Genomic DNA, 41,607 nt, shown 5'->3' on the forward strand with positions numbered 1-41,607 from the left:
AGTTTAAGAGTTTAAGAGTTTAAGAGTTTAAGAGTTTAAGAGTTTAAGAGTTTAAGAGTTTAAGAGTTTAAGAGTTTAAGAGTTTAAGAGTTTAAGAGTTTAAGAGTTTAAGAGTTTAAGAGTTTAAAAGTTTAAGAGTTTCTAAAAAAAACCAATGCAAAAATAACAATTTTATCAGAATTCTATTGAACTAATAATGTCGAGTAGTTGATTTTTTATATCTTCATTTGTGATTCCTTTTTCGGTATCGAAATTATCATTAAAACTGGGTAAAGAAAAACTTCCTTTTACAACCGCTCCTTGTAAAGGGAAACGATTTTTTGCTATTTCTAAAACCGAACTTCCGCCTCTTGGTCCTGGTGAAGTTGAAAGTAATAATACTGGTTTTTCTTGAAACGTTTTGCCGTTTATTCTCGAAGTCCAATCAAAAATATTTTTGAAAGCTGTCGAATAAGCACCATTGTGTTCAGCAAAAGAAATTACAATTAAGTCTGCACTTCCCAATTTATAAAAAAAATCTTGAGCTAATTGTGGAATTCCGTTATCTTTTTCTTTATCTACTGAATAAATTGGCATTTCGAAATCATTCAAATCTAAAACTTCAACTGATGCATTTTGAAATTGATTAGCTGCAAAAGTTGCCAGTTGTTTGTTAATTGAAGTCTTACTTGACGATGCTCCAAAAGCGATGATTTTTTTCATAATTATTTTTTTTTAACTGAACGCTAAATTATTGTTCCATCGGAATTTCCATTACTAAAAACTTGGCATTTGTATTTGCTTTGATTTCAATTTCATTAGTTTTCTCAATTCCAATAGCATCTCTTTTTTCTAGTTTTTTTCCGTTAACTTCAATTTCCCCTGCGATATTCATTATGTAAAATCCGCTTCCTTCTTTTTTAAGAGTCAATTTTTTGGAGAAATCTTTATCAAAATCACTTAAATAAAACCATGCATCTTGATAAATCCAAACGCCTTCATCATTAGTATTTGGCGATAAAATTTGAGCAAAATTATTTTTTTGTTTGGCAACGTCTAAAGTGATTTGCTGGTAACGCGGTTCTACATTTCTGTATTTCGGAAACAACCAAATTTGAAACAATTTAGTTTGTTGGTCAGCATTCGGATTGAATTCGCTGTGTTGAATTCCGGTTCCTGCACTCATCACTTGCACATCACCGGTTTTAATAGTCGATTCATTTCCCATACTATCTTTGTGTGCTAAATCACCTTCTAAAGGAATCGTGATAATCTCCATATTATCGTGTGGATGCGTTCCAAAACCCATTCCGGCTGCAACAGTGTCGTCGTTTAAAACGCGTAACATTCCAAACTGAATTCTTTCTGAATTGTACCAACTGGCAAAACTAAAACTATGGTAAGCATTTAACCAACCATGATCTGCATGGCCTCTAGAATTTGCTTTGTGAAGTATTACTTTCATTTTTTAAGTTTTAAAGAACAAAGTTACGGTAATGGCTACTTAACTGCAATTTATTTAAGGTTAAGATTTATAAAAAAATAAAATTGTGCGGTGTTTTTTTATCTTTGAAGGATGAAATCAGAAAAAGAGAAAATGCTTTTAGGCGAAAATTATTTTTCCAATGATAAAGCTTTGGTTTTGGAACGAAATAAGGCAAAACAATTATTGCACCGACTCAATGTAACCGAATATGTAATGAATGGAAATGCTCGTGCAATTCTTCGAGAATTATTGCCTAATGCTCATAAAAGAATTTATGTTGAGCCACCATTTTACTGCGATTATGGATATAACCTATATTTAGGAGAAGGTGTTTATTTCAATTTGAATTGTGTGGTACTTGATGCAGCAAAGGTTGTCATTGGAAATAATGTTTTTTTTGGACCAGGGGTTCAGATTTATACCGCAACGCACCCAACAAATGCTGTAGAAAGACAAAAACATCAATTTGCGAAACCCATAACAATAGGAAATGATTGTTGGATAGGAGGTAACGCAATAATTTGTCCAGGTGTAAAAATTGGAAACGGTTGTACAATTGGCGCAGGTTCGGTTGTTACTAAAGACATTCCAGACAATTCACTTGCCGTTGGAAATCCTGCAAAAGTGATTAGAAAGTTGATTGAATAAAAAAAACTCAAAGTTTGAATTTTGAGGTCTATTTTTATTTAATTTAATTTTTTTTAAGAAACCGCTTCTTTAATACGTTTCATAGCTTCAGCTAATAATTCTTCGCTAGTTGCATAAGAAAAGCGAATACAATTTGGATTTCCAAAAGCATCACCTGTTACAGTTGCAACATTAGCTTCTGATAATAAATACATAGAAAAATCATCAGCGTTATTGATTAATTTTCCACGTAAAGTTTTACCGAAATAATAAGATACATCAGGAAAAACGTAAAATGCACCTTCAGGAACATTTAGTTTAAAACCAGGAATATCTTTAACTAATCCAACTACTAAATCTCTACGGTTTTTGAAAGCAGAAACCATTTCGTTCAATACACTTGGGTCAGCATCAACAGCAGTAATTGTAGCTCTTTGAGCGATAGAATTAGCTCCAGAAGTAACTTGACCTTGCATTTTAGTACAAGCTTTTGCAATGATTTCAGAAGCGCCAATATATCCAATTCTCCAACCTGTCATCGCAAATGCTTTAGCAACACCATTTACTGTAATTGTTCTGTCAAACATTCCGTCAATAGTAGCGATACTACAAAAAGTTCCAGAGAAATTGATGTGTTCGTAAATTTCATCAGAAACTACATAAATTTCATTCGATTGATTCAATATCACTTTTGATAAAGCCGTCAACTCCTCACGATTATAAACAGAACCACTCGGATTACAAGGCGAACTGTACCAAATCATTTTAGTTTTTGGAGTAATAGCTTTTTCTAATTGTTCAGGTGTAATTTTGAAATCACTTTCAACCGAAGTAGGAACTTCAACCGGAATTCCACCAGCAATTTTGATAATTTCGTAATAAGAAACCCAGTAAGGTGCAGGAAGGATTACTTCATCACCAGGATTTATCATACATTGCGCAATATTGTATAAAGATTGTTTTGCACCAGTTGAAACAACAATGTTGGCAGGTTTGTACTCTAAATTATTATCACGTTTGAATTTTCTACAAATAGCTTCTTTCAATTCCATATAACCATCAACAGGTGAATAAGTTGAGTAGTTTTCATCAATAGCTTTTTTAGCAGCTTCTTTGATAAAATCGGGTGTATTAAAATCGGGTTCACCCAAACTTAAACTGATAATGTCTTTTCCTTGCGCTTTTAATTCTCTTGCTAATGCTGCCATGGCAAGAGTTTGTGATGTAGATAGTTGGTTAATTCTGTCTGATAATTGGGTGCTCATTGTTATGTTGGTTATAAATTCTAAAATCAAAAATCAAATTTCTTCAATCGTTAATTTTACGATAATTGCGGTTGTCTTCCTAAATCTCTCAAATGTTTAAAATGAGCAATAACTGCACTTCTCATGGTTCTATATTCATGATAAGGTAAATTACATTCATGAGCCGTTTGTTTCACAATTTCTGCAATTTTACTGTAGTGAATATGACTGATGTTTGGAAACAAATGATGTTCAACTTGGTGATTTAATCCGCCAGTGTACCAGTTTATTAGCCAGTTTTTAGGTGCAAAATTAACGGTTGTAAATAATTGGTGAACCGCCCAAGTATTTTCTACTTCGCCTACTTCATTAGGTATTGGATTTGTTGTTTCATCTACAATATGTGCCAATTGAAATACGATGCTCAATATTAGACCAGCAACATAATGCATCACAAAAAAACCTATTAATACTTTCCACCAAGTTACACCAAAAACCATTGGTAAAACTATCCAAACTGAAAAGTAAATTATTTTAGTAATAATTAGTGTCGTCCACAAAACCTTCGGGCTTTTAGGTTCGCCGTATGATAATTTTCGTTTTAAGTAACCCTTCATTTGCTTAAAATCGGTTGTTAAGCACCAATTAAAAGTCAACAATCCGTATAAAAAAACAGAGTAATAATGTTGAAAAGCATGAAAACGTTCCCATTTTGCTTCTTTTGTAAATCTGATAACGCGACCAGCATCTAAATCTTCATCATGACCTGGAATATTTGTATAAGTATGATGCAAAACATTGTGCTGTACTTGCCAATTGTAAACATTTCCAGCCAAAATGTAGATGCTTCCACCCATGAATTTGTTAACCCATTTTTTATCAGAATAGGCACCATGGTTCCCATCATGCATAACATTCATTCCTATTCCAGCCATTCCAACTCCTATAATTACTGACAATAACAAGAAAAGCCATAAAGGTATATTTGTTAATGTTATAATTAAAAAATAAGGAGTTAAAAAAAGTGAAAATAAGATTACTGTTTTTAGATGTAGTTTCCAGTTGCCTGTTTTTTGAATATTATTTTCTTTAAAATAATCGTTAACTCTTTTATTTAATGTTCTAAAAAACTTCATATTGTCGTTTTTAGAAAAGACAGGTGTATTAGTATCCATAAAATTAATTTTCTTTAATGATTGCAAATGTAATTATTATAATTTTTTTAGCATTGAAAACAAATCATAATTATTAACTAAAAGTAGTATTTTTGTCAAAAAGTAAAAAAATGGAAGAAATTCTAAAGCAATTTCCAAATCTGACTGATAATCAGAGACAACAATTTGAAAGATTACAATTTTTGTATGAAGATTGGAATTCAAAAATAAATGTAATTTCGAGAAAAGATATTGATGAATTATATACGCGTCATGTGTTGCATTCGTTAGGAATTGCTAAAATTTTAGAGTTTAAACCAGGTTCCAAAATTATGGATGTTGGTACTGGTGGCGGTTTTCCTGGAATTCCACTTGCGATTTTATTTCCCGAAGTAGATTTTTATTTGATAGATGTTATTGCCAAAAAAATAAGAGTTGTCAATGAAGTTGCGATTGCTTTAGGATTGATAAACGTAAAAGCAGAACAAAAACGTGCCGAATTGGTAAACCAAGAGTTTGATTTTATAGTAAGTCGTGCCGTAACTAATATGCCCGATTTTGTTTCTTGGGTAAATGGTAAAATTAGAAAAAACTCTAAACACGAACTTCAAAATGGAATTCTTTACTTGAAAGGCGGTGATTTAACTGAAGAATTAAAAGAGTATAAAAAAGCCGAACAATTTAACTTGTCCGACTTCTTTAAGGATGAATTTTTTGAAACCAAAAAAGTAGTGCATTTGGCTTTGAAACCACTTAAGTAATTAGTTTTTAATCATTTTTTGATTACTTGTTCCTTTATCTGTAGCGATTTTTACAAAATAAATTCCGTTTTGTAAAGCACTAACATCTATTCCATTTTCAAAAGAAGTTGTATTTAAAACAACACGACCATTGTTATCAGTAATTGACACTGAATTGATAGTTGAATCCGATTCATTTCTAATTTTCAAAATATTTTGTGCGGGATTCGGATAAAGAGAAACAAAGTTTTTATAATCGTTAGAAGTTGTTCCTAGTAACAATGCACTTAAAACCTCATATTGAACAAGTGTTTGATTAATACTCAAAAGCGGAACATTGATAGTCGTAATTGTACTTCTAAAAAAGGGTGAATCAATCGAAATGGATTGATCAGCATAATAATTATAGGTTGTTTGAACAACTGTTCCAACATTAGGAAAAATTTGGTAGTTTAAGCTAATGTTTTGAACTGATTTTAATCGAGTTACATTGGCTGGAATAAATGCTAAATTATTCAAAGCTAAAGTTCCGTAAGCATCTACTGAGCTGGTTACGGTTCCAGAAAGCGTTCCTGAATAAGTTCCAAAAACGTATGTTCCAGCTAATGTATCGGTGTTGGAATAACCATAAGCCATTGGTAAAGTTCCTATAGTTGCGTTATTAGTAGCAAAATTCAAATCCAATTCTGTATTATTCAGTCCAGTAATTGAGAATGTAGTTCCAACCGTTTTGGTATAGAGTTTTGAAGTAGTTTGTACAGCATTTATAGTTGCTAATGATTCTACTATATTGGTTGAATTAGGAAATGTTATTAATTCGCTTGCAGATGGTGTGATGTTACTAATTATATTGTCACCAACAACAGTAAGATTATCAAAACTCCAATTGACATTAGCTCCACTTGTAGTTTCATCTAATGGATTTTTAGAGTTTAAAATGGTATAAACACTTCCGTTTTCAATTTCAAGAGTATTGATAGAAGTTTGCGCAATAGTTTTTATCGAAATTAGAACTAAGATTAAAAGTAGTTTTATCTTCATAACTTAAAGTTGTTATTGGTTTTGAAATGTAAATATATAAAAAAAGCTCAAACATCACTGAATGAACTTTTTAAAATAGCTTACACTTTGAAATTATTCTCCTAAAAATGGATATCTATAATCTTCAGGTGTAACAAATGTTTCTTTTATTGTTCTTGGAGAAACCCAACGTAATAAGTTTTGCATTGAACCTGCTTTGTCATTGGTTCCAGAAGCTCTTGCTCCACCAAACGGTTGCATTCCTACTACAGCTCCAGTTGGTTTGTCATTTATATAGAAATTTCCTGCTGCGTTTTCTAAAGCTTTTGTAGCTTCAATTGTTGCATATCTATCTTGACTGAAAATCGCTCCAGTTAAAGCATATTCTGAAGTTTCATCAACTAGTTTTAATGTTTCGTTCCACTCGGCATCTTTATAAACATAAATGGTGATTACTGGGCCAAAAAGCTCCGTTTCCATTGTAGTGTATTTTGGATTTGTAGTAACAATTACGGTTGGTTCAATGAAATATCCTTTTGATTTATCATAGTTTCCACCAAGAATAATTTCGGCATCAGCATCTTTTTTGGCTTGGTCAATATAACTTGCTAATTTGTCAAAAGAACCTTCGTGAATTACTGCTGTAATGAAGTTTGAAAAATCTTCAGGACTTCCCATTTTCATTGAGTTTACATCAATTATTAATTGTTCTTTTACAGCTGGCCATAAACTTTGGGGAATGTAAGCTCTTGAAGCCGCCGAACATTTTTGTCCTTGAAATTCAAATGCACCACGAGTAATTCCGGTAACAATTTGTTTTACATTTGCTGAAGGATGTGCCACAACAAAATCTTTTCCACCTGTTTCTCCAACTATTCTTGGATATGTTTTGTAACTGTGAATTTGAGTTCCAATTTTTTTCCAAATTTCTTTGAAAACGAATGTTGAACCTGTATAATGAACTCCAGCAAAATCTGGACTTGCCAAAACAGTATCAGAAATCATTACAGGATCGCCAAAAACTACGTTGATAACTCCATCTGGAACACCAGCTTCTCTGAAAACATCAATAATAATTTTTGCAGAAAAAACTTGACTATCACTTGGTTTCCAAACCACTGTATTTCCCATCAAAGCGGCACTTGCAGGAAGATTAGCAGCAATTGCAGTGAAGTTGAAAGGTGTAATAGCATATACAAATCCTTCAAGAGGACGGTATTCTACTTTGTTCCAAACATCTGAGTTTGATGCTGGTTGGTCTTGGTAAATTTGCGTCATGAACTCCACGTTGTAACGTAAGAAGTCTATCAATTCGCATGATGCATCAATTTCGGCTTGGAAAATAGTTTTAGATTGTGCAATCATGGTTGCTGCGTTAATTCTAGCTCTATAGGGGCCAGCAATTAATTCGGCTGCTTTCAAAAATATAGCTGCGCGATGTTCCCATGGCATGTTTGCCCATTTTTTTCTAGCTTCTAAACAAGATGCAATTGCTTTTTCTACATGAGATTTTTCAGCTAAATGGTAGGTTCCAACGATGTGTTTATGATCGTGTGGAGCCGACATGGTGCGTGTATTTCCTGTTTTTATTTGCTCAGAACCAATGTACATTGGCACATCGATTGTTTCATTCCACATTTTTTTATAAGCTGCAAGAACGGCTGCTTTTTCTGGAGAATTAGGAGCATACGATTTTACTGGCTCGTTGACCGCTTTGGGTACGTTAAAGAAACCTTTTGGCATGATATAGACTGTTAGATTGTTAGACTTTTAGATGATAGACTTAGTATAAAATGCGAATTATTTAATTTGTAACAAAAGTACAAAGGTTTTTTTGAACTTTTGATAACAAGTGTTACAAAACTTTCTGTAGTCAATTTAGCTTACCGATAAGGTTAGCCCAGATAGTAATGAAAATCATTTATAGAAAGAATTCTATTTTTTTGTTGCGCTAAAAAAGCGACCATAGAAGCTCTTTTTAGGGCTTACAAAAAAAGAATTGTTCTGTAAATATTGTAATGTATAGCTGGAGATTGCTTCAAAAAACTAATTTAAAGCAAAAGGTGCATTTAATTTGAATGTTGGCACAATTACTTTAAATAATTTTGTAGAGGTAAAGTTAATCATGTTGAAATAGCCTTGCATAGAGCCGTGCGGTGACGAAAGGAGACAACCTGAACTATATATGTGTGTTTCACCAGGTTTTAAAACGGGTTTTTTGCCAATTACGCCTTCGCCATCTACAATTTCGATTTCGTTTAGCGAATCAAATATTTCCCAGTGGCGAGAAGTTAGTTGAACGGAATCTTTGCTATGATTTTCGATGGTTATTTCATAAGAAAAGGCAAAATGAAGTTTGTGATTTTTGAAGTACGTACCTTCAAAATTCGACAAAACAGATATTTTTATGCCTCTTGTTATTTGGGTAACCATATTCAAACTTTTTGTAAAGTTACAAAATTTATAAAACCTCAAAATAGTTTTACCGTTAAATTATTGCTAATTTGTTATGTCAGTTGAGGTTGCGATACCTTTTCCGATGACTTTGTCGTATCGTTGGTTGTTTTCGCGGTAATATACCATCACGAAATAGTTATCTTCTGTTTGGTAAAAATTACCATCAATAGCATTTTCACCATCAATTTTTCCAGATTTATCTGCTATAGTGTATTTGTAATTATAGAATCCTTGTTTGAGCATTAGTGCCTTTTCATAAATACCTTTTTCACGATTATAATCCATTTTATATTCGTCTGTAAGGTCATGATTGTTAAACAGACCTGTAATATATATAGGTTCTTTTCCGTAATAGGATGGAGCAGAAAGAGAAAAGAAAACCCATGTATAATCGGCTTCAACTTCGTTTTGTTCGGCATTTATGTTTCTAATAAAAAAATTTCCATTTGCATCTGGAAAAAAAGTATAAGGACTTTTTCCTCTAGCATAATTGGGGAATAAATAAGTGTTATAAACTCCTCCATTTGAATCAATTTTAGCTACGTTATTTCCAGCCGCTCTAACATCTTTGTTTTCAAAAAATAAGTATTCATTTCCTGCCCAAAATTGTGTTTCTTTATCGTATTTATAAATTAAGTCATTGCCAACAGTGTACATTGGTTTTATATTGGTTATAGCATTATTTAGTTGCCCATTTTGTATTAGCATAACTTTTACATTGGTAAGCGGACTTTGGAAAATCATATCTTTTGATTTTATTGCGAAATCTAAGTTGTGTTTGTATTCTACATCTTTAACTTCTCGTGCTCTTTTTATTTGTAATGGGACTTGAACTTGGTCTTGGTATAAAATAAATTTTCTAGAGAAAACAACTTCTCTATCTTCATTCAAAATCGATAACATGTAATTTCCAGTAGCTAAAAACCGTGTAAACTGGTTAGGGAATGAAAGACGGTAATGCGAATAGAGTTGTAAAGTATTAAATGAGTTGAGGTAATCTTGAATGCGTTGATTATCGAAGCCAGCAATGTATTCTGCCTGAGCCAAATCGGACTGTTTCCAATCATAGTTGCAATGAGTGATTTGATAATAATAATTGGCTTCATTGCCATATAAATCATCAAATTGTAATTGAAAAGAATCGCCAAGACGGTATATCGGGATTGTATTTTGTCCGTTTTGAACAAAAGTAATTGTTTTAATATGATAGGGTGCTGCAATTTCTTTTTGAACTTGAGAAAAAGCTACAAAATTTGAAATAAGAAAAACGCTAAGTATGAACCATTTTTTAAGCATAATCATTTCTTTAGGAATGTAAATATAACAAATATTCTTATCTAATATTATACCAAAGGATTAAATCTGATAGAAATTAGTACAAATGTTATAAACGATTAAGAAAGTTAAGCGAATTAAGTTTTAAGGTAAACTTAATGCTTTAGGTATAAATTGATTAAACGAAAGAGCTCTTATTTATAACAAACAGGAATAATTTCGCCTTTTGCTAAACAATATTTCTCAACCAATTCAGGTGAAATTTTTGTGGTGTAATCTTCTTCAATTACTTTGAAACCTATTGAGCGTAATTTGTCAAAATAATCTCGACCATAAACTCTCACGTGGTCATATTGCCCGAAAATTTTAGCTCTTTCTTTTTGATCCACAATAGAATCATCTGAAAAAGTAGTTGCGCGAGACAAATCTTGCGGAATCTGAAAGATTCCCATTCCGCCAGATTTTAAAACTCGATATAATTCTTGCATAGCCTTAGTGTCGTCTGGAATATGTTCTAAAACGTGGTTGCACAGAATAATGTCATATGAATTGTCCTCAAAAGGCAAGTCGCAAATATCAGCTTTCACATCGGCCAATGGCGAAAATAAATCGGTTGTTGTGTACGCTAAGTTTTTTTGGTTTCTAAAAAGTTGGTAGAAAGCTTGTTCGGGTGCAAAATGCAATACTTTTTTAGGAGCTGTAAAAAAATCGGTTTCGTTTTTTAAATACAACCATAAAAGACGATGTCTTTCAAGTGAAAGTGTGCTTGGCGACAAAACATTGTTTCGCTGGTTTCCGTAACCATAAGGCAAAAACATTCTGAAACTTCTTCCGTCAATTGGATCAGTAAATTTTGTCCCTTTTAAAAGAAAAGCTAAAATTGGTCTAACTACATAACTCAACCTAATTAATAAAGGTCTTGGAATGGTATTTAAGATGAATTTGAATATTTTTTTCATAAACTTTTTTTATTGAAAAAATCTGCTCAAAAATACTATCTAAATTTGATAGTAAGAATTTAATCGGCAAAAATGTTTTCAGAACTCGTAAAATCGAGGATTTCTGAATTGGCGCCGTATTTTACAATTTCGTCAATTCCTTTTTGAAGGCGTAATTCGGTGGTGTATTTTCGGCTTATAGCAAGAAAACGTTCGTTTAAAGTCATTTTGAAAAAAAACTTTCCGCCAGGCGATTTTGATTTTTCAAACACACAATTTGCTAGATTTTGCTTAATGTGCTCAATATCTTCAATGCATTCAAACTTCAATTCATACGGAATACTACTAAAAATAGTCTTCCCTTTTCTTGAAGTGAATTCATATTTGTATCTATCGTCAAAACGTTTGCTTATAACAAATGCGCCCATAAGTTTTTAAAATTCCAAAAAATTTAAATTCCAAATTCCAAGTTTGAATAAATAAAAAAAGCTTCAAATTTCTTTGAAGCTTTTTTGTACTCAGAGCGGGACTTGAACCCGCACGAACATTGCTGTTCACTGGATTTTAAGTCCAGCGTGTCTACCAATTTCACCATCCGAGCGTTTTGCTTTTAAATGTTTTTTTAGTTAATTTTTAGAAAAAATTAAGTAAAGAGAACACCATCCGAGCATTATGATTTTGAGCGAAAAACGGGGCTCGAACCCGCGACCTCGACCTTGGCAAGGTCGCGCTCTACCAACTGAGCTATTTTCGCATTTATGTTCACTCGAATTAGCGACTTCGTTCGCCGCGGCGAACGCGCTCTACCAACTGAGCTATTTTTGCGTGATTGTCTGTGTAAGAACTTCAATACTTAACGGTATTGCGGATGCAAATTTATAACATTAATTTAATTACACAAGGGTTTTGATTAAAAAAACTTTATAATTTACTAATGATTTGATTGCTTGAACTTTAAAAATTACTTTTTTATTTTTTCCCCAGCATTCTTTTGATTTCGTTGAGCTTCATCATCGCTTCAATAGGTGTTAGTGTATTAATATCGAGGTTTAAAATCTCTTCTTTTATTTCTTCTAACAAAGGATCATCAAGATTGAAAAAGCTCATTTGCATTTGCTGCGCCAGTTCGCCTTTTAGGCTCGGGTCTTCTTTTTCAGCTTTTATTCCGTTTAAAGCATCGTTTGAGTGATCTTTTTCTAGTTTTTTTAATAATTTTTGTGCTTTCAAAATTACCGTTTGCGGCATTCCAGCCATTTTGGCAACATGAATACCAAAACTATGAGCGCTTCCGCCTTTTACTAATTTTCTAACAAATAAAACAGTGTCTTTGAGTTCTTTGACCGATACATTGTAATTCTGAATTCGGGCTAATGATTCAGACATTTCGTTTAGCTCGTGGTAGTGAGTTGCAAAAAGCGTTTTGGGTTTTGATGGATGTTCGTGTAAATAGTCGGCAATTGCCCATGCTATCGAAATTCCGTCATAAGTGCTTGTTCCGCGACCGATTTCGTCTAATAAAACCAAACTTCTATCGGAAATATTATTCAAAATCGAAGCTGTTTCGTTCATTTCGACCATAAAGGTTGATTCGCCCATCGAAATGTTATCGCTTGCTCCAACTCGTGTGAAAATCTTATCGATAACGCCCATTTGCAAACTATCAGCTGGAACAAAACTTCCCATTTGTGCCAACAAAACTATCAAAGCAGTTTGACGCAAAATAGCCGATTTACCAGACATGTTTGGTCCAGTAATCATGATTAATTGTTGTGTTTCTCTGTCTAAAAAAACATCATTTGCAATATAAGGCGTTCCAACCGGCAATTGTTTTTCAATTACTGGATGACGGCCGTTTTTTATGTCTAATTCGTAAGATTCATCTAGCGATGGACAAACATATTTGTTTTCAATGGCTAATTGTGTAAACGAAGTCAAGCAGTCTAACTGTGCTACCAAATTGGCATTGAGTTGAACTGGTTTTATATAAGTGGCGATCCAAGCTACTAATTGATCGAAAATTTCTGATTCGAGTTTGTATATTTTTTCTTCGGCACCTAGAATTTTGGTTTCGTATTCTTTTAATTCTTCGGTAATGTATCTTTCGGCATTTACCAAAGTTTGTTTGCGAATCCATTCTTCTGGAACTTTGTCTTTGTGCGTATTTCTAACTTCAATATAATAACCAAAAACGTTATTGAATGAAATTTTTAAAGAAGAAATTCCAGTTTTCTCAGATTCTCTTTTTTCAATTCCTTCTAAAAATTCTTTGCCCGATGTTGAAATGGCTCTTAATTCGTCAAGTTCAGCATTTACGCCTTTTGCAACAGCATTTCCTTTTGCAACGGCAACTGGAGCTTCTTGATTTAGAGTTGTTTTGATTTTTTCACGCAACAAATCACAACTATGCAAACTATCACCAATAATCTTTAAAGCTTCGTTTTTGCTTTCTAAAGCCAATGATTTTATGGGAATAATTGCATCAAGTGATTCTTTTAAATGAACAACCTCACGCGGCGAAACTTTTCCGGTAGCAATTTTGGAAATCAAACGTTCTAAGTCGGAAATTTGTTTGATTTGAAGCTGAATTTTTGATAGCACTTCTTTGTTTTCTTTCAAAAAAGAAACAACTTCGTGACGACTTCTTATTTTGTTGAGGTCTTTCAAAGGTAAAGCCAACCAACGTTTTAGCAGTCTTCCACCCATTGGCGAAAGCGTTTTGTCGATTACATCCAATAAGGTAACTGCATTTGGATTGTAACTATGGTATAATTCTAAATTTCTGATGGTAAAGCGATCCATCCAAACGTAAGCATCTTCTGCTATACGTGAAATATTGGTAATATGCTGAATTTTATTATGTTGCGTTTCTGATAAATAATACAAAATCGCGCCAGAAGCTATTATGCCATCTGCTAATTCTTCAATTCCAAAACCTTTTAGCGAATTGGTTTGAAAATGATTGGTTAAGGTTTCAAAGGCGTAATCTTCTTTGTAAATCCAATCTTCGAGATAAAAACTGTGGTAATCATCGCCAAAATTTTCTTTGAAATCAGCTTTGTTTTGTTTCGGGATTAAAACTTCACTTGGTTGAAAATTTTGTAATAGTTTGTCAATGTATTCTTCGTTTCCTTGTGCTGTTAAGAATTCACCCGTTGAAACATCTAAAAAGGCAATTCCTATATTTTTTTTGGCAAAATATATCGAAGCTAAAAAGTTATTCGATTTGGATTGTAAGACTTCATCATTCATCGAAACTCCAGGTGTAACCAATTCGGTAACGCCACGTTTTACAATGGTTTTGGTCATTTTTGGATCTTCTAATTGGTCACAAATAGCCACTCGAAGTCCAGCTTTTACCAATTTAGGCAAATAGGTATTTATTGAATGATGTGGAAATCCTGCCAAAGCGGTTTCGGTTTCGGAACCAGCGCCACGTTTAGTTAAGGTAATTCCTAAAATTTTTGATGCTCGAATAGCATCGTCTCCAAAAGTTTCATAAAAATCACCTACTCTAAACAACAAACAAGCATCAGGATATTTCCTTTTAATCTCGTTATATTGCTTCATTAAGGGTGTTTCTTTAACCGATTTTTCTTTTGATGACAAGGGAAATTTGATTTTAAATTGAGTTTACGAATTTAATTATTTATATTTAAAATTTAGCATTAACATTTCATTTAATAAAAATTTAAGTTTCATTGTGACTGATGGCAAGTTTTTTGTATAAATTTGCTTCATTAAACTTTAAAACTTTTTATAAAAATGAAAAAAATACTTTTAATTACTGTATTAGCGGCTTTCGGATTAACGACTGCTTCTGCGCAAACAAAAGCTGCAGCAAAAAAATCTAAGACTACTAAAACAATTACAACTACTAAAGGGGCTGTAGCTGCAGACTCTAAAAAAGAAGCTACTAAAGGAACTGGTGCAGGAATAGTTTTTGAATCTGAAACTATCGACTACGGAACAATTCAACAAAATGCTGATGGGAAAAGAGAATTTGTTTTGACAAACAATGGTGACAAACCGCTTATTATTTCTAATGCTCAAGGATCATGTGGTTGTACCGTTCCAACTTATCCAAAAGAGCCTATTGCTCCTGGTGCAAAAGCAGTTATTGGTGTAAAATATGACACCAATAGAACAGGATCTTTCCAAAAATCGGTAACTATTACTAGTAATGCAGAAGGTACAGCAACCAAAGTTTTGACAATTAAAGGTAATGTATTAGCTGATGAAACTAAAAAAGAAGAGCCTAAAGCTACTGAGTTAAAAGCTCAATAATTTTTGAAACATATTCATAATAAAAAACTTCCTGAATTTCAGGAAGTTTTTGTTTTTATATAAATTATTGATGAAAATTTCACACGGATTTCACTAATTTGCACGAATTAGATAAAACTAAATAAACACAGATTCCACAAATTTTCACAGATTTTATATTAATTTAGTTTACTCCACTTATTTAGGAATGTTTTCATTTCTTATTATAAAATCACTCTTTTGTATTTTAGGCTATCTTCTCCAAAATTAACAAGTAATCCTATTTTGTTTTTTGAAGCGGCTAAATAATTTAATGTTTGTTTAATTTCACTACTTGATAACTCTTGAATAGCTTTTAATTCTAATATGGTTTCATCGTAAACAGTGAAATCTGAGAAATAATATCTTGGAAGCATAATCTCTTTATACTCAATATTGTATTTTTTTTCTCTTTCGTATGGTATATGATTTATTTTAAATTAATATTCTAAAGCATCAGCATACACATTTTCGCTATGACCTTTTCCAAGAATTTTATGAACTTCCATGCAAAGTCCTATGATTTTATATGTTTCATCTTTTAAATAAAAATCTTCCATAAATAAATTTAATCTGTGAAAATCTGTGTAATCTGTGTTTAAAAATAGTTATGGTTTCTAAATTCATCTTCTTCATTGCTTACAATTCCCAAAGCTTCATAAACATATTTGAAAGTTGATAAAATTTCAGGTTTACCATTAATTAAAGCAACGTCGTGTTCAAAGTGCGCACTTGGTTTTCCGTCGGCGGTTAGAATTGTCCAACCGTCTTTTAGTTGTTTTACGTTTTTTGTTCCCATGTTTATCATTGGTTCGATGGCAACAACCATTCCTTCAACAAACATTTTTCCACGACCACGTTTCCCGTAATTTGGCATTTCGGGATCTTCGTGCATTTTGGTTCCCAAACCGTGACCAACCAATTCGCGAACAACTCCATAACCATGACTTTCGCAATATTTCTGAATGGCACTTCCAACATCTTCAACACGATTTCCTGCTCTAAATTCTCGAATTCCAACATACAAACTTTCTTTGGTAACTTGTAAAAGTTTTTTGACTTCAGGAGCAACTTCACCAATTTCAAAGCTGTAAGCATGATCGCCATAAAAACCATTTTTTAATGCTCCGCAATCTACCGATATAACATCGCCTTCTTCAAGAGGTTTGTTATTAGGAACTCCATGAACAACTTGCGCATTTGGACTTACACATAAAGTATTTGGAAAACCATATAATCCTAGAAATCCTGGAATGGCTCCATTATCTCTTATAAATTCTTCTGCAATTTTGTCTAATTGTAATGTTGTAACACCAGGTTTGATGATTTTGGCAACCTCACCTAATGTTTTAGAAACGATTAAAGCACTTTCTCGCATTAACTCAATTTCTTCTCTTGTTTTTGGGATAATCATTTTTCAAATTTTGTGAATGCAAAAGTAGTGAAAAGTGTTTAGTATTTAATAATGCGAATTTTGTAATTTGGATTTTGTATATTGTAATTTGTTTCTATATGAGTTTTATCATATTTTTTCAAAAATTACGATTTTAACTTTGCATTAAATTTAGTAGGCATGAGTAAATATGTTACCGCAGCAGAAGCTGTAAAAGTCGTAAAATCTGGAGATAGAGTTTATCTTCAAGCTGCAGCAGCAGCACCAACCATTTTAGCTAATGCATTGACAGAGAGATCGTCTGAATTGAGAAATGTTGAAGTCTGTCACCTTCATGTAGAAGGAGAGGCACGCTACGCCAATCCTGAATTAAGAGATAGTTTTCATGTGAATTCCTTTTTTATTGGAGCGAATGTTCGTCACACTTTAAAAGCAGGAAATGGCTCATACACCCCTGTTTTTTTGAGTGAACTACCTCATTTATTCCGTAAAAATGTTTTGCCGCTTGACGTTGCTTTTATTCATGTTTCGCCACCAGATAGACATGGTTATTGTTCGCTTGGAGTTTCTGTAGAAGCTACAGTTGCCGCAATCGAGAATGCAAAAATTGTTATTGCGCAGGTAAATTCGCAAATGCCAAGGACTTTTGGCGACGGAATTCTTCACGTTTCTGAAATTGATTATCTTGTTGAAGTTGATACTCCAATTTATGGTCACGATGTTGTTCCGTTTACTAAAGAAGAAGAAAAAATTGGAGGCTATATTGCATCATTAATTGAAGACGAAAGCACACTTCAAATGGGAATTGGTTCTATTCCAAACGCTGCTTTAAGCAAATTGACAAATCATAAAAATCTAGGTTTGCATACCGAAATGTTTTCTGATGGTATAATCGATTTGATTGAAAATGATGTTATCAATTGTAATTACAAAGGCACTTTACGCGGAAGAGTTTTGGCAACATTTTTAATGGGTTCAAAGCGTTTGTATGATTATGTAAATGACAATCCATTTATCGAAATGAAAGAATCTTCAATGGTTAATGATACAGCTCGAATCAGAAAAAACCCAAAAATGGTTGCTATAAATTCGGCAATTGAAGTTGATGTAACTGGTCAAGTTTGTGCTGATTCTATTGGTCCACAAATGTATTCTGGTGTTGGTGGACAAATGGATTTTATTCGTGGAGCATCATTAAGTCCTGGTGGCAAAGCAATTATCGCTTTGCCATCAACTACTAAAAAAGGATTGAGCAGAATTGTTCCTTTCTTAAAACAAGGGGCAGGAGTTGTAACAACACGTTCTCATGTTCACTATATCATTACAGAAAACGGAGTAGCCGATTTGTACGGAAAAACACTTCGTCAAAGAGTTGGAGAAATGGTTCGAATTGCACATCCAACCCATCAAGAAAGTATTGACAGACAATATTTTGAAATGCTAAATAATATGTAGTTTTCAATTGCCTCGAGTTTAAGCTCGAGGCAATTGAATTATTAATCTGGATTGGCCATGATTTTAAATAGTTCGGCATTCGAAATTAAATAACGATTTTCCAAACTCAATTCAGATAATTGAGAGCTTACCAAATTATTTTCTCTTGAATTGATTAAGAAAATAGAGCTTTCTCCAAACGAAAACAAACGCTCTTCTGAATTCAACATGGTGTTGTAGTCTTTGACCAAATCAGCAATTAACTTTCGTTGTCTTTCTAGCGAATTGATTTCGGTTTGTTGTGCATTAATTTTGTTTTTTAGCTGAACACGTTCTAAATCTAAATCGTATTGCGTATCTTGAATTTTGAATTTAGCCAACTGTAATCCGCCACGCTCTTTTCGCAGAAATAAAGGATAGCTAAAGTTTACGCCAACTTTATAGTTGTTAAAATTAGTGTCGTTCCAATAATTGGGTTCGGATAAATAATGATAACCTACATCAACCTTTGGTAGTAAACTGTTGGCTTTTAGTTTGCGTTCTACTTCTAAAATAGCCAATTTACTTTGTAATGAATTTATTTTTGGATGGTTTTCTATTGAAATAGTCTCCATCAAAAGTTCGTTTGTTTTTAACGTTTCTTTGATTGTGTTTTCTAGATTTTCTTCAGGAATAATTGTGTCTTGTAATTCTAAAGGAACATTGTTTTCAAGCCATAAAAAGTTAGATAATTCTAGTTTAGATTTTATTAATTTTAGTTGTGAATCTTCAAGACTAAGTTTTCTATTTCTTACAATAATCCCTGCTTCAACGCTATCTATTGCTGGTTTATCTCCGTTTTTTATTAGACTTGCTACACCTTCAAATCGTATGGCTGCATTTTTTAAATATTCAGAATATAACTGTACTTCGCTATAATTTCGTTTCCAATTGAAATAGGCGACAGATGCATTGTATAAAACTTCAATAGCTTGTAATTTTCGTTCGGCTTGACTTAATTGGATTTGGATTTTGGCTTTTCTTAAATCGGCCATTCTTTGGTTTATTAATAATCCTTGACCCAATGGAACTGTGATGCCAAGAGAAGTCAATCCTTGATTAGGGACTGTGTTTTCTGGATTTAAAAAAATTCCTTCGCTGTTGTCAAAACCTGCTTTTACTTCAATACCATACCAAGTTGGAATTTTGAAACTGCTGTTTAAAAGTGAAAAATATTGGCTGTCTTTGAATTGTTTTTTGTCGAAATCCACTTCTATTTTTGGATCAAATCCACCGCGCGCCATCATTAAATTGGCTTGTGCACTTGTTACCTCTAGGCTGGCGCTTTTTACCATGGGATGGTATTTTTTTACAAATCCCAAATACTCATTGTAGGTGAGTTCTTGAAGATTTTTATCTTGTGCTGTAACCCAAGTCGTTAATAGTAAAAATACTAGTGTTTTGAAATTCATTTTTGGTAACCTTTAGATTATTGATTAACCCTGATCTCGTCATTGTTGGAGCTCTTAACTTATTGTTTAAATAAGTTAAAGCGACTGACGAGAGCAGGAACATGGATTGCAAAAATGCGCAAGCCATTTGTTCCTAATAAATTATTTTTTCTCTTTTGATGTTTCACCTTTTGGTAAGTAATAATTGGGAGGAAAACCGTTTAGTGTTCGCCATAATTCAAACCAAATTGGTACATTTTCCAATAATGCCAATGTTTGCGCACCTGAACCAATACTAACTTGTTTTGGCCAAACTTCCTCTTTTTCATCTGGCGCAATTAAAACTCTAAATTTTCCGTTGGGAGAAATGAAATTTTCTATAGCTACAATTTTTCCGCCAAATGTTCCGTAACTCATATTGGGCCAGCCTGAGAAAATTATGGTAGGCCAGCCATCAAACCAAATTCTGACTTTTTCGCCTTTGTGAATTAAAGGTAAATCGGTAGGAGAAACATAGGTCTCTACTGCAATATCATATTTTGAGGGCATGATGCTTACAATTTGCGTTCCTTCTTTAATGGTTTCACCAAGTCCTGATTGGATAGCGCGGTTTACATAACCATCTTGCGGTGCTTTTATGTAATACATACCATTTCTAATTTGGTAATTTACATATTGATTTTGTAATTTATTAACTTGTGCTTCTGTATCATATTGGTTGCTTAAAGCTGTAAATTGGTCGCTTTGTGCTTTCGAACTCTTCTCTGCATATTCGGCGCTAATTCTGTTAATTTCAACTTTTGCATTAATTAATTCATTTTTACTGGCTAAAAGTTTGTTTTCTTGTGTGATGATTTTGGCATCTACCTCTTGTAATTTCAATCTTTTTTCTTCGACATCGGTTAACGGTTTTAATCCTTCTTTGTTTAATGTTACCGAACGATTGAATTGTGTGTTGGCAATTTTTATTTGCGTTTTTACAGCTTCCAAATCCATACTATCACTTTGAACTTTTAAAACTCCTTGACGGATTTTATTTTGGGCTTGTTGTAATTTTAAAATGCGTTCGTTTTCAATGGCATTTATTTGAGCTGAAAGCGAAGTTACTTTTCCACCATACGATTGGCCTGCCATTTTTTTAGCATCTACTTGACTTTTGGTATTTTGAACTAAATTGGGATCAAAGTAATCTTCTTTGATTTCGGAAATGAACAAAATAGTATCCCCTTTTTTTACAAAATCTCCTTCTTGAACATACCATTTTTCTATTCTACCTGCAATTGCCGATTGAATTGTTTGTGGTCTTTGATTTGGTTTTAGTGTAGTAACCGCACCTGAACCAGAAATGTTTTGCGTCCATGGAAGAAATAAAATTACAACTCCAATTAAGGAAACATAAATGATAATTTTGTTCAATATTTTGTAATACGGTCTATTAGCAAGACTTTTTACTGTACTATATTGATCAATATTTTCGGTTATTGGATTTTTTTTAGAAATATTTAGCATGGCAATTATTGTTTTGTGTCAGCAATTATTTTTCCTTCTTTCATTTTTATTTTTCTTGTACATTTTTGTTTCCAATAGTCATTTTTGGAAGATATAATTATGGTCCATTTGTTTTTGGCATCTGTAATAAAATCGATGATTTCTTTAGTTGCTTCTTCGTCCATTTTGTCTAAAGGATCTTCGAAAAACAATATTTTTGGTTTATTTACAATACTTCTAGCTAATAGAATTTTTTGTGCATTGGAAGAAGATAACTGTCGACCATCTGGAAAAATTTTAGTGTTTAATCCGTTTGGTAATGTTTTGATGTACGTGCCCAATTTTACGCTTTCAATTGCCCATTTTATATCTTCATGCGAAATTAAAGAGTTGTTGAACGTTATGTTTTCTAGAATAGTTCCTTCAAATGGAGTTTCGCCTTGAGTAATTGTTCCTATTTGCGAACGATATTGGGCTAAGTCAATTTTGCGATACGTATCGTCATTTATATAAAACGAACCTGATGTTGGTTGCATTGCACCCGATAAAATGCGCAAAAGTGTTGTCTTTCCTGAACCATTATCACCTTCAAGGTATATTTTTTCTGATTGATCAATTTTCAAATTTATTTTGTCTAAAACATCATCCATAGAATCTGGAAATTTGAATCTAAGATTTTCGGCCTCTAAGGTTATATTAGTAAAACAATAATCTTGATTTTTTATTTGTGCTTCTTCGATATTCAAATCTACTATTTCACCAATTTTTTCGACAGAAGTTAATACATCATATAGACTTTCTAAACCTACAATTAGTTTTTCAACAGAATTCAATACTAATAAAATGATGATTTCAGCAGCAACGAATTGTCCAATATTCATTTTTTGATTTAAAACTAAATATCCACCGATAAATAACAAACATGCCGTAATAATTACTTTAAAAACAATTAGTTGTGAAAATTGTCTTTTGATTATTTTGAAATGTTTTTCTCGGTAATTTAAATATTCATCTACCAAAATATTATTTTTATTTAAAGCAAAATCAAAGTTATCTTGTTTTCTAAAGCTAAAATTATTTCTAGCAATTTCTTGAAGCCAACTCGCTACTTTATATTTGTATTTTGATTCTTTCATACTTGAAGAAAGCCCTGAGCTATAAGAGAATTTAAAAATAGAATAGAGTAATACTATTAACAAAATTCCGAAGAAAATAAAAAATGGATGGTATAACGACAAGAGAATTATTCCGAATAGAATTTGTAATAAAGCTGTAGAAAAATCAATTAATAATTTTGAAGTTCCTTTTTGAATTGAAATAGTGTCGAAAAAACGATTGGCTAATTCTGGGGGATATTGATTATAAAGTTCTTCAAATTTAATTTTTGGCAAACGATAACTGAATTCGAATGACGAGCGTATAAATATTTTTTGTTGTAAGTTTTCTGTAATTCGTAGTTGCATTAATGATAAAATTCCAACTAATGCTACACCAATTACAACAATTACAACAAGAACTATCCATGAAATGCTTACTTGTCCTGCTTGAATTAAATTGATAATAGCTTGAATTCCTAACGGTAGCGATAGACTGACTAATCCAGCAAAAATAGCGTAAAAGAAAATTTGAGAAATATCTCTTTTATCCAATTTTAATAAATTAAAGAATCGTTGCAATGGCGTTTGACTCATAACTAATGTTTTAAGGTGTTTTCAACTAAATTGATGTAAAACTCTGTTGGTGAAATTGTTGCATTACAATTAGTAATTGTTTTTAAATGATCTTTTAAAAAATGTTGATGCAAAGCGCCTTCTACTATTGAAGAGGCTAAACTTTTTGCAAAAGCATAGTTTGGGTTTACCTCTGTTATCATTTCAATAATTCTATTAATTACTCTTTTATAAACAAGAAAAAATCCTTCTTTATTTTCTTCATCTACTTCTTTAGTAAGAAAAGTTTTTGTAAATTCCTGAATAATTATTTTGTTTAGTATTGCTTCATTTATATGCAATGTCGTTGAATCATCTTTCACTATTTCAGTTACAATGGTAATCCCCTTTTTTAATCGTTCCATAGGATTCGAAACATTGGTTGTGGCAAAAGCTAGTTTGTATTCAATCCAACCCCAATACCAAGAGGAAAGGTATAACAATAGTTTGTGTTTGCTTTCAAAATAACGATAAATAGAACTTTCATTCGAGCTTATTTTTTCACCCAATTTTTTGAATGTAAAGTTTTCAAAACCTATTTCATTTATTAGTAAAACACTTTGTTCAATGATTTTCTTTCCTAAATCTGATGTTTCAGGATTTTTTACGTACAATTTATCGTTTACCGAAATAATGATATTAGATAGTATGTTTTGCATTATATTAATTTTGTTTTGTGGTACTTTTTGATACTGTTTTCATCTGAATTACATCTACTAAAAAGGCAAATGCCATTGAAAAATAGATGTATCCTTTAGGTATTTCGAAATGGAACCCTTCTGCAATAAGTGAAACTCCAATCATCATTAAAAAACAAAGGGCTAATACTTTAAACGATTGATGTTTAGAAATAAATTCGCTGATTGGTTTTGATGCAAATAACATAATGACAACAGTTACAATTACAGCTGTGTACATTACCCAAAGTTCATCAACCATTCCAACTGCGGTGATAATTGAATCAACCGAGAATACTAAATCTAGAATAATCACTTCGCCTAGAAGTTTTCTAAAACTTCCTTTTTTTGGAAGTTCGGCTTCATGAGAATTTGCAATTTCTGTTTTGTGATAAATTTCTTTAGTACTTTTATATATTAAAAATAGCCCACCAAGAATTAAAATAATTCCTTTTCCTGTAAAGTCAGTTTCAAAAAGTGAAAATAATGTTTTATCGAGTTTTAATATCCACGAAATAAAGGCTAAAAGCACCAATCGCATCACCATAGCCAGACCAATTCCCCAAAAGCGCAGTTTGTTTCTTTGACTTTCTGGGAGTTTATCGGCAAGAATTGAAATGAAAATAATGTTGTCTATTCCTAGTATTACTTCTAGAGCAATTAAAGATAATAATGGTATTAAAGCGTCTATCATATTATTGAATTTTAGAAATTAATTTTAAATCCGAAATTTAGGTTTTTCATATCCTGTAATTTAGGGTCGATGTAGTTGTCTTTTAAATCAAGATATTTCAAATGGTTTAAAGTTTCCAATTTTGGAATTTCTTTAAAATTATTATTGTTTAAATGCAATGATTCTAAATTTTTAAATTGGAGTAATTCACTTGGTAAGGCAGATAGGTTGTCGTTTTCAAGGTGAAGTGATTTTAGTTTAGGTAATTTAGATAGAATAGAAAGTGTTTTAGGAAGATTCATATTCTTTTCGTCGTTCAAATAGATTTCTTCTAAATTGGTTAAATTAGAAAACTCTTCTGGTAAGTTTGTAAAGTCATTGTTACTTAAATCAATTGTTTTTAATGATTTAAGGTTTGATATGGCATCTGGAATTTCTTTTAAATGGTCATTTTTTAAACTTAAATATTCTAAGTTGATGAATTTTGCCCAATTTTCATTAGATAAATTTATATTTTGGTTGCTAAGATTTAATCGTACTACTTTTTCAGGTTCCTTTAGCGCATCATACAATGATGTATACTCTTTTGCCTTATCGTTATTTTGAGCAAAAGATGAACTCGAGAGCACTAGTAATAACACTAACGTGTGAATAATTCTTTTCATGATTACTATTGTTTAGTTTAAAACAACAAAAGTATGTGCAAATATAATAGTATTACTATTAATAATGAAATTTTAACTTTTATTTATTAAATTTAGAATAAAAAAAAAGACTCAAAAAAATGAATCTCTTTATAAAACATAACTTGTTTTTGTTTTTATAGCAACGAATGCTGTGTCATAACTGCTGGTTTTTCAATTCCCATTAATTCTAATATAGTAGGAGCGATGTCTCCTAAAACACCATCATTAATAGTTTTCAAATCTTTATCAACTAAAATAATTGGCACCGGATTCGTTGTGTGTGCTGTATTTGGAGAACCATCTGGATTCATCATAATTTCACAATTTCCATGGTCTGCAATGATTATAGTAGTGTAGTTGTTTTCTAAAGCAGTTTCTACCACTTCTTTTACGCAAGCATCAACGGCTTCGCAAGCTTTTATAGCGGCTTCCATTACACCTGTATGTCCAACCATATCACCATTGGCAAAATTTAAACATACAAAATCAACTTCACCTTTTTTAAGTTCTGGAACTAAAGCATCTTTAAGTTCGAAAGCACTCATTTCGGGTTGTAAATCGTAAGTAGCTACTTTTGGCGAATTTCTTAAAATTCTAGTTTCGCCTACAAACGGAATTTCTCTTCCACCAGAAAAGAAGAAGGTTACATGAGGATATTTCTCGGTTTCGGCAATTCTAATTTGCTTTTTACCTGCTTTTTCTAATACCTCTCCAAGGGTTTCTGTAATGTTGTTTTTATCATAAATTACATGAACATTTTTGTAAGTGTCATCATAATTAGTCATTGTAACATAGTACAAATTTATTTTGCGCATATTGAATTCGTGAAAATCTTTTTGCGATAAAGCTTCTGTTAATTCACGACCTCTATCGGTTCTAAAATTGAAGAAAATTACAACATCATCTTCTTCAATTTTCGCTAATGGATTTCCATTTTCATCCGTCATCACAATGGGTTGTATGAATTCGTCGGTAACATCATTAGCATAACTTTTTTTGATACTTTCAACTGAATTTGTAGATTTTTCTCCTTCAGAATTCACTACTAAATCGTAAGCTAGTTTTACTCTTTCCCAACGTTTATCTCTATCCATTGCATAATATCTACCTATAATTGTAGCGATTTTTGCTTTAGAGTTTTTTATATGATTTTCAAGATTTGCAATATCTGTTATTGCTGATTTTGGGTCGACATCTCGGCCATCGGTAAATGCATGAACAAATACTTTGTCTATTCCAAAATTTTGAGCGGTATCTAACAATTCGTATAAATGTGATGTATGTGAATGAACGCCGCCATTAGAAACCAATCCTAAAAAATGCACTTTTTTGTTATTTTCTTTAGCATATTTGAAAGCCTCAAGAAGTGGTTTTTCTTGATTCATAGTTTTGTTTTGAACCGCCAAATTTATTTTAGCTAAATCTTGATATACAATTCTACCAGCACCAAGGTTCATATGTCCAACTTCTGAATTTCCCATTTGACCTTCGGGTAAACCAACATTAAGACCGTCGGTTCGCAATTGAGCCGATGGATATTTTGTATATAAACTGTTTATGAATGGTATATTGGCATTGTCGATTGCCGATACTTTTGGGTCTGTAGATTTTCCCCAACCGTCAAGAATCATCAGAATTACTTTTTTGTTCATTGTGCTAGTATTTTACACAAAGATAAGCATTTGCAATTGCTCAAATTAAAAGTTAGGGGTAAATTTATTTGAAAAACAACGAAAACGATTTAGTGGTTTTGAAGAAAATTATTTTTTTGAAGACCAGTTTTTGGTTGAATTGTAATCGATAAAATAGCGAACACTTATGGAAAAAATATGATCAAGGTTTTGATGGTTCAATGATTTTTTTATGTTTGATTCAAATCTATTATCAACTCCAGTAAATTTATCTTCTTCGGTAACACTATTATTTCTATACAAAACACTAACTTGACTACCTGGCGCAAACCACCATGTATAGGATAAATCTAAATTCCAAGTATTGTAATTTCTGTTATATTCTTCGAGGTTAAAACCATTGGTTACTAGGCTTCCGTCATTTTGAAGAATGCTTATTCTATTGTAAGTTGCATGGGATAAATAATGCCGTAAAGAAAGGTTTAAGTTCATTACATTATTAAGCGAAAATTTACTTGTAATCGTGTTGTTAAAAGTAGTTCTGTCTCTTCTGCCCATAGAAATATCACTTGAATTAGTATCTACATTTGAAACAAACCCAATATCATTTTTTTGAGCTCTTATAAAAAAATCATAAATCAATGAAAATTTATCTGAAAAACGATAGCGTGGCATTATACTCATACTGTATGTAGCACGCTTATCTTCATTAAAAATAGTTACAGATGGATTTAAGTCAATAGCAAATTTTCTATTAAAGTTAGATGAAAAATAGATATAACTGTTAAAATATTTAGGAAGTGTAAGAAGCCGTGTTTCATTGAAAGAACGAGGCTCATAAAAATCGGAAACTTCTACAGGTCTAAAAGAAATTCCATAACCCAAATAATCATTTTTTCGACTAGTTGTATTTATGTTTGTTTCAAAAGTAAACTCTTGAACTCTTCCAGTTCTATTATCAAACTCTGAATAGGTAGTGTTGAAAATACTAAATTTGTTGAAATGTTTTGTAGGATTAAGAATTCTATAACTAAAATTGCCATAAAGAGCATGGTAATGAGTTAAAAAGTTAATTCCCATGTCATTAGGGTCAAATTTATCAGAAACATATTCTCCGCCTACCCCAAAACGGTATTTTCCAGCAGTTTCATTAAATTCTATATAAGATTTAGTTCCTGATTTATCTTCGGTGTCATTTACAGTACTATAATTATGATTTCCTTGAATTTGAAAAGAATTATTTTTGTTTCTCAAATCCCATATTAGTCCGGTAACATTTGCATCTCTAAACTCTCCGTTTCGGGTTACGTTTGTGTTAATTAGAGAAACTGATGAGTTTTGATTAAAACGTTTGTCAACCACAAGAATATTGTAGTTTGCCAATGGTTCTGAAACAGCAGTTCGATTTTCTCCAGTTATTTCATTATTTATTGAAGCCATTGTTTTTTCAGTTATTGCGTTCAAAAATCCAACTCCCAATCCATCTTTGGTTCTGCCAGAAATTTTTATAGCATTAAGCAAATTCACTTTAGAAGGGTTTTTAGTAAAGACTTCATTGTTATTGAGTTCAGGTGTTGTTGATGGTTCTCCACCAATTCTTCTAGAATAAAACAAATTTCCTTTGCTAAAAAGTTCTGTTCCTTCTGTAAAAAAAGGTCTGTTTTCTGCAAATTGTTGTTCGAAAGCCGTAAGATTTAATTCGACTTTATCAAAGGCGGTTTGTCCAAAATCGGGAATCAAAATTGCATCAAGTGTAAATGCATCATTAATACCATATTTAATATCCAATCCAACCTTGAACTCACTTTTAGTTTTTTGGTATTCGTTTGTATTAAGATACATGGATGAATAAGGAATAAAAAACAATCTTGTTGGCGGTTCTATATTTTCAATTCCTTCAAGTTGTCCTGCTTGAGTTGCTTCAGTTGGTATTTTGGTGTCAATTAGATTCCAAGTGTAATATTGTCTTTCGCGACGAAATTCTCTAAAAAGATTCAATCCCCAAGTTTGTTTTTTTTCCGAAGAAAATCGCAAGGCAGCATAAGGAATTTTCATTTCGACTGTCCAGCCAATAGCTGATATTTTTACTTTGCTTGCCCAAATTGCATCCCAAGAACCATCTTCTCCATTATCATTAGTGTACAAATAGTCTTTTTGAACTCCAGCTGCTGTTACATAAAATCTAAATTCTTGTTGTCCATCGTTAAAGCCATTAAAAAAAATTCCAAATTGGTCAGCAACTGCTTCTGCATCTCGATTCGATATTTCTTTTAAGATTTTATTTGGTTCGCTATCATATAAAGTAGCAGCAACATATATAGCTTCGTTACTGTATGCAATCTTCACTTCGGTTTTGCAATAATCAGCTTCAGGCTTACCATTGTCGGGATCGTATTTTACAAAGTTTTTTGCAATTGAGGCTGTTTTCCATATCTCCTCGTCAAAGACACCATCAATAGAAATTGTTTCACTTATAAATTGAGTTGTGTATATTTTTTTTTGACTTATTCCTGTAAAGTAGATAAAGAAAATACCAAATAGGAATTTTATGGATAAACGATTCATAAGTTGTTTTTAGGCGAGCAAAATTAGTTATTTTATCGAAATTTCCTACTCATTAAAGGGTATTTTGTTTGGCTTAGTTTTTGAAATTTAGAATAAAAATATATTTATTAAATAAAGCATATAACCGTTAAATTTTGTATTTAATCGATAAAAAAAACGATTGAAAAGTTTGCTGGTAGCAGTTAAGATTTTACATTTGGCGTCCCGATTCTATTAATATTTGAAAATATAACCTATCAAATTTAATTTGACTTTACTTTTTATATCAATTGCATTTTTGTCTTTTACTACTAAAAATTCTATTGTAAAAGAAATTATACCTGTTGAATTTTCTTCAATGACTTCATTAGATAAGATGCTATTTGTAAAAGATGTTTATAATAATCTTGAGACAAATAAAAATAATTTACCAAAATTAAAATTCTTTGAAAGAGGCTTGCTAGGTTTTTATGTTTTAAAAGAGCAAGGAAAAATCAGAAAAAACATTCTAACAAAGATGATTCTAACAAAAGTAGTTTAGGTTTTTTTGCAACTGATTAAACTTGTATTGGAAGTCACGGATATCGTTAAAACTTGACGGTTTAGAAAGAAGAATCAATCACAAAGTGAGAATGAGAGATATTGTGGTGCATGGAGCTCCTTATGTTTCTATGGATTATATGAAATATAATAAGAGTAAAATTCTCGATAGAAGTCATGGTTGTCCTGCTTTACCTCAAAAATTGAGTAAAAATAATATCAAGATTATCAAAAACAAATCATGTTTATTTATGCACCCGATAATTTGCATGCTAAGAAAAGTGAACTAATAGTATAAGTAAGTAAATAATTCAGAATCTCTACAGTATATATCTTCTCTAAACTGTAAAACTCCATTTTTTTGCCAAGCTGTCCAGTATAATTGATGAACGAAAACATCTTCTTTTACACTTAGTACTATTGTTTTTAATTCAGGATTAACAAACTTTTTGGGTGTAATTACTAAAAGTGGATTTTTTGCCAATCTTGCAGCATCTTTTTTTGCTTGTTCATTAAACTTTTCTCTTTTCAGTTTAATATAATGGTTGATATTGGTAGTATCTTGTATTTTTTCAAGAGGCCATTTTTCTCCATCATTAAGAATATATTCTGCCATTTCTAATGGCTTTTCAAGTCTTACACAGCCCGAACTTAATGCCCGATAAGTAAACTTGAAATAATCTCTATGATTAGTGTCATGAAGATAGACAGAATATTTGTTTTTGAAATTTATTTTCATCAACCCCAAGGCACTATTTCTTCCTGGTGATTGAACATAATGGTATTTGTTTGCGTCTTCTATTTTCCATTCCCATGGACTAATTTCTTGTTTTTTCCAATTATAAATTTTTAATTTATCCTTGTTAAATTTGTTTCTGTCTTTTATAGCATCAGGAAAAACATCTTCTGCCAAAATAGTGGGGGGTACTGTCCAATTAGGATTCAAATTTATAGTTGATATTTTAGACTCTAAAACGGGCGTTTGACGAGTTTTTTTGCCAACTACTACTCGTTGTTTTTGTGTTGTATCTCCGTCTTTTATAGCAACCAAACTATAATCTGGAATGTTGATTAATAAATAATTAGATCCAAAATCTTTTGCATACCAGCGCCATCTTTCTAGATTAACGCACACTTGATTAATACGTTGGTCTCTGGTAAAATTCAATACTTCGATTGTGCCTGCGCCAACAACGCCATCTGGATATAAACCATGTCTTTTCTGAAATTTCTTTACACCTGCAACGGTTTCTTTGTCATAAACATTCGATAATGAATCGGTAATTAATGCGTCTTTCCAATAGTTAATCTTTCTTTTTAGGAGTACAACGGCTTTGTATGATTTTCCCGGAATTAATTTGGGAGTTTTCGAATCAAAATTTTCAGTTTTAACTTTTGGATAAGCTCTAAGAATTTTTAAACTTTCTTTTAAGTTTTTATACATTGGATGACTTGGCTTACAGTTTTCGATAATGTGCTGAAAATCATTTTTATCAATACAATCTTTTAGAATCGAATTTACATCAACAATTTCCTCCTTCAAGTCATAATCATCATATATTACATGTGGATTTACTTTTCCTTTACTGATGTGGGAAATATAACTTTGCATGCTTTGCGTGAGCAATAAATCATAATTTACCAATTGCTCGTTGCTCAAATCATCGTAATTGCTTTCGTTTTTTTTAATTGAATTATACCAATAATCTATAGGGTTTAGCCCTTCATTTTCAGCATTTCCAATTTCTTGAAGTACAAAATTTCTGTGATTTTCCGATTGCCAAATGATTTCGTAATTGTTTTTTTTGTAAAAATCTATTAAAAGTTTGTTTTCGGTATTATTTAAAGCAACAGAATCAATCTTTATTTTGTCTTCCAATAGATTCAAATCAAAAAAAGAAGCATTATCTATAGAAACAATACCTTTGGTGGCTTTTTGACAACAAGTAATTGCGATAAGTAAAATAAATAGGTAAAGTTTATTCATAAGCAATTATGTTAACATTTTATACATTACATAATGGCTGCCAATACCATCAATAATAAAAGGATTTCCTTGTTTTGTGTAACCTAATTTTTCATAAAACTTAACAGCATTTTCTCTTGCATTGAACCAAATTAGATTGCCATTTTTTGTCAAAATATATTTTTCACAATAAAGAATCAACTCACGGCCAAAACCTTTTTGTTGAAAATCTTCTAAAACCGCCATTCCGCGAATTTGGTACTGATTTCCGACTACAAAAATATCGCTTTTATGTTGAAATATAGATACAATTCCTATTATATTTTTAGCAACAACTAACCCAAAATGCGTTGTAGTCTCCAAATCGTCTCCATCAAAACGGCAAGATTCTATAGGTTTTCCATGTCGCAACACAGCATTTCTAACTGTATAGGTCTGTTTTGAAGCAATTTTTTGAATTAATTTCATTGCGAAAATGTTTATAACAAATTAAAAATAAATCTTTTAGCCAAATCAAATATAAGAATCAAAATTTAGCTGTAAAAAAAACAAAAAAAAATTTGCATCCAAAGAAACAAATCTATTATATTTGCACTCACAAACGAAGTTCATGGAACTCCTTATAAAATAAGCGTTTTGTGAAATAAATGCGGAAGTAGCTCAGTTGGTAGAGCTCCAGCCTTCCAAGCTGGTTGTCGCGAGTTCGAGCCTCGTCTTCCGCTCTGCAAAAAACCTCTAATTAACGTTAGAGGTTTTTTTATTTTTTAAAGTTACTAACTCCAATCTCCCAAATCAGTTCCAGGCTCCAATTCCTCAGGCAATTTATTTTGTTGAAATAATCTTGCCGTAAGTTCGCCTTTCAAAACAATTTTGGTGCCTTTTACATCTAACCAACTTCCTTCTCTTAATCCCAAAACAGGTAAAGAATTGTAGGCGTGAAATTCTTTTATTCTAGTTTCACGGGTTTCGCCCATATGTTTGCTTTGCAAATCTGGGTCTAAATAATGCGGATTCAAATTAAAAGGAATCGCTCCTAATGTTTCAAAACTTGGCGGATAAACAATCGGCATATCATTGGTGGTTTGCATCGATACACCTGTAATATTACTTCCAGCACTTGTGCCAAGATACGGAGTTCCGTTTTCTATGGCTTTGGCTAAAACAGACATTACTTTGTTTTCATATAGTTGTGTTACCAATACAAAAGTGTTGCCGCCACCAGTAAAAATTCCTTCCGCATTTTCAATAGCTTCTGCAGGATTTTCAAATTCGTGTAGTCCTTTTACTTTTTTATTTATTTTAGCAAACGCTACACTGACTTTTTCTGTATATTCATCATGCGAAATACCGCTCGGCCTAGCATAAGGAATGAACAAAATAGTACTGCAAGAAGCAAAATGGTTTTCTAATGTAGGTATTAAATACTCAAGATATTCGCCACCATGAATGGTTGAGGTGCTGGCAATAAGTAGATTTTTCATTTTCGATTTAAAATTTCATCAAATTTACAAATTTATAATGAACCTTATTAGATCGAAAAAACTCATTTAAAGATTACTTTTTTTCAATGTAGGAATTAGTTTTACTATGCTTTATTAGCTTAATTTCCCTAATTATCTTAATGGTTTGAAATATTTTTTTAATTAATGACAGAGACGATTTCTTTAAATTAACAAAAAATTACAATTCTATTAGCTAATTATTTGCAAGATAAAACGATATTTTTACCGAAACAAATCAAACGAACTAACAGTGAAGCATTTTTACTTACAACTTATTTTTGTCTTGTTTCTAACTACAGTTTATGCTCAAGACGGAGCAACCTACCAAATAAAAGGAAAGGTAAATGCTGATATAAGCGATTTGGAAGGTATCAATGTTGAAAATGTAGAATCTGAAAAAACAACGGTAACCGATAAACAAGGTTATTTTTATATCAATGCTAAAATAGGAGAAACATTGGTTTTGTCTTCAATTCAATTAAAAAAAGTTTACAGAATTATTATTGAAAGCGATCTCGACAAAGAATTGATTTATATTTTAATGAGTTCCAAAACGATTGATTTGAAAGAAATTGTCATTGAAAAAAGCGAGATAAATGCCGTTTCAGCGGGAATTGTTTCTAAAAATCAAAAGACCTATACACCAGCCGAAAGAAAAGTTCGTACCGCAACAACAGGACTTTTAGACCCACTTTTAAACAAGATTTCTGGAAGAACAGAGATGCTTAAGAAAGGAGTAGCTGTGGAAAAAAATGAAAAAGCATTAGTAAGATTGGAATACCTTTTTGAAGAAAATTATTTTGTCGAAAAACTAAAAATTCCGCAAGAATTCGTCAAAGGATTTCACTATTATGCAGTTGAAAATATTGATTTACAGAATGCTTTAAAAGCTAAAAATAAAACATTAGCTAAGTTTTTGATGATTAATTTGTCAAAAGAATATTTACGAACCATTCAGCCCAAAGACTAATAGATATTATTAAAGCAAAAAAATAAAAGATTGCTCAATTTGGCTTAAGTGAATTTGCAGTTAAACACCCTGAAATGCTAGAAAGAAAGTAGCATAAAAAACTAAAACAATTTGTAAAAATTAGTGACCCGAGACCATAGGTCGAATTGACGAAGTAAATTTGCGCTTAAATTAAGAGAGTTTTATATTATAAGTTAAGGCATAGTCTTATATTAATAAATCGAAAAACAATTTATGAAAATTAGTGACCCGAGACCATAGGTCGAAATTGACGAAGTAAATTTGTGGTTAAAGAATTAAAGCAAAGTTTCCTAATAAATAATTATTTTTGAAAAATGAAAAAAGTTGGTTTAGTTCTTGCAATAGCTTTTTTGGTGTTTTCCTCTTTCGGATTACACAAATTTTACACGGCTATTTACCAAATAGAATTTGTGCCCAAAAAGAAGATGATTCAAATCACTACGCGAATTTTTATTGATGATTTGAATGAAGCTTTAGAAAAAAAATACAAGCAAAAAGTTTTTATTGCAACCAAAAACGAGTCACCACAAGATACTGAGTTGATAAAAAAATACTTCGCTGAAAAATTTCAAATTAAGGTAAATGGCAAAGTAAAACCAATGAATTTTGTAAGTAAAGAAGTAGAAGAAAATGTAGTTATTTGTTATCTTTCAATCAAAGAGATTTCTAAAATTAAGATGTTAGAGATAGAAAATTCAATCATTACCGAAGTTCACAATGAACAGCAAAACATCATTCAAGCCAATTTCAATGGCCAAAAACACAGTTTGCTTTTAACTTCTGAGACTATCAAAGGAATGTTAAAATAACATCTATTTTAGCACTTTAGATAAAAATAATTACTTTTATAGCTTCAAAAATTAAGGTATGAAAAAATTTCTTTTGGCATTAGTGCTATTTCCAAGTTTTATATTAGCTCAAGACCCTAGCCCAAAAGGCGAATTGGCAAAGCAAACTACAACCACAAAACCTAAAAGCGAAAAAAATCCAGATAAATTCAAACAGATGTATGATTTGTTGGCAACACCCAATATGTATCGTACAGCTTCTGGAGCACCAGGACCAGAATATTATCAGCAAAAAGCCGATTATAAAATTGACATCGAACTAGACGATAAAAATGCAAAATTAGCCGGAAAAGAAACCATTATTTATACCAATAACGCAAAGGAATCTTTAGATTATTTATGGTTGCAACTAGATCAAAACCAACAATCTCGTAAGTCGCTTTCGCCATTAGTTGATAGTAATGTGACTGATCCTGTATCTAGTCCAAAAGGATTTTCAAGAAAATACCTAGAAGAAGATTTTGATGGTGGTTTTAATATTGAATATGTAAAAGATGCACTCGGAAAACCAATGCAATACAGTATCAATCAAACTATGATGCGTATTGAGTTGCCAAAACCTCTTGCCAAAGGCGAAAAGATTTCTATTTCTATCAAATGGTGGTATAATATCAACAATTATCGTTTAGATGGCGGTCGTTCAGGTTATGAGCAATTTCCAGACGGAAATAGACTTTATGTTATAGCTCAATTTTATCCAAGAATGGCAGTGTATAACGATGTAGAAGGTTGGCAGAATCAACAATTTTGGGGTTCGGGTGAGTTTGCTTTGCCTTTTGGCGATTTTGAAGTAAACATCACCGTTCCAGCCGATCATGTTTTGGAAGCAACAGGAAATTTACTAAATAGAAGTGAAGTCTTTACTCCAACGCAACTAGCACGTTATGCACAAGCGGAAAAATCATTTGACAAACCTGTAATTGTGATAACACAAGCCGAAGCTGAAGTAACCGAAAAAGGATTTTCAGACAAGAAAAAAACATGGAAATTCAAAGCAGAGAATGTTAGAGATTTCGGAATTTCAACTTCTAGAAAATTTATTTACGATGCTATGGCGGTACAATTAGATTCTAAAACTGCTATGGCAATTTCACTTTATCCAAAAGAAGGAAATCCTCTTTGGGAAGAATACTCTACTCGAATTGTAGCACATACATTAAAAAGTTATTCAAATCATACATTTGATTATCCTTATCCAAAGGCGATTTCCATAAACGCTGAAGATCAAGGGATGGAATACCCAATGATTTGTTGGAATTGGGGACGACCAGAACCAGACGGAAAATATTCTGATAGGGTAAAACACGGAATGATAAGCGTAATTGCTCACGAAGTTGGACATAATTACTTTCCAATGATTGTCAATTCTGATGAGCGTCAATGGACTTGGATGGATGAAGGTCTTAATTCATTTTTGGAATATTGTGCTTTGATTGAATGGGATCCAAATTTTCCAGCCGATCGTGGTCCAGCCAAAAACATTGTGCCCTACATGAGCGGTGACGAAAAAGGATTAGAGCCTATAATGTCCAATTCAGAAAGTATCCGCCAATTCGGAAACAACGCATACGGTAAACCAGCGGCAGCCCTTAATATTCTTCGAGAAACCGTTATGGGAAGAGAATTATTTGACTATGCTTTTAAAACCTATGCAAATCGCTGGAAATTTAAACATCCTACTCCTGAAGATTTTTTCCGAACAATGGAGGATGCTTCTGCCTTTGATCTTGACTGGTTTTGGAGAGGATGGTTTTACACAACCGATAATGTTGATATGGGAATTAAAGAAGTAAAAAAATACTTTGTAAGTAATGACGAACCTAAAGAAGTGAAAGATTTTCTAAAAAATAGAAGACGACGCTATCGCATTGAAGGACCAATGGTTTATATGGTGTCCGAAGGAAGTGAAAGTTTCAAAGCTTCAATGGATAAGCCTTTTGAAATTAAAGATTCAAAATCATTGGAAACTTATATTAATGAAACATTTTCTAAAGAAGAACAAGCTAAATTGAAAACGCCTAAATATTTCTACCAAGTAACTTTTGACAAACCAGGCGGATTGGTAATGCCAATTATTGTAGAACTAACTTTTGAAGACGGAACCACAGAAACGCACCGTTTTCCAGCGCAAATATGGCGAATGAACGATAAAGAAGCCAACCGAACTTTTGCAACCGATAAAAAAGTAACCAAAATTGTACTCGATCCAAAAGAAGAAACAGCCGATGTAGATTTGACCAATAATACTTGGCCAAAACAAGAAATAAAATCAAAATTTGACTAACAATTTTGTAACTTTGCAAAGCTAATTTTAATACAAAAAAATTATGTTTGGAATAGGTGGAGGAGAAATGATTTTTATAATTTTCATTGCCTTAATGCTTTTTGGTGCTGACAAAATACCAACTATTGCACGTACTCTTGGGAAAGGAATGGCGCAACTTAAAAACGCCACTAACGAAATTAAAACGGAGATTCAAAAAAGCGCCGAAGCCAATGGTTTGGATACTTCTATAAAAGACTTAACAAGTGGTTTTAACACTGAAATTGAAACTATAAAAGAAAATCTTGCCGCAAAGGAAATCAATCCTTTTAATGATGTCAAAGAATCTATTGACGATTTAACTGGGCCAATAAAACGTCAACTATAATGCTCGAAAAAATAATTTCACTCGATAAAGAACTTTTTCTTTTTCTTAACGGATTAGGTTCGCCTGCTTTTGATTTTTTATGGCAGTTTATTACCAAACAAGTTAATTGGACGCCTTTTTTTCTGCTGGTTTTCTATCTTATTTATAAAAAATTGGGACTTAAAAACCTTGGAATAATAATCTTATTCATCGCTTTTTTAATTCTTATTTGTGATCAAACAGCGAATCTTTTTAAATATACTTTTGAACGTCTTAGACCTTGCAACGATTTGCAAATTAAAGATAGTATCAGAGTTGTAAAACAGAGCGATACTTTCAGTTTCTTTTCTGGCCATGCTACCAATTCAATGGCTACTACCGTATTTGTATATTTGATAATGAGAAAACATTACAAACACATTTACTTATTGTTTTTATTTCCATTAATATTCGCTTATAGCCGAATTTATCTAGGATTGCATTTTCCAGGTGATATTTTGGCGGGTTATACTTTTGGAGCGACTTCCGGATTTCTTTTTTACAAAGTTTATCAAAAGAAAATTCAAGCTTAGAATTACTATTTGTAACATTTGATACAAATTACAATTTATTTTCATTGTAGTTTCGTTGCATGAAATATTTTGCAATCTTGTTTTGTCTCTATTTTAATACTTTAACTATTCTTCCTACTGTTAAAGTTATCAAGATGCAATTGTCCAATAAACAAAAAAATTCTTGTAATAAAACTAGTTCTGATTGCGAACCTGACAAAGGTTGTGAAAAAGAAAAATGCTTGTTAAGTTACAGTTTGAATAGCCCAACTTTTTTGGTTTTTCAAACAAATTATTCTTTTGTAATCAATAAAATTTTCATTCCTAAAAAAAAGAATATTCTTTATCACAAAAATTTAATTTCCAATTACAACACTGCCATTTGGCAACCACCAGAAATACTTTTAATGTATTAAATCAAAGTAATTTAGTTAATTACTATAAATCAATTTAAAAATTTAAATCAAATAAAAAATGAACAAATTCCTTTCAATAATAGCAATAGTAACTTTCTTATTTTCAGTAAATGGTAATGCTCAACAAGAGCCAATACAGAAAAAAGGAAAAGTTAAAACAGAAAAACCTTGCGCTGCAGGTGAAAAAAAAGCATGTTCTACTGATGAGAAAAAATCATCTGGAAGCGTTAGTAAAAAAGCAAGCGGATGTTGTTCTTCTAAAAAATAGAAAACAATATAAGCAGTAACATTTTATAGTAATAGTGTATAGTGTCAGTTTTAAATTGACACCATACGACTATTGTTAACCCTTAATATTTATAAAAAATGAAAGCATTATTTAAAATTGTATTTTTAGTATTCTCAAGTTTTGCCATTTCGCAAACTACATTTGACTATCAGATACAATTAACCCCAAAAACGATTCCAAATTTTCCAGGAATTCATTCCTATGCCTTTGCACAACATAACGGAAAATGGTTAATAATTGGCGGCAGAATAGACGGGATTCATGCACGCCAACCTTTTAACGCTTTTCCAGCTGCAAGTAATAATACTAATATTTTTGTGGTTGATATTACTACTAACCAGTTTTGGTCGGCTTCGGTAAATTCATTATTTACACCATTAAAAGAGCAGCTTCAAGCAACAAATTTCAATTTTTATCAAGACGATAATACTTTGTATCTCATCGGAGGGTATGCTTATTCTGTAACCGCTAATAATCATATTACGTTTAATAAATTGACTTCTGTTGATGTGCCAAATTTGATAAATGCAGTTGTGAGCGGTTCATCAATTACTAGTTATTTCAAACAAATTACCGATGAGAATTTTGCAGTTACAGGCGGGCAATTAGGTAAAATTGAAAATACATTCTATCTTGTTGGAGGTCATTGTTTTGACGGACGCTATAACCCAATGAATAACCCAACTTTTACCCAAACATACACTAATGGGATAAAAAAATTCAATATTTATAATTCAGCAACACAATTGAGTATTTCTAATTATGAATTGATTTCTGATGCGGTTCATTTACATCGAAGAGATTACAATTTATTACCTCAAGTTTTTCCAAATGGAGAATTAGGCTATACAATTTCTTCTGGAGTTTTTCAAATAAATGTTGATCTACCTTTCTTATATCCTGTTGATATCAAAGAATCAGGTTATTTTCCGCAAACAACTTTTAATCAATATTTAAGTAATTATCATAATGCAAAATCTTGCTTGTATGATGCGACTACCAACCGAATGCATAATTTGTTTTTTGGCGGAATGAGCCAATATTATTACAACGGAACCACTTTGGTTCAGGATAATACGGTTCCTTTTGTTAACACCATTAGCCGAACTACTCGTTTTGCTGACGGAACTTTGCAAGAATATCAAATGCCAGAAACTATGCCAGCTCTAAAAGGGACTGGTGCAGAGTTTATTCCAAATAAATTATTGCCGCATTTTTCTAATGAAGTTATAAAGTTAGACCAAATCACGGAAAATGAATTTGTAATTGGTCATATAGTTGGCGGAATTTATAGCCCGACAACTAGTCCCTTTACTAATAATCAAACTAGTACAACTTCTGCAAATGCTACAATTTATGAAGTCAAATTGATAAAAAATCTTTCTCTTTCTGTTTATGAAATTGATGGAAAAAATCCGTTTTCTATGACCGTTTTTCCTAATCCTGCGCAAAACGGAAAAGTAAAAATCAATTTTAATATGGCGTACGCAACAACAATTGATTATTTCATTACTTCACTTGATGGTAAAGTTATTTCTGATGGCGAAATTTTAGATGCAAAACAAGGTGAGAATTATATTGATTTCGAATTAGATGTAGCTCCTAATCAAACGGTTATAGCAACTTTTGTATTTAATGATAAATTTTATGTTTCTCAGAAGGTACTAGTTAACTAAATAAATCATACTATTTATTCAAAAAGCGTTCAAGAAATTGGACGCTTTTTTTAGTAACATTAGTTACTCTGTAACATTTGTAACTGTATAGTCATTTTTGCAGTTCTACTTTTGCTTCATAATTCAGATATAAAATTATGAAGAAAATAAGTTACATCATTTTTACAGGAACAATTTTGAGTTCGGTCTTTGGTTTTAGTCAAGACACTTTGGCTATTTCCAAAAGTGAATTAGTACAAAAAATCGTTGAGAAGAATTTACAAATAAAAATTGCCGAAAAAACCTATCAATCGGCAAAGGCAGATTACAATCAATCCAATGCACTCTTTTTACCTAACATCAATGTGTCACACACCGGAATTTCAACTACAAATCCATTAATGGCATTTGGTTCAAAATTAAATCAAGAAATTTTAACAGCTTCCGATTTTAATCCAGCGTTATTAAATGACCCTGCCAAAACACAAAATTTTGCAACCAAGTTTGAAATTCAACAACCTCTTATTAATATAGATGGTTTTTATGGAAGACAAGCCGCTAAAGCCAAAATGGAGGCGTTTCAATTACAAACCGAACGCACTAAGGAATATTTAGAATTAGAAGTTTCTAAAGCATATATGCAATTACAATTAGCATATAAAGCCGTTAAAGTTTTAGAAAAAGCAAACACCACCGGAAAAGCCAATTTGAAATTAGTAGAAAATTATTTCAAACAAGGTATGTTGCAAAAAACTGATTTGTTAAACGTACAAGTTCGTGTAAATGAAATTGCCAATCAGTTGCAATATGCAAAAAGTAATGTGCAAAATGCTTCAGATTATTTAGGGTTTTTATTAAACGAAGACACGCAAGGAAAAGTGTATAAACCATCTGAAGCGTTAGAAAACACCATTTCAATTGAACCTATAAATACTACTTTATCCGAAAACAGAAAAGACATTCAAGCGATGAGTAAATCTTCTGAAGCGTATGCAAAAATGTTACAATCTTCAAAAATGACGTTTTTACCAAGATTAAATGCTTTTGGAAGTTATGAAATGTACGACGCAACTGTTTTAGGAACATCGGCAAAAGGCTATTTAGTTGGCGCTCAATTATCTTGGAATATTTTTGATGGTTACAAATCTATTGGAAAATATGAAAAAGCAAAAGCCGAATCTCAAAAAGCTGATGTAGAAAAAGAACAATATACGAAACAAAGTCAATTGGAATTAAACAAAACAAATCGCCAATTATTAGATTCGGAAAACAAAGTTAATTTATCGCAATTGGCTTTCGAGCAATCGCAAGAAGCGTTCAGAATTAGACAAA

General features: G+C 31.9%; 37 protein-coding genes, 3 tRNA genes and 1 pseudogene. 15 read left to right on the forward strand and 26 right to left on the reverse strand.

Translation table 11 applies throughout. The features are described 5' to 3' along the window. Positions 1–174: 174 nt before the first annotated feature. Positions 175–702: an NADPH-dependent FMN reductase gene (locus ACIQ66_RS08755; protein ID WP_396212424.1), complete on the reverse strand. Its 528-nt coding sequence runs from the start codon at positions 700–702 to the stop codon at positions 175–177. A gap of 28 nt (positions 703–730) precedes the next feature. Further along, positions 731–1,444, reverse strand: a complete 714-nt coding sequence (locus ACIQ66_RS08760; protein WP_396212425.1) for a pirin family protein — start codon at positions 1,442–1,444, stop codon at positions 731–733. A gap of 111 nt (positions 1,445–1,555) precedes the next feature. Here ACIQ66_RS08760 and ACIQ66_RS08765 point away from each other — a divergent pair, with 111 nt between their 5' ends. After that, entirely contained in the window at positions 1,556–2,113 is a 558-nt protein-coding gene (locus ACIQ66_RS08765; protein ID WP_396212426.1) for a sugar O-acetyltransferase, read from the forward strand. 53 nt (positions 2,114–2,166) lie between these two features. Here ACIQ66_RS08765 and ACIQ66_RS08770 read toward each other — a convergent pair whose 3' ends face one another. Then, positions 2,167–3,357 (reverse strand): pyridoxal phosphate-dependent aminotransferase, encoded by a 1,191-nt coding sequence (locus tag ACIQ66_RS08770; protein WP_396212427.1) that lies wholly within the window; start codon positions 3,355–3,357, stop codon positions 2,167–2,169. A gap of 56 nt (positions 3,358–3,413) precedes the next feature. After that, entirely contained in the window at positions 3,414–4,511 is a 1,098-nt protein-coding gene (locus ACIQ66_RS08775) for a fatty acid desaturase family protein (protein WP_396212428.1), read from the reverse strand. A 110-nt stretch (positions 4,512–4,621) separates the two neighbouring features. On the opposite strand from ACIQ66_RS08775, the gene rsmG reads away from it, so the two are divergent. Continuing rightward, positions 4,622–5,251, forward strand: coding sequence for a 16S rRNA (guanine(527)-N(7))-methyltransferase RsmG (gene rsmG, locus ACIQ66_RS08780; RefSeq protein ID WP_396212429.1), 630 nt, complete (start codon positions 4,622–4,624; stop codon positions 5,249–5,251). Here rsmG and ACIQ66_RS08785 read toward each other — a convergent pair whose 3' ends face one another. From ACIQ66_RS08785 to mutS, 9 genes are all read right to left on the reverse strand, one after another. Continuing rightward, a complete protein-coding gene (locus tag ACIQ66_RS08785) occupies positions 5,252–6,271 on the reverse strand; it encodes a T9SS type A sorting domain-containing protein (protein ID WP_396212430.1) in 1,020 nt (339 codons plus the stop codon). It abuts the gene before it with no gap. Positions 6,272–6,364: 93 nt separating this feature from the next. Continuing rightward, complete coding sequence (gene pruA / locus ACIQ66_RS08790) at positions 6,365–7,993, reverse strand: L-glutamate gamma-semialdehyde dehydrogenase (protein ID WP_396212431.1); 1,629 nt, start codon at positions 7,991–7,993, stop codon at positions 6,365–6,367. Between the two features lie 303 nt (positions 7,994–8,296). Continuing rightward, positions 8,297–8,683 (reverse strand): Co2+/Mg2+ efflux protein ApaG, encoded by a 387-nt coding sequence (gene apaG, locus ACIQ66_RS08795; protein ID WP_396212432.1) that lies wholly within the window; start codon positions 8,681–8,683, stop codon positions 8,297–8,299. A 66-nt stretch (positions 8,684–8,749) separates the two neighbouring features. Next, the gene (locus ACIQ66_RS08800; protein WP_396212433.1) at positions 8,750–10,009 is read right to left on the reverse strand and encodes a DUF5103 domain-containing protein; all 1,260 of its coding nucleotides are present in this window, start codon (positions 10,007–10,009) and stop codon (positions 8,750–8,752) included. Positions 10,010–10,176: 167 nt separating this feature from the next. Then, complete coding sequence (locus ACIQ66_RS08805) at positions 10,177–10,941, reverse strand: class I SAM-dependent methyltransferase (RefSeq protein ID WP_396212435.1); 765 nt, start codon at positions 10,939–10,941, stop codon at positions 10,177–10,179. A 59-nt stretch (positions 10,942–11,000) separates the two neighbouring features. After that, complete coding sequence (locus tag ACIQ66_RS08810) at positions 11,001–11,348, reverse strand: DUF1508 domain-containing protein (RefSeq protein WP_298179633.1); 348 nt, start codon at positions 11,346–11,348, stop codon at positions 11,001–11,003. Positions 11,349–11,435: 87 nt separating this feature from the next. Then, positions 11,436–11,521 (reverse strand) — tRNA-Leu (locus ACIQ66_RS08815). A gap of 80 nt (positions 11,522–11,601) precedes the next feature. Then, positions 11,602–11,674 (reverse strand) — tRNA-Gly (locus tag ACIQ66_RS08820). A gap of 215 nt (positions 11,675–11,889) precedes the next feature. Then, complete coding sequence (gene mutS, locus ACIQ66_RS08825; RefSeq protein ID WP_396212436.1) at positions 11,890–14,526, reverse strand: DNA mismatch repair protein MutS; 2,637 nt, start codon at positions 14,524–14,526, stop codon at positions 11,890–11,892. A 156-nt stretch (positions 14,527–14,682) separates the two neighbouring features. On the opposite strand from mutS, the gene ACIQ66_RS08830 reads away from it, so the two are divergent. Further along, the gene (locus ACIQ66_RS08830) at positions 14,683–15,204 is read left to right on the forward strand and encodes a DUF1573 domain-containing protein (protein ID WP_396212437.1); all 522 of its coding nucleotides are present in this window, start codon (positions 14,683–14,685) and stop codon (positions 15,202–15,204) included. A gap of 203 nt (positions 15,205–15,407) precedes the next feature. Here ACIQ66_RS08830 and ACIQ66_RS08835 read toward each other — a convergent pair. Further along, positions 15,408–15,782, reverse strand: a pseudogene (locus ACIQ66_RS08835) (GxxExxY protein). A gap of 38 nt (positions 15,783–15,820) precedes the next feature. Continuing rightward, entirely contained in the window at positions 15,821–16,636 is an 816-nt protein-coding gene (map, locus tag ACIQ66_RS08840; RefSeq protein WP_396212438.1) for a type I methionyl aminopeptidase, read from the reverse strand. A 159-nt stretch (positions 16,637–16,795) separates the two neighbouring features. Here map and ACIQ66_RS08845 point away from each other — a divergent pair, with 159 nt between their 5' ends. Continuing rightward, positions 16,796–18,070, forward strand: coding sequence for an acetyl-CoA hydrolase/transferase family protein (locus ACIQ66_RS08845; RefSeq protein ID WP_396212439.1), 1,275 nt, complete (start codon positions 16,796–16,798; stop codon positions 18,068–18,070). 41 nt (positions 18,071–18,111) lie between these two features. Here ACIQ66_RS08845 and ACIQ66_RS08850 read toward each other — a convergent pair whose 3' ends face one another. The 8 genes from ACIQ66_RS08850 to ACIQ66_RS08885 all read right to left on the reverse strand — a co-directional run bounded on the left by ACIQ66_RS08850 (position 18,112) and on the right by ACIQ66_RS08885 (position 28,908). Further along, positions 18,112–19,500 carry a TolC family protein gene (locus ACIQ66_RS08850; protein WP_396212440.1) on the reverse strand — a complete coding sequence of 463 codons (1,389 nt, stop codon included), beginning with the start codon at positions 19,498–19,500 and terminating at the stop codon, positions 18,112–18,114. 141 nt (positions 19,501–19,641) lie between these two features. Beyond that, positions 19,642–20,988 (reverse strand): HlyD family secretion protein, encoded by a 1,347-nt coding sequence (locus tag ACIQ66_RS08855; RefSeq protein ID WP_396212441.1) that lies wholly within the window; start codon positions 20,986–20,988, stop codon positions 19,642–19,644. 5 nt (positions 20,989–20,993) lie between these two features. Further along, positions 20,994–22,658, reverse strand: a complete 1,665-nt coding sequence (locus ACIQ66_RS08860) for a peptidase domain-containing ABC transporter (RefSeq protein WP_396212442.1) — start codon at positions 22,656–22,658, stop codon at positions 20,994–20,996. Between the two features lie 2 nt (positions 22,659–22,660). Next, the gene (locus ACIQ66_RS08865; RefSeq protein WP_396212443.1) at positions 22,661–23,335 is read right to left on the reverse strand and encodes a TetR/AcrR family transcriptional regulator; all 675 of its coding nucleotides are present in this window, start codon (positions 23,333–23,335) and stop codon (positions 22,661–22,663) included. A gap of 4 nt (positions 23,336–23,339) precedes the next feature. Next, complete coding sequence (locus tag ACIQ66_RS08870) at positions 23,340–24,047, reverse strand: TerC family protein (protein ID WP_396212444.1); 708 nt, start codon at positions 24,045–24,047, stop codon at positions 23,340–23,342. An 11-nt stretch (positions 24,048–24,058) separates the two neighbouring features. Then, complete coding sequence (locus ACIQ66_RS08875) at positions 24,059–24,691, reverse strand: leucine-rich repeat domain-containing protein (protein WP_396212445.1); 633 nt, start codon at positions 24,689–24,691, stop codon at positions 24,059–24,061. A gap of 155 nt (positions 24,692–24,846) precedes the next feature. Continuing rightward, entirely contained in the window at positions 24,847–26,364 is a 1,518-nt protein-coding gene (gpmI, locus tag ACIQ66_RS08880) for a 2,3-bisphosphoglycerate-independent phosphoglycerate mutase (RefSeq protein ID WP_396212446.1), read from the reverse strand. 108 nt (positions 26,365–26,472) lie between these two features. Beyond that, complete coding sequence (locus tag ACIQ66_RS08885) at positions 26,473–28,908, reverse strand: DUF5916 domain-containing protein (protein WP_396212447.1); 2,436 nt, start codon at positions 28,906–28,908, stop codon at positions 26,473–26,475. Positions 28,909–29,185: 277 nt separating this feature from the next. Between ACIQ66_RS08885 and ACIQ66_RS08890 the strand changes: the two genes are divergently transcribed. Together ACIQ66_RS08890 and ACIQ66_RS08895 are read left to right on the forward strand one after the other, a co-directional pair. Continuing rightward, positions 29,186–29,428: a hypothetical protein gene (locus tag ACIQ66_RS08890; protein WP_396212448.1), complete on the forward strand. Its 243-nt coding sequence runs from the start codon at positions 29,186–29,188 to the stop codon at positions 29,426–29,428. A gap of 22 nt (positions 29,429–29,450) precedes the next feature. After that, complete coding sequence (locus ACIQ66_RS08895; RefSeq protein WP_396212449.1) at positions 29,451–29,717, forward strand: murein L,D-transpeptidase catalytic domain-containing protein; 267 nt, start codon at positions 29,451–29,453, stop codon at positions 29,715–29,717. Here the strand turns inward: ACIQ66_RS08895 and ACIQ66_RS08900 are convergent. Then, complete coding sequence (locus ACIQ66_RS08900) at positions 29,714–31,414, reverse strand: murein L,D-transpeptidase (RefSeq protein ID WP_396212450.1); 1,701 nt, start codon at positions 31,412–31,414, stop codon at positions 29,714–29,716. The two genes, ACIQ66_RS08895 and ACIQ66_RS08900, sit on opposite strands and share 4 nt — an antisense overlap. 6 nt (positions 31,415–31,420) lie before the next feature. Beyond that, positions 31,421–31,861, reverse strand: a complete 441-nt coding sequence (locus tag ACIQ66_RS08905; RefSeq protein ID WP_396212451.1) for a GNAT family N-acetyltransferase — start codon at positions 31,859–31,861, stop codon at positions 31,421–31,423. A gap of 181 nt (positions 31,862–32,042) precedes the next feature. On the opposite strand from ACIQ66_RS08905, the gene ACIQ66_RS08910 reads away from it, so the two are divergent. Then, positions 32,043–32,115, forward strand: a tRNA-Gly gene (locus tag ACIQ66_RS08910). A gap of 51 nt (positions 32,116–32,166) precedes the next feature. On the opposite strand, the gene pepE is transcribed toward ACIQ66_RS08910, so the two are convergent. Further along, on the reverse strand, positions 32,167–32,874 hold the full coding sequence (pepE, locus tag ACIQ66_RS08915; RefSeq protein ID WP_396212452.1) for a dipeptidase PepE: 708 nt from the start codon (positions 32,872–32,874) through the stop codon (positions 32,167–32,169). Between the two features lie 271 nt (positions 32,875–33,145). Here pepE and ACIQ66_RS08920 point away from each other — a divergent pair, with 271 nt between their 5' ends. The 8 genes from ACIQ66_RS08920 to ACIQ66_RS08955 form a co-directional block, all read left to right on the forward strand. Further along, positions 33,146–33,865, forward strand: coding sequence for a hypothetical protein (locus tag ACIQ66_RS08920; RefSeq protein ID WP_396212453.1), 720 nt, complete (start codon positions 33,146–33,148; stop codon positions 33,863–33,865). Positions 33,866–34,200: 335 nt separating this feature from the next. Next, a complete protein-coding gene (locus ACIQ66_RS08925; protein WP_396212454.1) occupies positions 34,201–34,695 on the forward strand; it encodes a DUF6702 family protein in 495 nt (164 codons plus the stop codon). 58 nt (positions 34,696–34,753) lie between these two features. After that, entirely contained in the window at positions 34,754–37,018 is a 2,265-nt protein-coding gene (locus ACIQ66_RS08930) for a M1 family metallopeptidase (RefSeq protein WP_396212455.1), read from the forward strand. A gap of 43 nt (positions 37,019–37,061) precedes the next feature. Then, positions 37,062–37,385, forward strand: coding sequence for a twin-arginine translocase TatA/TatE family subunit (locus ACIQ66_RS08935; protein WP_396212456.1), 324 nt, complete (start codon positions 37,062–37,064; stop codon positions 37,383–37,385). After that, a complete protein-coding gene (locus ACIQ66_RS08940) occupies positions 37,385–37,936 on the forward strand; it encodes a phosphatase PAP2 family protein (protein ID WP_396212457.1) in 552 nt (183 codons plus the stop codon). Before ACIQ66_RS08935 ends, ACIQ66_RS08940 begins: the two co-directional genes overlap by 1 nt. A 453-nt stretch (positions 37,937–38,389) precedes the next feature. Beyond that, positions 38,390–38,599 carry a hypothetical protein gene (locus ACIQ66_RS08945; protein WP_396212458.1) on the forward strand — a complete coding sequence of 70 codons (210 nt, stop codon included), beginning with the start codon at positions 38,390–38,392 and terminating at the stop codon, positions 38,597–38,599. 98 nt (positions 38,600–38,697) lie between these two features. Then, positions 38,698–40,296, forward strand: a complete 1,599-nt coding sequence (locus ACIQ66_RS08950; RefSeq protein WP_396212459.1) for a hypothetical protein — start codon at positions 38,698–38,700, stop codon at positions 40,294–40,296. A gap of 137 nt (positions 40,297–40,433) precedes the next feature. Continuing rightward, on the forward strand, positions 40,434–41,607 hold a 1,174-nt coding region (locus ACIQ66_RS08955; protein ID WP_396212460.1), incomplete at its 3' end, for a TolC family protein.

This window comes from Flavobacterium sp. (genome assembly GCF_044377315.1).
Lineage (GTDB): Bacteria > Bacteroidota > Bacteroidia > Flavobacteriales > Flavobacteriaceae > Flavobacterium.

What these genes read in the sequence shown, in the direction of transcription:
- ACIQ66_RS08940 (WP_396212457.1), top strand. Translation starts at nt 37,385, where the DNA reads ATGCTCGAAAAAATAATTTCACTCGATAAAGAACTTTTTCTTTTTCTT.
- ACIQ66_RS08875 (WP_396212445.1), bottom strand. Translation starts at nt 24,691, where the DNA reads ATGAAAAGAATTATTCACACGTTAGTGTTATTACTAGTGCTCTCGAGT.
- ACIQ66_RS08925 (WP_396212454.1), top strand. Translation starts at nt 34,201, where the DNA reads ATGAAAAAAGTTGGTTTAGTTCTTGCAATAGCTTTTTTGGTGTTTTCC.
- rsmG (WP_396212429.1), top strand. Translation starts at nt 4,622, where the DNA reads ATGGAAGAAATTCTAAAGCAATTTCCAAATCTGACTGATAATCAGAGA.
- ACIQ66_RS08885 (WP_396212447.1), bottom strand. Translation starts at nt 28,908, where the DNA reads ATGAATCGTTTATCCATAAAATTCCTATTTGGTATTTTCTTTATCTAC.
- ACIQ66_RS08775 (WP_396212428.1), bottom strand. Translation starts at nt 4,511, where the DNA reads ATGGATACTAATACACCTGTCTTTTCTAAAAACGACAATATGAAGTTT.
- ACIQ66_RS08870 (WP_396212444.1), bottom strand. Translation starts at nt 24,047, where the DNA reads ATGATAGACGCTTTAATACCATTATTATCTTTAATTGCTCTAGAAGTA.
- ACIQ66_RS08950 (WP_396212459.1), top strand. Translation starts at nt 38,698, where the DNA reads ATGAAAGCATTATTTAAAATTGTATTTTTAGTATTCTCAAGTTTTGCC.
- ACIQ66_RS08945 (WP_396212458.1), top strand. Translation starts at nt 38,390, where the DNA reads ATGAACAAATTCCTTTCAATAATAGCAATAGTAACTTTCTTATTTTCA.
- ACIQ66_RS08900 (WP_396212450.1), bottom strand. Translation starts at nt 31,414, where the DNA reads ATGAATAAACTTTACCTATTTATTTTACTTATCGCAATTACTTGTTGT.
- ACIQ66_RS08930 (WP_396212455.1), top strand. Translation starts at nt 34,754, where the DNA reads ATGAAAAAATTTCTTTTGGCATTAGTGCTATTTCCAAGTTTTATATTA.
- pruA (WP_396212431.1), bottom strand. Translation starts at nt 7,993, where the DNA reads ATGCCAAAAGGTTTCTTTAACGTACCCAAAGCGGTCAACGAGCCAGTA.
- ACIQ66_RS08755 (WP_396212424.1), bottom strand. Translation starts at nt 702, where the DNA reads ATGAAAAAAATCATCGCTTTTGGAGCATCGTCAAGTAAGACTTCAATT.
- ACIQ66_RS08850 (WP_396212440.1), bottom strand. Translation starts at nt 19,500, where the DNA reads ATGAATTTCAAAACACTAGTATTTTTACTATTAACGACTTGGGTTACA.
- ACIQ66_RS08865 (WP_396212443.1), bottom strand. Translation starts at nt 23,335, where the DNA reads ATGCAAAACATACTATCTAATATCATTATTTCGGTAAACGATAAATTG.
- ACIQ66_RS08830 (WP_396212437.1), top strand. Translation starts at nt 14,683, where the DNA reads ATGAAAAAAATACTTTTAATTACTGTATTAGCGGCTTTCGGATTAACG.
- ACIQ66_RS08845 (WP_396212439.1), top strand. Translation starts at nt 16,796, where the DNA reads ATGAGTAAATATGTTACCGCAGCAGAAGCTGTAAAAGTCGTAAAATCT.
- ACIQ66_RS08800 (WP_396212433.1), bottom strand. Translation starts at nt 10,009, where the DNA reads ATGATTATGCTTAAAAAATGGTTCATACTTAGCGTTTTTCTTATTTCA.
- map (WP_396212438.1), bottom strand. Translation starts at nt 16,636, where the DNA reads ATGATTATCCCAAAAACAAGAGAAGAAATTGAGTTAATGCGAGAAAGT.
- ACIQ66_RS08855 (WP_396212441.1), bottom strand. Translation starts at nt 20,988, where the DNA reads ATGCTAAATATTTCTAAAAAAAATCCAATAACCGAAAATATTGATCAA.
- ACIQ66_RS08765 (WP_396212426.1), top strand. Translation starts at nt 1,556, where the DNA reads ATGAAATCAGAAAAAGAGAAAATGCTTTTAGGCGAAAATTATTTTTCC.
- ACIQ66_RS08905 (WP_396212451.1), bottom strand. Translation starts at nt 31,861, where the DNA reads ATGAAATTAATTCAAAAAATTGCTTCAAAACAGACCTATACAGTTAGA.
- ACIQ66_RS08860 (WP_396212442.1), bottom strand. Translation starts at nt 22,658, where the DNA reads ATGAGTCAAACGCCATTGCAACGATTCTTTAATTTATTAAAATTGGAT.
- ACIQ66_RS08785 (WP_396212430.1), bottom strand. Translation starts at nt 6,271, where the DNA reads ATGAAGATAAAACTACTTTTAATCTTAGTTCTAATTTCGATAAAAACT.
- gpmI (WP_396212446.1), bottom strand. Translation starts at nt 26,364, where the DNA reads ATGAACAAAAAAGTAATTCTGATGATTCTTGACGGTTGGGGAAAATCT.
- ACIQ66_RS08760 (WP_396212425.1), bottom strand. Translation starts at nt 1,444, where the DNA reads ATGAAAGTAATACTTCACAAAGCAAATTCTAGAGGCCATGCAGATCAT.
- pepE (WP_396212452.1), bottom strand. Translation starts at nt 32,874, where the DNA reads ATGAAAAATCTACTTATTGCCAGCACCTCAACCATTCATGGTGGCGAA.
- ACIQ66_RS08810 (WP_298179633.1), bottom strand. Translation starts at nt 11,348, where the DNA reads ATGGGCGCATTTGTTATAAGCAAACGTTTTGACGATAGATACAAATAT.
- ACIQ66_RS08770 (WP_396212427.1), bottom strand. Translation starts at nt 3,357, where the DNA reads ATGAGCACCCAATTATCAGACAGAATTAACCAACTATCTACATCACAA.
- ACIQ66_RS08935 (WP_396212456.1), top strand. Translation starts at nt 37,062, where the DNA reads ATGTTTGGAATAGGTGGAGGAGAAATGATTTTTATAATTTTCATTGCC.
- apaG (WP_396212432.1), bottom strand. Translation starts at nt 8,683, where the DNA reads ATGGTTACCCAAATAACAAGAGGCATAAAAATATCTGTTTTGTCGAAT.
- ACIQ66_RS08805 (WP_396212435.1), bottom strand. Translation starts at nt 10,941, where the DNA reads ATGAAAAAAATATTCAAATTCATCTTAAATACCATTCCAAGACCTTTA.